The sequence below is a fragment of the Subtercola vilae genome (assembly GCF_004923255.1).
GTDB lineage: Bacteria > Actinomycetota > Actinomycetes > Actinomycetales > Microbacteriaceae > Subtercola > Subtercola vilae.
In genome coordinates, this window is sequence record NZ_QYRT01000032.1 from 1 (window position 1) to 42,241 (window position 42,241).

General features: G+C 68.2%; 33 protein-coding genes. 16 read left to right on the top strand and 17 right to left on the bottom strand.

What is annotated here, in order from left to right; all coding sequences use genetic code 11:
• The 10 genes from D4765_RS14115 to D4765_RS14160 form a co-directional block, all read right to left on the bottom strand.
• Window positions 1-200, bottom strand: a 200-nt coding sequence (locus tag D4765_RS14115; RefSeq protein ID WP_136642943.1) for a hypothetical protein, incomplete at its 3' end; no start/stop codon positions are given.
• Between the two features lie 3 nt (window positions 201-203).
• A complete protein-coding gene (locus D4765_RS14120) occupies window positions 204-983 on the bottom strand; it encodes an FHA domain-containing protein (protein WP_237280454.1) in 780 nt (259 codons plus the stop codon).
• The gene (locus tag D4765_RS14125; protein WP_136642944.1) at window positions 980-2,734 is read right to left on the bottom strand and encodes a serine/threonine-protein kinase; all 1,755 of its coding nucleotides are present in this window, start codon (window positions 2,732-2,734) and stop codon (window positions 980-982) included. Before D4765_RS14125 ends, D4765_RS14120 begins: the two co-directional genes overlap by 4 nt.
• Window positions 2,731-4,311 carry an FHA domain-containing protein gene (locus D4765_RS14130; protein WP_136642945.1) on the bottom strand — a complete coding sequence of 527 codons (1,581 nt, stop codon included), beginning with the start codon at window positions 4,309-4,311 and terminating at the stop codon, window positions 2,731-2,733. The genes D4765_RS14125 and D4765_RS14130 overlap by 4 nt, the downstream gene beginning before the upstream one ends.
• A complete protein-coding gene (locus D4765_RS14135; RefSeq protein ID WP_136642946.1) occupies window positions 4,311-5,177 on the bottom strand; it encodes a PP2C family protein-serine/threonine phosphatase in 867 nt (288 codons plus the stop codon). The genes D4765_RS14130 and D4765_RS14135 overlap by 1 nt, the downstream gene beginning before the upstream one ends.
• The gene (locus tag D4765_RS14140) at window positions 5,174-6,775 is read right to left on the bottom strand and encodes an RDD family protein (protein ID WP_136642947.1); all 1,602 of its coding nucleotides are present in this window, start codon (window positions 6,773-6,775) and stop codon (window positions 5,174-5,176) included. Before D4765_RS14140 ends, D4765_RS14135 begins: the two co-directional genes overlap by 4 nt.
• The gene (locus tag D4765_RS14145; protein WP_136642948.1) at window positions 6,772-9,090 is read right to left on the bottom strand and encodes a transglutaminase-like domain-containing protein; all 2,319 of its coding nucleotides are present in this window, start codon (window positions 9,088-9,090) and stop codon (window positions 6,772-6,774) included. Before D4765_RS14145 ends, D4765_RS14140 begins: the two co-directional genes overlap by 4 nt.
• The gene (locus D4765_RS14150) at window positions 9,090-10,496 is read right to left on the bottom strand and encodes a DUF58 domain-containing protein (protein ID WP_136642949.1); all 1,407 of its coding nucleotides are present in this window, start codon (window positions 10,494-10,496) and stop codon (window positions 9,090-9,092) included. Before D4765_RS14150 ends, D4765_RS14145 begins: the two co-directional genes overlap by 1 nt.
• A 55-nt stretch (window positions 10,497-10,551) precedes the next feature.
• A complete protein-coding gene (locus tag D4765_RS14155) occupies window positions 10,552-11,529 on the bottom strand; it encodes an AAA family ATPase (RefSeq protein ID WP_136642950.1) in 978 nt (325 codons plus the stop codon).
• Window positions 11,530-11,581: 52 nt separating this feature from the next.
• Complete coding sequence (locus D4765_RS14160) at window positions 11,582-17,641, bottom strand: Ig-like domain-containing protein (RefSeq protein ID WP_136642951.1); 6,060 nt, start codon at window positions 17,639-17,641, stop codon at window positions 11,582-11,584.
• Between the two features lie 228 nt (window positions 17,642-17,869).
• On the opposite strand from D4765_RS14160, the gene D4765_RS14165 reads away from it, so the two are divergent.
• On the top strand, window positions 17,870-18,673 hold the full coding sequence (locus tag D4765_RS14165) for an MBL fold metallo-hydrolase (RefSeq protein WP_136642952.1): 804 nt from the start codon (window positions 17,870-17,872) through the stop codon (window positions 18,671-18,673).
• A gap of 38 nt (window positions 18,674-18,711) precedes the next feature.
• On the opposite strand, the gene D4765_RS14170 is transcribed toward D4765_RS14165, so the two are convergent.
• The gene (locus tag D4765_RS14170) at window positions 18,712-20,163 is read right to left on the bottom strand and encodes an MATE family efflux transporter (RefSeq protein ID WP_136642953.1); all 1,452 of its coding nucleotides are present in this window, start codon (window positions 20,161-20,163) and stop codon (window positions 18,712-18,714) included.
• An 88-nt stretch (window positions 20,164-20,251) separates the two neighbouring features.
• Here D4765_RS14170 and D4765_RS14175 point away from each other — a divergent pair, with 88 nt between their 5' ends.
• Together D4765_RS14175 and D4765_RS14180 are read left to right on the top strand one after the other, a co-directional pair.
• Window positions 20,252-22,264 carry a M13 family metallopeptidase gene (locus D4765_RS14175; RefSeq protein ID WP_136642954.1) on the top strand — a complete coding sequence of 671 codons (2,013 nt, stop codon included), beginning with the start codon at window positions 20,252-20,254 and terminating at the stop codon, window positions 22,262-22,264.
• 28 nt (window positions 22,265-22,292) lie between these two features.
• Complete coding sequence (locus D4765_RS14180) at window positions 22,293-23,192, top strand: serine hydrolase (protein WP_136642955.1); 900 nt, start codon at window positions 22,293-22,295, stop codon at window positions 23,190-23,192.
• Between the two features lie 74 nt (window positions 23,193-23,266).
• Here the strand turns inward: D4765_RS14180 and D4765_RS14185 are convergent, their stop codons facing one another.
• Complete coding sequence (locus D4765_RS14185; RefSeq protein WP_136642956.1) at window positions 23,267-24,298, bottom strand: GNAT family N-acetyltransferase; 1,032 nt, start codon at window positions 24,296-24,298, stop codon at window positions 23,267-23,269.
• An 11-nt stretch (window positions 24,299-24,309) separates the two neighbouring features.
• Window positions 24,310-25,719 carry a glutamyl-tRNA reductase gene (locus D4765_RS14190; protein WP_136642957.1) on the bottom strand — a complete coding sequence of 470 codons (1,410 nt, stop codon included), beginning with the start codon at window positions 25,717-25,719 and terminating at the stop codon, window positions 24,310-24,312.
• A 94-nt stretch (window positions 25,720-25,813) separates the two neighbouring features.
• Between D4765_RS14190 and hemE the strand changes: the two genes are divergently transcribed.
• The 12 genes from hemE to D4765_RS14250 all read left to right on the top strand — a co-directional run bounded on the left by hemE (window position 25,814) and on the right by D4765_RS14250 (window position 36,592).
• Entirely contained in the window at window positions 25,814-26,956 is a 1,143-nt protein-coding gene (gene hemE / locus D4765_RS14195) for a uroporphyrinogen decarboxylase (protein ID WP_237280448.1), read from the top strand.
• 22 nt (window positions 26,957-26,978) lie between these two features.
• The gene (locus D4765_RS14200) at window positions 26,979-28,538 is read left to right on the top strand and encodes a protoporphyrinogen/coproporphyrinogen oxidase (protein ID WP_237280449.1); all 1,560 of its coding nucleotides are present in this window, start codon (window positions 26,979-26,981) and stop codon (window positions 28,536-28,538) included.
• Between the two features lie 48 nt (window positions 28,539-28,586).
• Window positions 28,587-28,910 carry a hypothetical protein gene (locus tag D4765_RS19755; RefSeq protein WP_237280450.1) on the top strand — a complete coding sequence of 108 codons (324 nt, stop codon included), beginning with the start codon at window positions 28,587-28,589 and terminating at the stop codon, window positions 28,908-28,910.
• 17 nt (window positions 28,911-28,927) lie between these two features.
• Window positions 28,928-29,419, top strand: a complete 492-nt coding sequence (locus D4765_RS14210) for a phage holin family protein (RefSeq protein WP_237280451.1) — start codon at window positions 28,928-28,930, stop codon at window positions 29,417-29,419.
• Window positions 29,412-29,765, top strand: coding sequence for a DUF3618 domain-containing protein (locus D4765_RS14215; protein WP_136642959.1), 354 nt, complete (start codon window positions 29,412-29,414; stop codon window positions 29,763-29,765). The genes D4765_RS14210 and D4765_RS14215 overlap by 8 nt, the downstream gene beginning before the upstream one ends.
• Before the next feature lie 50 nt (window positions 29,766-29,815).
• Entirely contained in the window at window positions 29,816-30,634 is an 819-nt protein-coding gene (gene hemQ, locus D4765_RS14220) for a hydrogen peroxide-dependent heme synthase (RefSeq protein ID WP_237280452.1), read from the top strand.
• Window positions 30,631-31,842 (top strand): ferrochelatase, encoded by a 1,212-nt coding sequence (locus D4765_RS14225; protein WP_136642960.1) that lies wholly within the window; start codon window positions 30,631-30,633, stop codon window positions 31,840-31,842. Before hemQ ends, D4765_RS14225 begins: the two co-directional genes overlap by 4 nt.
• Before the next feature lie 97 nt (window positions 31,843-31,939).
• Complete coding sequence (gene hemC / locus D4765_RS14230; RefSeq protein WP_136642961.1) at window positions 31,940-32,908, top strand: hydroxymethylbilane synthase; 969 nt, start codon at window positions 31,940-31,942, stop codon at window positions 32,906-32,908.
• Window positions 32,905-33,696, top strand: a complete 792-nt coding sequence (locus tag D4765_RS14235) for a uroporphyrinogen-III synthase (protein WP_136642962.1) — start codon at window positions 32,905-32,907, stop codon at window positions 33,694-33,696. The genes hemC and D4765_RS14235 overlap by 4 nt, the downstream gene beginning before the upstream one ends.
• 90 nt (window positions 33,697-33,786) lie before the next feature.
• Window positions 33,787-34,758 carry a porphobilinogen synthase gene (gene hemB, locus D4765_RS14240; protein WP_136642963.1) on the top strand — a complete coding sequence of 324 codons (972 nt, stop codon included), beginning with the start codon at window positions 33,787-33,789 and terminating at the stop codon, window positions 34,756-34,758.
• Between the two features lie 54 nt (window positions 34,759-34,812).
• Entirely contained in the window at window positions 34,813-36,201 is a 1,389-nt protein-coding gene (gene hemL / locus D4765_RS14245) for a glutamate-1-semialdehyde 2,1-aminomutase (RefSeq protein WP_136642964.1), read from the top strand.
• A gap of 4 nt (window positions 36,202-36,205) precedes the next feature.
• Complete coding sequence (locus tag D4765_RS14250) at window positions 36,206-36,592, top strand: hypothetical protein (protein WP_136642965.1); 387 nt, start codon at window positions 36,206-36,208, stop codon at window positions 36,590-36,592.
• Between the two features lie 46 nt (window positions 36,593-36,638).
• Here D4765_RS14250 and D4765_RS14255 read toward each other — a convergent pair whose 3' ends face one another.
• Genes D4765_RS14255 through D4765_RS14265 form a run of 3 tightly spaced genes read right to left on the bottom strand, consistent with a single transcriptional unit; the run spans window position 36,639 to window position 39,465 of the window.
• Window positions 36,639-37,709 carry an MDR family oxidoreductase gene (locus tag D4765_RS14255; RefSeq protein ID WP_136642966.1) on the bottom strand — a complete coding sequence of 357 codons (1,071 nt, stop codon included), beginning with the start codon at window positions 37,707-37,709 and terminating at the stop codon, window positions 36,639-36,641.
• A gap of 26 nt (window positions 37,710-37,735) precedes the next feature.
• The gene (locus tag D4765_RS14260; RefSeq protein WP_237280453.1) at window positions 37,736-38,554 is read right to left on the bottom strand and encodes an ABC transporter permease; all 819 of its coding nucleotides are present in this window, start codon (window positions 38,552-38,554) and stop codon (window positions 37,736-37,738) included.
• Complete coding sequence (locus tag D4765_RS14265; protein ID WP_136642967.1) at window positions 38,551-39,465, bottom strand: ABC transporter ATP-binding protein; 915 nt, start codon at window positions 39,463-39,465, stop codon at window positions 38,551-38,553. The genes D4765_RS14260 and D4765_RS14265 overlap by 4 nt, the downstream gene beginning before the upstream one ends.
• Window positions 39,466-39,641: 176 nt before the next feature.
• Here D4765_RS14265 and D4765_RS14270 point away from each other — a divergent pair, with 176 nt between their 5' ends.
• The gene (locus D4765_RS14270; RefSeq protein WP_136642968.1) at window positions 39,642-41,102 is read left to right on the top strand and encodes an LssY C-terminal domain-containing protein; all 1,461 of its coding nucleotides are present in this window, start codon (window positions 39,642-39,644) and stop codon (window positions 41,100-41,102) included.
• On the opposite strand, the gene trhO is transcribed toward D4765_RS14270, so the two are convergent.
• Window positions 41,019-42,011 (bottom strand): oxygen-dependent tRNA uridine(34) hydroxylase TrhO, encoded by a 993-nt coding sequence (trhO, locus tag D4765_RS14275; protein ID WP_136642969.1) that lies wholly within the window; start codon window positions 42,009-42,011, stop codon window positions 41,019-41,021. The genes D4765_RS14270 and trhO overlap by 84 nt on opposite strands.
• Between the last annotated feature and the right edge of the window lie 230 nt (window positions 42,012-42,241).

The window sequence follows — 42,241 nt, forward strand, 5'->3', positions numbered from 1 at the left end:
GTGATGCTGAGGGGGTCGGGGGTGGGGTCGGTCGGCGTGCCCGTGCCGGGCTGTGCCTGCGGCCGGATGCGTACGGCGTTCGTCGGGTCGGCCACGAAGAGCGCCTCGGCGATGTTGCTGACGCTGGTGGTGGCGTCGGCGGTGACGGCGAGGTCGACCTGGCTGCCGCCGGGCCGGGTGAGGGTGATCTTGATGCGCATGGGTCAGGGCCTGCCGGTGGGAGGTGCGGATGGGGATGCGGCTGCGGGTGCGGCCTCGTCGAGCAGCGCGAGATCGGCTTTGGTGACGAGGCGGGAGAGAACGGCGTACTCCACGAGGCGGGCGCGCCGGTTGGTGGCGAGGGCGCCGACTCCGCCGCGGAGGCCGTCGACTCCCGCGCGATTCAGCTTGTCGCAGACGTTGTCGAGTTTGCGATTGAAGCGGCTGAGCACCCAACCGAGGCGCTCGGCGGCGGCCGCAGACGAGGGAATCTCGCTCGTGCCCGACCCGTCGCGCCGCAGCATGGGCTCGGCCAGTGCCACGATGAGCAGGCGCTGAGACGCAGTGAACGCGATGGCGCCGACCGTGGTCGCCCCACTGCCGTCGGGTGTGGGCGACGAGTCGATGAACGGGGGCGCAGAGGTGTGCACACTGAACTCGTAGCTCGTCGGCCCGGCTGTGAAGACCACGGTGGTGAGCCGGAACACGAGCGGAAGCCGCGCGCCCGGAGCCAGCCACGCCTGCACGGTGCCCGACGAATCGGTGACGGTGGCCGACAGCCGCGACCCCACATTGCGGAGCCACCAGAGGCCCTCGCTGAAGTCGATCTGCAGAAAGTGGCGGTGCAGGTACTGGTTGTCGTCGATGTGCAGGTCGGCGTCGCGGCCGATGTTGAAGGCGGTGGCGGGGTCGAGGGCGAACCATTCGTCGCAGAACTCGATGCTCGCGTCGTTGCCGGCGCTCCCGGAAGGGCCCACCGTCTCTGGGGTGCCGGCGACGCTCACGGTGCGCACGCCGTCACGGGGTCTGACGCATGGCCATCGGTGCGGCGGATGCTCACCTCGACACACACCTGCCCCGATGTCGGTGCGGGCACGGTGACCGTGGGGTCGGGTGTCGAGGCCAGCTTCGGCTCTGCGCCCGGGGTGACGACGCCCCACAGGTAGACGTCTCCGGCTTTGGGAGCCGGGTTCGCCCATGTGAAGACCACCCCACCCGCGCCCGCGGTGCCGGTGAGACCGGTGGCGGGGGAGACGGTTTCGGCGGGAGCGATGTTCACGGGGGCATCCGGTGCCGTGCTGGCCTGGGCAGCTGGGCTTCCGTTACCCGCGTTCACGGCGAAGACGATGCCGAGCACGGCGAGTACGACCACGACGGCCGAGGCGCCGATGATGACGGGGAGGGCGCGCCGTCTCGGGGGTGCGGCCGTGGTTGCGCCGTGCCCGGCGGCGTGCCCGGGGGTGTGGCCGGGGTTCGGAGCGCGGTGCACGGTCTCTTCGACCGCCGGGGCACCGGATGCGGCGTCGTGGGGTGAACCGAAAGGGAGGCGGGGTGCGGGTGAGAGACCAGGTGAGGTGCCGGTGCCGAAGCCCTGCCCGGATGCGGCAGTGGTTGCGGCGCTCGCCGCGGCGCCGGAACGCAGCTGAGTGGCGTCGACGGGTGGAACGGCATGGCCAGCAGGTGCCGCTGACCACCCCTGAGCGGGCGCGGGCGGCGCATGCGAGGGGCTTGGCTGACGGCGGGAGGAGGTGTTGTGGGCCGTCGGGTCGATGGTGACGATGCCGCGAATGCGGGTGTTTCCGTCGTCTTCCTCTTCTGCTGTCTCGGCGGGCAGGGCGTCGTCGAGTACATCGGCGGGGCTGACCGAGAGGCTCAGCTCGAGCTGCACCTTCTGGAGTGCCCGGGCGAACTCGAGGGCCGAGGCGAAGCGGTCGGCGGGGCGTTTCGCCATGGCGACACGCAGAATCTGTTCGAGCGATTCGGGAACGTCGGCGCGGCCGGTGGGCTGCAGTGCGGCCGACTGGATGCGCGCGATGAGGTCGATTCCCGCATTGGCCCCGCCCGGCACCTCGAAGGGTGTGCGGCCGGCCAGCAGTGTGTAGACGGTCGCGCCGAGCGAGTAGATGTCGGCGGGTGAACCCGAGGCCGACACGGCACCGAACACCTCGGGTGGCGACCAGGGAATCGACATGCCGACGGTCTCCTGCTCGGCACCGGCACCCCCGGGCCCGCCACTGCCACCCTGGCCGTCGCCCCCGCCCACGAGTGCCACCGAAATGCCGAAGTCGGTGAGGGCGGGGCGATTGTATTCCGTTGTGAGAATATTCGCTGGTTTGATATCGCGGTGCAGAATCCCGGCGCGATGCGAGGTCTCGACGGCGCCGGCGACCTGCACTCCGATGCGCAGAACCTCGGCCACCCCGATCTTCTCGCGTCGATAGCGGGCGCCGAGGTTCGGGCGCGAGCAGTACTCCATGGCGAGGTAGGGGCGGCCGTCGGCCGAAATGTCGGCCTGGTAGATGGTGACGATCGACGGATGCGTCGACAGTTGTGCCATGAGGTTCGCTTCGGCGTCGAAGCTCTCACGAGCACCATCGGTGAGGGTTTCGGGCAGCAGCACCTTGATGGCGACGCGGCGGCGGGGCATCCGTTGCTCATAGAGAAACACGTCGGCAAAGCCGCCGGAGCCGAGCAGTTCGATGTAGCTGAAGCCCGCAATCTCGGGCGGCAACGAGGGTGGGCGACGTGAACTCACGAGAGGCCCTCAAAGGTGAGGGTGATGCCGTCGCCGATGTCGATGAGGTCGCCGTTCAGCACGAGTACAGGTTCACGCGGGGTGAGGCGGGCGGGCGGAGTGCCGTCGCGGTGCAGCACGGAACCGTTCGTCGTCGCAAGGTCGACAGCGAGCACGTGCCGACCCTCGGTGCGCACCTCGAGGTGGTTGCGCGAGATGTCTTGTTCGGGGCTCGGAACGGTGACGAGCGTCGGCATGCGGTCGGCGTCGACGCGGTTCGCGCGGGGGCGTCGGCCCACGATGAGGGTTCGGTCGAGGGCGAAGATGTCGCCCGTTGAGAGCACTATGCGTCCGGTGCCGGTATCGGTGCCGGATGCCCGGGGGTCTGGGCCCGTTGTGCTCGGTTGCTCACCGTCGGTAGCTGCAGTGGCGTCGGACGCGGCGTCACCCGCGGCGCCCAGTCGGCGCAGGGCGTCGAGCTCGCTGACGGTCACGGTCATGCCGTCGTGGTCGTCGTCGGTGGAGCCTGTCGGCAGTGCTGCTGCTCTTACTGCTGCTGCTTGTGCTGCGGGTGCTTGTGCTGCGGGCGAGGGTGCCCGTGCCGGCGAAGGCGGGGCGGGCGTGCGGTTCGGGGTGACCGAGACCGGGGCGGGAGCGCCGACGGCGGCGAAACCGGGCACACGGTCGATGAGACCCGTGGCGGGCGGGGCTGTCCACTCCGATGGGGGGCGGTTCGCAGGCGGTTCTCCTACCGCAACGGGTTGCGGTGCGGGTTCGGAGGCTCCGTCTTCGTCTTCTTCGTCGTCGATGTCGCGAACGGCCGCGGATTCGACCGACTTGACGACGGTGGCACCCCACAGGTGGTCGTACGCCTCGTCGGGAATATCTGTGCGGGTGTGGCTCAGGTCATCGTCAGGATCCGATGTCTCCTCGATGGCCAGCGCAATTGCTGGCTGAACTCGGGGGGCCGAAGCTGGAGCTGGAGCTGGAGCTGGAGCAGGTGCAGGTGCAGGTGCAGGTGTGGGTTTAGGTAGGGCGGCGGGCGGATCGCTCACGACGCCAGTGAGGGTGATACCCACCGCGTCGGTGAGAACGATGCCGTCGGAGATGGCGAACCAGTCACCGGTGCGGTGTGAGGCGGCGGGGTCTGAAGCGGGAGCACCGACCGAGAGTGTGAGGGCGGTGGCAGAGGAGACGACGCGTTCGCTCCAGGTGGTGATGTCGGCGCCGGAGACATCGAAGGAGCTTGGGGTGCCGCTGGCAGGCTCGGTGGTGCTGACGCTGATGGTGAGGGCGCCGCGCACGGCGAGCCGAACATCCGGAGACCCGCCTGTATCTGCAGCCCCGCCAGTATCTGCAGCCCCGACGGGAACGGCGGTCGGGCCGAACGTGGCGACGGCGAACGGGGGGATGGCAGCGAGGCCGGATCCGAAGGCACCCGAGAGCGATTCGAGCACGGCACCGAAACCGCGGCCGTCGGCCAGAGCGTGCCACACCTGCTCGAGCACGTCAGGAGAGACGCTGGGGGGCAGAAGGGCGACCCCGTGGCGAGTGACGACGGCGCGCCAAGTGCCGGGGAGGTACCGCAGATCGGGCATCAGGTGTTCCTTCCGGCGCCGGCTGCCGCCCGCGGGATGGTGTCTTCGTCGCGGGGCTCGTGACCGTCAGACGTGGTGGGGGCGAGCGGGGGCGGTGGGGCATCCGGAGTCGAGTCGAACGCATCGACGACCACAGCCGTCAGATTGTCGCGGCCGCCGCGCAGCAGGCTCTCGTGAACGAGGCGGGTGGCCGCGGCCTGTGGGTCGGCTTCGGCAAGCAGAATGCGGGTGACTGCGTCGTCGTCGAGTTCGCCCGAGACGCCGTCGGAGCAGATCATGATGCGGTCGCCGGGTTCGACGGGCACGAGCCAGTAGTCGGGGCGCGAGTCGCCGCCGCCGCCGAGGGCCCGGGTGATGATGTTGCGGCCCGGATGCACGGCGGCCGCTGCGCGATCGAGTTCGCCCTCGTCGACGAGCTCTTGAACCACTGAGTGGTCGACGCTGATCTGCTCGAGAACGCCGTCGTTGAGGCGGTAGGTTCGCGAGTCGCCGAGGTTGAAGACGAGCCAGTAGGCGGCGCCTTCGTTCGACGCCAGCGCGACGCCCGAGACGGTGGTGCCGGCGGTGCGCGGGCCGGTGCTGGCGATGGCGAGAATGGCGCTTCGCGCGCGGTCGAAGGCGAGGCGGAGTTCGGTGGGGGTCACCGAGGCGCTGCCCGCGAGTGAGGCGAAGGCGTCGACGGCGAGGGCGCTGGCCACTTCGCCGGCCTGGTGGCCGCCCATGCCGTCGGCGACCAGAAACACGGGAAACTCGGCGAAGAACGCGTCTTCGTTGGTGGCGCGCTGCAGGCCGACGTCGGTGGCGGCGCCCACTCGGGTTGTGAGCGAGTCGAGGGCGAGCGACTCGGGGGCTCGGGATGCACTCACGAGGCCTCCTCCACCTGAAAAGATCGCGTGCCGATGCGAACCGTGTCGCCCGGGCGAACGGTGAGCGGTTCGCCCGAGACGAGCGGCAGGTTTCGGCCGCCCTGCACGAGAACGGTTCCGTTGGTGGAGCCGCGGTCGACGATCCACAGGGTCGGCGCGGTGGCAGAGAACCCGAAGGTGAGGTGCGTCTTCGAGACCGAGGCTGCGTCGCCGGGTACGCGCACGATGAGGGGATCGGCGTTGCGGGGGTCTGTGCTGAGGGGATCGGCGCTGCGGGGATCGGCGCTGGGGGTGGCTTCTGGTGTCGAGGGTGCGGATGCTAGGGCGGCTGGGGCGATCGGGTCGCGACCGAGCACGCCGGGCCGGTCGACGACGAAGAGCTCGCCGCTGTCGAACCGGAATGCGAGGCGGGGGGTGGCCGGCGTGACAGGGACGGCGGGGAGCCCGGCGGTCGAGGCCGCGGCGACCGCAGCTGGCCGGCGCAGGTCGGCCAGGCGGGTGCTGTCGACGTCGAGGTCGTCGAAGGCGTCGACCACAGCTCCGAAGCGAGCGTCGCCCGTCGTTTCGGGCGGCACCGGGGTGGAGGCGAAGGCACCGGGGGCGGGCGGTTGGGCGATTTCGTCGGAACGCGGTGCTGGGGCGAACGCGGCTGCCGGTGGCGGTGGGGCAAAGCCGGGCACGCTCGCGATGAGGGGAGCAGGCGACGGTACCTCTGGCGGCGAGAAGCTCACGGCCGGTTCGGCTTCGGGGGGCAGGGTACTAGCGGGAGCGGGCACGGGAGCGGGCACGGGCAAGAGGCCGGGTGCGGGGCTGGCGGCCGCAGGCGCGAAGGCCGACGGGTCGGTGGCGGGCGGCGCGAGCAGCGGGTTGCGGCCGCGGCGCACGTCGATGACGAAGGTGTGGGCGACGCGGTCGTGCCAGCCGCGGTTGAGTCTCTGGGGATCCCAGAGGGGAGACAGGTAGACGACGAGCTGGCCGATACCGAAGACGAGACTGGCGGCGAAGACGATGATGTCGCGCAGGAGCATCCGGAGCAGCCCGGGAGTCGTGGGGCGGTCGACGCTGACAACCCGGAGGCCGGCGAGGAGTTTGCCGAAGCTGTAGCCCAGAAAAGCCTGCATGAAGAGGCTGGCGAGGGGGTAGAGGTAGGCGCTCAGAATGACCAGCACGAAGGGCAGGCCGGTGATGCTGACGCCGCCCGAGACGCCGCCGCTCGCTGCCGTGCCGCCCGAGGTGCCGCCGCGAAAGCCGCCGCCGACAGCCACGATGATGATGACGAGAAGGGTGATCACCCCGCCGAAGACGCCGTCGAGGGCGAACGCGAGGATGCGCCAGCCGTAGTTGCCGGCCAGAACGCCCGGCTCGCCGCCCTCGCCGGCAACGTCGGTTGTCGGCCACGACGCACCGGCTGCCCCACCCGCTGCCACCGCATCCGCAGGCGCGAGTGGGGAGGCCCCGAGCGCGGTCGCCCGCGTGCGCGACGAGACGGGAGTGCCACAGGCGAGGCAGAACTGCGCGTTGGCGGGCACCGGAGAGCCGCACTGCACGCACGGCTGCGGCCCGGCGGCGGGCGCGACGGGGGGCTGGGCATTCGTCATGACTGCTTCTTTCCGTTCGACTGTGCGGCCCGGCGCCTGGCCCGGAACGACCGCAGCGACAACCGTGCTTTTAGCCGACGCCAGCGACTCTGCGACCCCGTCATGCCTTCGACGATAGCGTCAACTTCGTTCCAGAAGGTCGAGACGTCGGCGGCCGAGGGCTCGCCCGGCCCGAACACTCCGTTGTCGGCGCGCTGGGCGACATCGATCACCGAGACGATCGGATACGTGTCGGCGAGGGCCACGGCGCCCTCCCGCCGGGTGATGCCAGGCGGCAGGAGCGTGCCGAGGTCGCTTGCGCGGTCGACGATCTCGTCCCACCCGCCGCTCAGCCGATCGGCGGCCCGTGCGGCCGTCTCGCGCCGCCGCCGGCGCCGCAGCTTCAGCGCCCCGATGACGACGAGCGGGGCGATCAGGATGAGCAGCAGCAGCAGTCCACCGCCCGCGGCGAAGTACACGTAGGTCGGGATGCCGGCCGCGTCGGGCTGTTGGTCTTGGTCGGAGTTGTCGGTGCGGACATCCGGCGGCAACTGGGCGGGCTCCTGCGGCGGGGGCGGCGGCTGCAGCACCTGCGCCTTGGGGTCTGATTTGGGCTTGGGTGCTTCAGCGGTGGGCACCTGGTCTTTGGGCGGGGTGGGGTCGAACGCGACCCAGCCGCTCGAGGCGAAGTCGACCTCCACCCAGGCGTGCAGGTTGTCGCCCGTGAGGTTCTGGGTGGCGGATGCCCCGGCATAGGTGTCGGGGTAGAACCCCATCACCACGCGGGCAGGCAGCCCGAGCTCACGCACCATCAGGGCCATGGCCACCGAGTACTGTTCGTCGTCGCCGACCATCTGCGCGGCGGCGAGCAGTGCGGCGATGCGCTCTTCGCCGTGGCCGGCGCGGGAAGTCGCTTCGCCTTCGAGGCCGTGGCTGAAGAAACCGCCCTGGCTGAGGCTGGTGGCGATGTTGCGCACCTCGGTGAGTGGGTCGCCGGCGTCGCCGGCGTACTTCGTGGCGAGGGTGCCGATGTCGTCGGGAACACCGGTGACCTTCGGCATCGTCAGTTTCGTGGTCTGCTCGCTCTTCAGCTGGTCGTCGCTTGGTACAACGGGGATGGCGACGTCGGCCGTGTAGGTGTCGCCTTTCTGCAGGGAGTCGGTGGTGAGGGCGACGCCGGTGGCGGCGTTGTAGTGCAACGTGGTGGTGAGGGCTGCGGCACGGGGGCCGGTGAACTGCAGGGATTCGAGGGAGCCGGCGTCGGGCATCCAGACACCGGAGAGATCGCCGATGGTCACGTTCAGTGTGGCGTGGGTGGCGGTACCGGCGGCGGTTCCCGGAACCTCGCCGCTGATGCGTTGGAACGTGCCAGAGGCGGCCGAACCGTCGCCCGCCACGCTGTAGACGATGCCATCGTACGCGTCGAGGGTGGCGAGGCGGATGCGGGCGTTGTCGGGCAGGCCCTCGACCGAGAAGAGCACGTTCGACTTGTCGTCGCGCACGTATTTGCGAAACGACACGAGAGGGCTGGCGTAGTTCTTGACGTCGAGGGGTGGGTCGATCTGGTCGCGGAGAGCGTCGCGGGAGGCAGGGGCGCCGATGGCTCCGCCGGCGACGGCGCCGAAGGCGAGGGCGACCACCAGGAGGCCGGCGCCGCTGGCGAGGCGCACGATGCGAACGCTGCGGGCCGGCCCCGCGCCCGCCTGGTTCTCGGCCGCACGCAGTTCAGCACGGCGCCACGCCCACCAGACCAGCGCGACACCCGCGAACACCAGGCCCTGGATGACCGGGGCCGCCGCATCCCGCGTGCCGAACACGATCGCGGTGACGAACAGCGCGGCAGCCGGAACGAGGGCCCAGGCTGCCCGGCGAACCAGTCGCAGCGCGAAACTGCCCGCCAGAACCGTGGCCACGAGCGTGGTGAGAAAGGGCACGATGAGCACCGCGGGAAAACCGCCCACCGGTATCTGCAGGGTGAGCACGTCTTTCCACGAGAACACGATGCCGAGCGCGAGCTGGCGAACGGTGTCGACGGTGGGAACGATGCCGCCGAGGGTCGACGCGGGCACGGCGAAGGCTCCGCCGAACAGCAGGTAGGCCAGCAGGGTGGCGGCGAGCAGCACGAAGAGGTTGAGGGCGAACCGGGCGCCGAGCACGGCGATGACCAGGCCGAGAACGAGGCCGCCGGCCGCGGCGACGAGGTAGCCGGTGCCGCCGAACGCGGGGCCGAAGCCCACGATGCCGGCCGCGAGGAGGGCCACCATGGCGGCGAGGTCGAGGGCCCAGCGCCAGGCCGGGCGGGTGGCCGTGGCGGGGGCGGCAGCGCGGTTCGCCATCAGCTGTTCACCCGCCGAAGCGCCGCCGGCAGCTCGTCGAGCGCGCCGATGGTGAGCAGCGTGAGGTCGCCGATCATGCGCCGCGACACCGCAGCGCCCGGCCGGCAGCTCACCGCGATGATGCGCACGCCGAGCGGAATGTACACGGTGGCCGCCTGCAGCTGCGTGGCGGTGACCTGCGCTCCGAACATCAGCACCGCGACCGACGCGTCGGGTACCTGCTGGCCGGCGACCTTCGCGAGGTGCACGATGGTGTCGCGGCGTTCGGTCTGCTCGAGGCTCGACAGGTCATCCAGAAGCCGGCGACCTGTTTCGGAGTGCAGAGTGCTGCCCTGAACCATGACCGTGACGTCGCGCTCTTCTTTCAGCGCCTGCAGCCCGAGTGAGCCGCACGACGAGATGGCGAGCTCGAACTCATCGGCGGTGGCGTAGTCGGCGGCATTGGTCGAGAGGGCGAGTGCGAGGTGCGAGCGACGGGTCTCTTCGAACTGCTTCACCATGAGAACGCCGGTGCGGGCCGAGGTCTTCCAGTGGATGTTTCGGCGGTCATCGCCCGGCACGTACTCCCGCAGGGCGTGAAACGAGACGTCGTCGCTCGAGAGCACCCGGCTGGTCTGGCCTTCGAGGTCGCGAATGAAGCCAGCCGAGGTGCCATCGATGCGCACGGTTTGCGGATGCACGAACAACAGTTCTGGCTCGGTCCAGCGAATCTCCCGCCGCAGCAGCCCCAGGGGGTCGCCGCGAACCGATCGCACCGGGCCCACGGTGATGACGGCCCGCTTCGCCGTAGGAATGCCGAACAGATCGTCGTGTTCAGCGCCCGGCACGAGCCGCGGCACCTGGAACGACGCGAACCCGCCGCCCACCGGCAGCTCGACGCGCGACGGCAGCAGCGCCCGCGTCGAAGCATTGCCCACCACAATGCTGCCCACCGCCCGCGTGCCCACAACCACACGGTTCGCGGCGAGGTTGAGCGTCACTGAGTACGCCGACCGGCCCACGATGAAGATCACCGACAGCACCAGAGCGGCCAGCAGGGCCACGCCCAGCACGGTCAGCTCGAGCCAGCCGAACGCGCGGCCCACCACGAGGGCGACGATCGCAGCACCCAGTACGGCCCAGCCGAACCCCGACACGACACCGAGCACGCCGCCGACGACGGGTGAGGCGTGCTGCCAGGCTCCGGATGCCCCGGCCCGCACCCTCGGCACGGCCACCTTCACCACGGTGAGCCTGCCCACGGCCGCGCCACCGGAGCGTGCCCGTACCGCCAACGCCCCGCGCGCGGCGGCGAACCGTGCGGCGCCCGACGCCGCCGCCCCGGTGCGGGCCGTATTCGTGCGCGCCGAAGCTCGATGTGAGCGGGCCGGCGTGGCTCGGTTCCGAGGGGGTCGCGTGTCGGTCATGAGGGGCGTCTCGGGTCAGGTTCGGGTGGTCACGATGGGCAGCGGAGCGCGGGTCTCAGACGGCGACCGACTGGCGGGCCTGCGGCGCGGCAACATCGGCGAGCACGCGGGCGAGCACCTGCTCGGCGGTGGTTCCCGAGAACTCGGCCTCCGGGTCGAGCACGAAGCGGTGCACCCACACGGGAGCCGCCAGCTCTTTGATGTCGTCGGGCAGCACGAAGTTTCGTCCCTGGGCAGCCGCCCAGACTTTGGCCGCGCGAATGAGGGCCATGGCACCGCGAACGGAGACGCCGACGCGGCTTTCGGGGGCATCCCGTGTCGCTTCGGCGAGCTGAGCGGTGTACCTCAGCACGGCGCTGTCGACGTGCACGGTGGCGGCGAGGTCGGCCATGTCGGCCACGGCGGCGGTGGTGATGACGGGGCTGAGCTTCGCCGACGAGTCGCGAATCGAAGCACCCGCCAGAATCAGTTCGGCCGAGGCGAGGTCGGGGTACCCGATGGAGGTTTTGATCAGAAAGCGGTCGAGCTGGGCCTCGGGCAACCGGTAGGTGCCGGCCTGCTCGATGGGGTTCTGGGTGGCGATGACCAGGAACGGCCGGCCGACGTCGTGCGTGACGCCGTCGACGGTGATCTTCGACTCCTCCATGACCTCGAGCAGCGCCGACTGGGTCTTCGGCGACGCGCGGTTGATCTCGTCGGCGAGCACGATCGAGGCGAACACCGGGCCCTTGTGAAACTCGAACAGGTGCGAGTTCTGGTCGTAGATGGTGACACCGGTCACGTCGGAGGGCAGCAGGTCGGGGGTGAACTGGATGCGCTGGTGCGAACCCTGCACGGTGGCCGCGATGGCGCGGGCAAGCGACGTCTTGCCGGTTCCCGGCGCGTCTTCGAGCAGCACGTGGCCTTCGGCGATCATGGCCATGATCGTGAGACGAATCACGTGCGGCTTGCCCAGCACGGCCTGGCCGACGTTCTGCACGAGACGGTCGAAGGTGCCGGCGAACCAGGTCGCCTGCTCGGGGGTCATTGTCACAGGGCTGCTCTTCTCTCGGTCAGATGTGGGGGTTCTGGATGCACGTGCCGGGTCATCGCGACACCGTCGGTGTCACGCCGCCACAGTTGATGTAATTCGCCTGAACTTCAAGCTCGTAGCCGGTGCCCTGGCGGTCGTCGGTGTACCAGCCGGGTGTCCTGGTTCCGTCGGGCGCCGACACCGAGGTGGTCTTGATGCCATCGGAGCGTGAGTTCCAGGTACAGGTCACTGAGCTGCCGTCGAAGTTGTGCACGGTGATCTTGATGTACGTGCAGTTGACGATTCCCTTGACGTTGCAGGCGCCGCCGGGAGAGATGGTGGCAGTAGGCGTGGGTTTGCTCTCAGACGTCGCCGATGATGAGCTCTCTCCACTCACGGCACCGGTGACGTCGACCGTGCGGGCGGTGATGCTGTGAGTGTCGCTGTAGCCGGCTGGAATGGTACGGCTGCCACCGGCTGTGCCCACGTTCTCCCAGCCGCCCGAGTCGATCTTGATCTCGATGTGGTAGTCGCGGCCGTTGCGGGCGACCGACGACCAGTTGACGGTGACGCTCTGGTTGCCAGGTGAGGCGCTGGTGCTGGGCTTGTTCGGGGCGCCGTAGGGCGAGACCGAGTTCGAGGCAGTGCTCGCGGCACCGTTGTAGGTCTCGCCGTCGAGCTGGGTGACGGCCCGAACGCGCACGGTGTAGTCATTGTTGTTCGAGACGCCGCTCGTGATGACCTTGTTGCCGGGCATGCTGTTCCAGCCACCGTTGTTGAGGCTGTACTGGTAGGCGAGCTCGCTGGCTTTCGCGCCGTTGCCGGCGGCGGGCGAGTACGACACCGTGAGCTGGTTGTCGCCGGCGGTGGCGCTCACGTTGCCGGGTGCACCGGGGGCCACGAAGGCGCGGCGGGGCGCCGAGGGGCCGGAGGGGTTGCCGGTGCCGGCCTTGTTGGCCGCGGTGACGATGAAGGTGTAGTCGCTCTCTGAGGTGGCGACTTCGATGGCCTGCGACGTAGCGGTGCCCTCGGGGAGGGTGTTGACCACGGATCCTCCGAGCAGAACCTGCAGCGTGTACGCCGAGACCGCGTCACCGTTGTTGGCCGGGGCAACCCAGTTCACCTGCAACTGGGCCTTGTCTCCCACGGGCTCGAGACGGGTCGTGGTGGGTGCGGCCGGGGCATCCGGTTTGCCCGCCGGAATGACGGTGGCCGAGTACGGGCTGAAATCGCTCGGGTCGGGGGCACGGTTCACGGCTTGAATGCGCACCTGGTAGGCCACGCCGTTCTCGAGACCGTTCCACACCGTGCTGTTGCCGGTGACGCCGGTCTTCTGCAGGGTTCCCGCAGCGGGGGCTGGCGAGATCTCGAGGTTGTACGAGGTGACGGGTGAGCCCGTGGTGGGCGGGGTGACCCAGTTCACGGTGACGCTCTTGTCGCCGAACACGAGGGTGGGTGCGGCGGGGGCGCTCGGGCGGGCATCCGGTCGGGCGATGCCGGAGGAGGGCGAAGCGTCTGAGGTGCCGACGGCGTTCGTGGCGGTGACGCTGAACGTGTATTCGACGTTGTTCGTGAGGCCGTCGAGCGTGCAGGTTGTCGACTGGCACTGCTTGCTGTAGCCCTGCGGGCTCTTCACGGTGTAGCCGGTGATCGAGGAGCCGTTGTCACTCGGCGAAACCCACGAGAGCACGACGGTCTTGTCTTGAATCGAGGTGACGCTCGGAGTCGTGGGGGTGTCGGGGCGACCCTGAACGGTGAGGCGAATGCGGCCGTCGGCGACCCGCAGCGGGTCGTTCGTGGCGTCGGTGATGCGGTAGCGCACCACCATCGTGCCGACGAAGTCGCTCGCGGGCGTCACGTCGACTTGGCTGCCGTTCACGCTGGCGGTGCCGTTGCCCGTCTCGACGACGGCATCGAGAATCTTCAGCGGAGTCTCGGGGTAGGGGTTGTAGTCGTTGTCGAGCACGCTCACCGAGCGGGTCTTGCCCTGGTCGGCCTGCGGGATGGTGTCGTCGACCGCCGACGGCATCGGCCGGATGGAGGTGAGTACGTTGACCGTGATCGCGCCGGTGCCGGGCGCACTCTGGCCGTCGGTCACCTGAATCTGAAAGGTGCTCTGCCCCTTGGCCGCGGAGCCGGAAGCCGACACGCTGAGTGTCTGGCCGTCGATCGAGGCGGTGATGCCGGGGTTCGGCGAGCCCACGACCGAGTAGCTGAGCTTCTCGAGGTCGCCCTGGTCGGGGTCGCGGGAGAGCGTGCGGAGGTTCAGCTTGTCGGCATCTCCGCCCGGCGCGACGTTGACACTGCCGCCGAGGAACGTGGGCGAGATGTTCGTGGTCGAGACAACGGTGATGGGAATGACCAGCACGGCCTTCTTGCCGAGCGGGTCGTCGGGCCCGGTGCCGTCGGTGACCTCGAAGCTCAGCGCATCGGGCCCGTAGTAGCCGGCCTGCGAGGTGTAGGTGAGAGTGGTCTCGTCGGTGACGAGCGATGAGCCGTTGCCGTGCGCCACACTCACCTTGCCGGCCTCGGTGATACGTGCGGTCTTGCCGCTGTTCACGAGCACGTACTGCGACAGTGGCACGCTGATGGTCTCGCCGCTGTTGACCGTGATCGGCTTGACGCCGGGCTTCAGGGTGGGGTGCAGGTCGGCCAGCCCCGGTACGAAGATGAATGCCGAGGCTTTCAGACCGTCGGGGTCGGTGACCGTGTAGGTCACGATCTGGGCGTCACCGGTGAGGGTGACCGTCACTTGGTTGTCGGCCGTGATGCTGGCGTTGGGGTTGTCTGAACTCACGGTGAGGTCGTCGACCGTGCCGTCAGGGTCGTCGTCGTTCTCCCGCACGGGAACCGTGGTTGTCGCCTTGCCGATGACGTCGGCCGCTACCACCACGTCGTCGCGGGCGATGGGCGCCACGAGCACCGCGTTCGGGTCGACGGTGACCAGCAGCGGCCCCACGGCGGTGGCGCCGTACTGGTCGACGACGGTGTACTGCACGGTGTACTGGCCGGGGGTCTGCGGGGCCGTCACTTCGACGCGCCCGCGCTTGACCACGGCCGTCACTCCGTCGGGCACCTGCAGGCCGTTGTCGCGGAGCAGAATCGGGTCACCGTCGGGGTCGGAGTCGTTTGCGAGAACATCCACCGCCACTGTTCGCCCCGGGCGCACGCTCACGGCGTCGGGCACGGCGTACGGGCTCTGGTTGGCGCTCGCCGAGGGCACGATACCCACCTGTACGGTGGCGGTCGCTTCGGCGCCGAGTCGGTCGCGCACCACATAGGTGAAGGTGTCGGTGCCGGTCGACGTGGGGTACGCCTCATACTCGAGCCATGATTCGCCCACGCTCGTGATGCGACCCTTCGCGGGCGCGGTGCCCTGCCCGATGAGCGACACCGAGTCGCCGTCGGGGTCGATTCCGTCGAGCGGAATCGGGATGCGCACGGTGGTGCCCTGCAGTGCGCGCACGGTGACGTCGCGCGGCCGGGGCGGGGAGTTGGCGCCGGCGTCGTTGCCGATGATCTGAATGGTCACATACCCGGCAGCGCGCTGGCCCTGGCTGTCGACCACCTCGTAGGTCGTGTAGACGGTCTTCGCCACCGGGCCGGCCTTGAACCGCAGGGTGTCTTGCGCCACGAACATGTCGCCGTCGGCTGGTGCGATGAGCGGCTGCACGAGCGTGGGCGAGAGCGAGATGGTGTCGCCGTTCGGGCTGTAGTCGTTGTCGAGCACGTGGATCGTCGCCACGTCTCCCGCGCGCACCGTCACCGTGTCGTTGACCGCGACCGGCGGCAGCAGTTTCGCGGGCGCCGGAATCGGTATCACGAACACCTCGCCCACCGCCGATTTTGTGCCATTCGTCACCGTGTAGTGAATCGTCGTGGGCGACGTGATGCCCGGCGAGTCGGTGATGCGCAGCGTCTCGTGCTCGAGCACCTCGACGGCCACGCCCGAGTCGGCCGGGTTGTCGATCGACTGCACGGCCAGAATGCCGCCGGCCGGGTCGAAGTCGTTCGCGAGCACATTCACGAGCACGCTGTGGCCCTTGGTGAGCAGGGCGGTGTCTCGCACGGCAATGGGTGGGTCGTCTGCGTTGACGCTGGCGAGAACATCCACTCGCACCAGGCCCGAAGCCGTCTTGGGGCCGTCGGTGACGAGGTACTGCACGTAGTAGGTGCCCGGGTTCGGGGTGATGAAGGTGAAGGTGCCCGTGGTGTAGTCCGGCACCACGGTGGCTCCGGTGACCTCGTTGATCTTCGCGAGACGCAGCTGCGCGCCGCTCGGGCTGAGGTCGTTGGCGAGCGGCGAGGCGGTGACCTGCTGGTTCGGGCGGGTGATGTAGTGGTCGGCGTTGGTGACGGGGGCGAGGGTTCCGGATGCCCGAACCTCGAAGTGAATCGTGCCCTCGGTGTCGAGTGTTCCGTCGCTCACAACGACTTTCACGTCTTTGCGGCCCGGGTCAGCGTCGAGCGCTGTGAATGTGATTTGTCCGTCGGCGCGGAACTGAACCTGGTTCGCGCCGTCGGCGGTGGCCGAGCGCACGAACAGGTCGTCGCCGTCGGGGTCGATCCAGTCGGGCAGCACGTTGTACGAGACGGTCGAGTTCTGCTCCACGGGAATGGTGGCGACGCGCTTCTCGACCGGTGCCTCGTTCGTGCCCGGCGCCTTCACCGTGAGCGAGACGGTTGCCGTGGCCTTCCCGCCCCGCCCGTCGTCGACGCTGTACGAGAAAGTTCCCGTGCCCGTCGCGTCGGCCGGCACGGCGATCTGCAGGGCTGCGCCGCCGAGAATACTCTGCACTGTGCCGAGCGGGGGTTCGGCGCCGTTCAGGGTGGCCGTGAGCACGTCGCCGTCGGGGTCGGAGTCATTGTCGAGCACGGGCAGCACCGTGGTGCGGCCCGCCCGAACGCCGAACTTGTCGTCGACGGCAATGGGCGGACTGTTCTGATCGGTGCGGTTCGGCAGAATCTGCTGAAGCTCTTCTTCTGTGGTGTTGTCTTCTTCGTTGGTCTGGGTCTGGTCGGGTGGGGGCACCACGTCGTCCCAGTTCTCGACCTTCTTCATGTTCTGGTTCACGAGCCATACGGCGCCGCTCGTGAGGTCGTTGATCACCACGACGTCACGGTTGACCCGAAACACGAGGTCGGCGTTGTCGGGCAGGCCGTCGATGGTGCTCGACACATCGTTGGCGGTGCCGGCGCAGTCGCGTACATACGTCGAGGCGCCCGCCCAGGCGCCGTAAGCGCAACCGCTGAGAAACACGGGTGGGGCCGGCTTGCCGGGTTTGCCCGACGAGGTGCTGGTCGCCGTGCTGCCGTCGAGGGGCTGGCTGATCAGCTGGGTGGTGGTGGCGATGAGGGCCGACGAGGAATCCGGGCCGTTCTGCTGAAGGATGCCGCCCTTCGAGTCGGCGACGCTCACCTGCTTGCCGCCCGGGAGGTAGAGCACGCCATTGACGCTGTCGAACACCACCGCGCGGGTGCCCACGGTGGCGAGCGAGAGCTGTGCATCATCCGGAACCGTGCCGAGCGCAGCCGTCACAGGGTCGCCCGCGGTGCCCTGGTCGTCGACCGGGATGCTCACCAGCTGCTTGTCGGCCAGCGAGAGGCCGTGAATCGTGCCGGTGTCATCGACCGTGGCCGAGGCTCCGGCGCCGAGCTTGTAGAGAGGAGTGTCGGGGTTGGCCGTGAAGTTCGCGACCGCGGCGGCGGTACTCGAGAACAGCAGCCCGGTCGAGGCATCGAGCACTGAAACGGTGTTGGCGCCCAGCGAGACCTCTGCCTGGGCCGGGATGGCGACCGGGTTGCCCACCGAGACGGTGGCCGGGTCGACCACACTGAGGGTCGACGACGACGGGTCGACGGCGATGACGGTCTCGCCGTTCTGCAGAATGTCGAAGGTGCCGCTGGTCATGCGCAGGCCCCCGTCGAGCACCTGCGAGGGGTAGTTGAGGTGGCCGAGCAGCAGGCCGCTGGGCTTGGTGACCCACACGCCACCATCGTTGAGTTGCACGTTCGCGGTGGTGATGCCCTGGTAGAAGAGGGCCATGGTCGTGACGGCGAGCGAAACCACCGAAACGGTCGCCACAGATGCGACCGTCGCCTTTCGGCGACGCATGGCCTCGAAGAGCCTCACGTTGTTTTATCCCCATCGTCGACTGACAGTCGGGTCTCTCAACTTCGGGTGAAGAAAAACCAACGCAGCCATTCAAACATGAGTTCTGCTAGGGCCCAAATATGTTTGCGCGAGGTATACGCGCGGGTGCGCCTTACGTTTGGGTTCGGTCGCGGCCTTGCGCCTCGTGCCACCGTGCGGCGAGGTGGTGCCCGCACGGTGCGAGGTCTTGCCCGTACGGTGGGCTGTATGCAGCTCACCATTCTCGGCACGGCCCAGCCCTTCCCTGTTCCCGGCAATGCGTGCTCGGGGTACCTGCTGGCCTCGGGTGAGACGCAGGTGTTGGTGGATGCCGGCACCGGCACCCTCGCCGAACTGCAGCGTCACACCACCCTCGATTCGCTCGACGCCATCTGGGTTTCGCACCGGCACGCCGATCACTCGGCCGACCTGCTGGTGGCGTACTACGCGTTGCGGGCCACAAAAGTGGGCGCGGCGCGGCGCATCCGGCTGATAGGCCCGGAGGGGCTCGACGAGCGGCTCGCCACCTACCTCGGCGGCGATGCGGCCGAGGGGCTCCATGAGGTCTTCGAGTTCACCGAGATGCACGGCTGGGGCGAGGCGCTCGTGGGCGAACTGGCGCTGGCGTGGGGGCCGGTGTCGCACGGCGTGCCGGCGTTCGCGCTGACCGTCACCGACGTGGGTGGGCTCGGTGTCGAGCGGGGCAGTGCGGGGGCCGAGGTGGTGCCGGATGACGGAAGTTTCACCTACTCCGGCGACACCGGCCCGTGCACGTCGCTCGTGGAGATGGCCGAGGAGTCGTCGACGCTGCTCGCTGAGGCCGGGTACGACGTGGCTCCGGCCCGGGGCGAGGAGTACGTTCACCTCACCCCCGAAGACGCCGGCCGGGCCGCCACGTCTGCCGGGGTGTCGACTCTGCTGCTCACGCACCTCGCGCTGGGCCTGACCCCCGCCGCCGCGCGCAGTCGCGCCGCCACCACCTTCGCCGGAGCCGTCGCGCTGGCCCTGCCGGGCCAGACCTTCACCGTCTGAGCTCTCCGCGTGTCGCCCGCCTCTGCCGCGCAGGCGGGTCATGCGGGGGTCGGGGTGGGGCCGAGGCGCATCCAGTGCGGGGTGCGGGCGCGAAGGCCGAGGGTGAGGGCGCGAGCGCCGATGTAGCCGTAGCCGAAGGCCGCCCAGAGCCAGACGAGGGCGTGCGAATCGGCCAGACCGCCAGTTGGGGTGGTGACGGCTCCAGCAGCGTGAGCGACGGGGTCCGACGCGGTCAAGCCGCCGTCGGCCGCGGCAGCGGGGTGCAACCACAGCACGAGCAGCAGCAACGGCGCGTAGAGGGCGAGGTTGACCAGGCCCGAGAGCGCGAGGTACCGCGCGTCGCCGGCGCCGATGAGTACGCCGTCGAGCACGAACACGAAGCCGGCCAGCGGGATGCCCGCCGCCATCGCCAGCGCGGTGACGGTCACCCCGTGCTGAACTTCGGGGCTCGCCGAGAACACCGGCCCGAGTACGGGGGCGAGGAGGGCGACGGCCGCTCCGAGCACCGTGCCGACACCGAGCGACCAGACGATGAGTCGCCGCAGCAGAAACCGCACCCGTTGAACGTCGCCGGAGCCCAGCCCGTGACCGACGAGGGCTTGCGCGGCGATGGCCAGGGCATCCAGAACGAAGGCAAGGGTCGCGAACAGCGTCAGCGCGATCTGGAACGCTCCCAGCTCAGCCACCCCGAACGTGGCCGCGACCGCTACCGTGGCGAGCATCGCCGCCCTCAGGCTGGCCGTGCGCACGAACAGCCAGCCTCCGGATGCCGCCGCCGACCCCACACCGGAGAGCCCCGGCCGAAGGCTCGCCCCACTTGCCCGGGCCGCGCGCACGACGATGAGCAGGTAGATGAGTGCCATCGCCCATTGCGCCACAACGGTTCCGGCGGCCGACCCGGCGATGCCCCAGCCGAACCCCAGCTCGGGCCAGCCGGGGCCCCACGACCCGCGGTAGATGAACAGGGCGTTGAGCCCCGCGTTCGCGGCGAACCCGCAGACGGCGACGACCAGCGGGGTGCGGGTGTTCTGCAGGCCACGCAGCACCCCGGTTGCGGCGATGACCACCAGCATGGCGGGCAGGCCGGCGAGCGACACGGTGAGGTAGGTGGTGGCGTCGGTCGCGACCGCGGGGTCTGATGTGAAGAGCCCGACCGCGTTCGCTGAGAAGGCGAGGCCGAGCAGTACGACGACGGCGCCGAGCAGCAGGGCGAGCCAGAGCCCGTCGATGCCGGCCCGCAGTGCACCGGGGCGATCACCCGCGCCGAGCAGGCGTGCGACGGCGGGCGTAGTGGCGTAGGCGAGAAAGACGAGCAGGCCGATGACGGTCTGGATGAGGGCGCTCGCGATTCCGAGTGCGGCCAGGGGCACCTCGCCGAGGTGGCCGACGAGGGCGGTGTCGGTGAGCAGAAACAGAGGCTCTGCCACGAGCGCGCCGAGCGCCGGCACCGCGAGGCGCAGGATGTCTCGGCTGAGGCTCGGGGTGGGCATCCCTTCACGGTAGCGGGCTGATGCGCCCGTTCTGCACCGGCCTGCGGCTCACAGCCGAACCGCTGGAGTGCTCCTTTATGCTGAAGGCATGAACGAATCGGGTATCAAAACCACAGAACTCGACCCTGCCACTCGGGCCCAAGACGACCTGTTTCGGCACGTCAACGGCAAGTGGATCGCGCGCACCGAGATTCCCGAAGACAAGGCCCGTTTCGGGTCGTTCTACGAGCTCGCCGAAGAGGCTGAGAAGGCCGTGCAGCAGATCATCGTCGAGGCGCAGGGCGCAGTCGAGGGCAGCGAGGAGCGCAAGTTCGGCGACCTCTACACGAGCTTCATGGACGAAGCCCGCATCGAAGAGCTCGGCACTTCGCCCATCGACGCCCAGCTGGCCCTCGTGAGCAACGTTTCGTCGGTCGAAGACCTCGTGCGCACGGTGGGCCGGCTCGAGCGCCAGGGCGTCAGCGGCTTCTTTCAGACCTTTGTCGACAACGACCCGGGCAACCCCGAGCGCTACCTCGTCTTCGTGAACCAGGGCGGCCTGTCGCTGCCGAACGAGAGCTACTACCGCGAAGAGAAGTTCGAGAGCGTGCGAGAGGCGTATGTGGCGCACATCCAGCGCATGTTCGAGCTCGCCGACACGGGCAGCGCGGTCGACCGGGCCACTGCGGCCGATGCGGGCAGCCCTCCCGAGCGGGCCCAACGCGTGTTCGATCTCGAGACCGCCCTTGCGAGCCACCACTGGGACAACGTGCGCACCCGCGACGCCCAAGCCACGTACAACCTGCTCAGCTGGGCCGACCTGCTGGCACTGTTCGCGGGCTCCGCGGCCGAGGGTTCGCCGGCCGGCACCCTCACTCTGTGGCGTGATGCTCTGGATGCCCCCGCCGGCGTCTTCGACGAACTCGTCGTGCGTGAACCCAGCTTTCTCGAAGGTCTCTCGTCGCTGATCACGGCCGACCGTCTCGAGCAGTGGAAAGACTGGCTGGCGTGGAAGATCATCCACGGCGCGGCCGCCCTGCTCCCCGCCGACTTCGTCGAGGCCAACTTCGACTTCTACGGGCGCACCCTCACCGGCACCCCCTCGATGCGCGACCGGTGGAAGCGCGGCGTCTCACTCGTCGAGGGCTCGATGGGCGAGGCTGTCGGCCGCATCTACGTCGAACGCCACTTCGGCGGCACGGCGAAGCAGGCGATGGATGTGCTCGTCGAGAACCTCATCGAGGCCTACCGGCAGTCGATCACCGACCTGGCCTGGATGACCCCCGAGACCCGCACGCGTGCCCTCGAGAAGCTCGGCAAGTTCACTCCGAAGATCGGTTTTCCCGACACCTGGCGCGACTACTCCGCCCTACAGCTCGACGCCTCGAGCCTGTTCGACAACGTGCGGGCGACCAACGAGTTCGAGTTTCAGCGTGAGCTCGGCAAGGTGGGCAAGCCGCTCGACCGTGGCGAGTGGTTCATGACCCCGCAGACGATTAACGCGTACTACAACCCCGGGTTCAACGAGATCGTGTTTCCCGCGGCCATTCTGCAGTATCCGTTCTTCGACGAGGCACGGGATGGCGCGGCGAACTACGGCGCAATCGGTGCGGTCATCGGCCACGAGATCGGCCATGGGTTCGACGACCAGGGTTCGCGCTTCGATGGCGACGGCAAGCTCACCGACTGGTGGACATCCGCCGACCGCGAAGCGTTCGAGAAGCTGACCGCCTCGCTCATCGAGCAGTACAACGCGCTCGCCCCCCTGCAGGTGCCCGGCCAGCACGTGAACGGCGCCCTCACCATCGGTGAGAACATTGGCGATCTGGGCGGGTTGGGCATAGCGTGGAAGGCGTACCTGATTTCACTGGGCGGCGAAGAACCGCCCGTGATCGACGGGCTCACCGGCGCCCAGCGGTTCTTCCTGTCGTGGGCGCAGGCGTGGCAGCAGAAGTCGCGTGACGAAGAAGTGATTCGCCTGCTGGCGATCGACCCGCACTCGCCGAACGAGTTTCGCTGCAACCAGATCGTGCGCAACATCGCAGAGTTCTACGAGGCGTTCGATGTCAGCGAGAGCGACGCCCTGTGGCTCGCCCCCGAAGACCGTGTGACCATTTGGTGAGAGAAGCGCTGAGGTAGGTGACGGAGTGATGCGCAGAGATCGACGGAGGGCCGGTTCGGAGTTGCCGAGCGGGCGTCGGTCGAGCGCGGCCGCGCACGACACCGACACTTTTCGGCGCGGGTTCGTCTCGCTGACGAACCTCGCTCTCTCCGGCGTGCAGATCACCGCCTCGGCGCTCGACGTCGAGAGCGAGAAGGTGCTCTTCTCGATCGACGACCACTTGTCGGTGCCCACCGCGAGCCTCGGCAAGGTTCTGCTTCTGATCGAGGTGGCCGCCAGGCTCACGCAGCGCGAGACCTCGGCGCACGGCCTGCTCGACCGCACGGTTGTCGACTCGGCGGCCGACACCGGGCTGTGGCAGCATCTGCAGGTGCCGATGCTGCCGGTGGCCGACCTGGCCGTTCTCATCGCATCCTCCAGCGACAACCTCGCCACCAACGTTCTGCTGCGGCACATCGGTCTCGACAAGGTGCGTGAGCGCGGGGAGTCGCTGGGTCTCAGCCGCACGTTCCTGCTCGACAAAGTGCGCGACCATCGGGGCCCCGACGACGCCCCGCACCTCTCCGTCGGTTCGGCGCGCGAACTCAGCACGCTTTTTCGCAACCTGGCCGAGGGCACCGTGGTCGATGTCGCCACGAGCCAACAGGTGCTTTCGTGGCTCGGCCTCGGCGCCGACCTCTCGATGGTGGCCAGCGCGTTCGGGCTCGATCCGCTGTCGCACACCCACTCCGACCACGGGTTGCTGCTGGTGAACAAGACGGGCACAGGCAAAGGCATCCGAACGGAGGCCGGCGTGCTGCGCGGCCCCCGCGCCGGCGTGGCGTACGCCGTCACGATGCGCTTCAACGACGCCGACCTGAACGGGCGCCTCGCCGTGCTCGACGGCATGCGAACGCTCGGCACTGACATTCTCGAGTACGTGCACTGAGCCGCCCGAGCCCCCCCATCCGCAACTCTCGCTGACGATCACACGGTGATCGTCAGGATGGCACCGCGTGCGCCTCAGTCGATGAGGCCGAGGGCCACCAGCCGTTCGAGCGTCTCGACCCCGGCCGGCGGGCACCGCCCCGCATCGGCCGACGTGACCCAGTGCACCGAGTCGACCTCGGCTGACGCCACTGGCTCGTCAGCGGTCGTGGCGGCGAACAGCGTCATCGCAACCAGTCGCCCGTCGGGCTCGCCATGCGCCTGCACTGTCACCGTGAACAGCTCCCGGATGCTCTGCTGCTCGAGCTCGACCGCAATCTCTTCGCGGCTCTCCCTGGCCACGGCCTCTGCGGCTGTCTCTCCCGCATCGATCTTGCCGCCCGGCAGGTACAGCACGTCGCGCCCGCGTGCGGTGACCATGAGCACCCGCCGCTCGCGCAGCAGCACGACGGCAGCCACGCGGATGGTCGGGAGCCCGGCCCCGGGCCGGGCAAGCAACCCAGCCGAAGCCATCGCGGTTACGCCGGCCTGGTCAGCTCCGGGCTGAGCCCACGCCGACCGCAGAATCGCGTAGACAGCGGTGTCGCCCCAGGCGCCCTTGAAGAATGTGTCTTCGCGAAAATGGGCCTCGAGCACCAAACCGAGCCGTTCGGCGAGGGCCGATGACGAGCTATTGCGAGGGTCGAGGGTGGCGTGCACGCGGTGCGCGTTCAGTTCGGTGAAGGCGTAGTCGAGCATCCGGCCGGCCGCCTCAGTGGCATAGCCCTGCCCCTGAAAGTCGGGGTGGAAGGCCCAGCCGATCTCGGCCTGTCGGGAGGCGGTGCTGCGGAGAAACACCGTGATCTCGCCGATGAGCCGTGCCGGCGAACCACCCGTGCCGGGAAGCTCGACCGCGACGACGAGCACATCGCCGTCGTTCTCGAGGCGGGTCATCGTGAGGCGCCGGGTGAGGTGCTCGCGCGACTCGTCGAGGGTGCGAACGTTCCAGAGCATGAACCGGGTGACCTCGGGCAGGCGCTGGTAGGCGTGGATGTCAGTGAGGTCGCTCTCGGCGAGCAGCCGCAGCACCAGGCGCTCGGTGTGCAGCGGTTCGGTGAAACTGACCACGGGCCGGCGGGTCAGGATGCGGCGGCTGTGCCGGTGCGCGGCGGGTTGTCATCGCGTGCGGCGGTGCCTGTTCTGCCGAGCCCGGCCCCAGGCCCGGCGGGCAGAGCCGACGCGGCTGGCAACACAGGCACGATCGTCGGAAGAGGCGTGACCTGCGCTGCCGCCGCCGGCTGCACGCCGAACAGCGCGTCGAGCGCCGACACGAACGACTCGCTCTCGCCGGCCCGGGCGAGTTCGCGGGCCCGAACAGAGGGCGTGTGCAGCAGCACGCCGACGAGGTGACGAAGCGCAGCCTCGGTCTCGCTGGCCGCCGCGTCGTCACCCGCGCGGGCGCGGGCCCGGGCGATCTCGGCGTCGAGCACGTCGAAGAAGTGCCCGCGCAGCGCCACCACGGCCGGCGTGACCTCTGATTCGACGCGGGCGGCGGTGAACTCCGCCGCAGCCTCGTCGACCATGGCCCGAGCGCTCGTGGTGGCCTTGAACTCGTCGATGGGGGCGTGCAAGCTGATGGTCTCGAGGTCGAGCAGCTCGACGCCGGGCAGATGCTGGGCGGCCGGGTCGATATTGCGCGGCAGGCCGAGGTCGATCACCAGGCGACGCTCGAGCGCATTCGGCCGGGCCGCTGCCGCCGTGAAGTGCGCGGCAGAGAGCACGTAGGTCGGCGACTGGCTCGCAGCCACCACCACGTCACTCTGGGCGAGCACGGCGTCGAGGCCGGGCGTGAACACCTGCGGAACAGACAGACGCTCGGCGAAGGGCGCGATGCGGCTCGACGGCGAGTACACGGTGACGTTGGTGACGCCGCGTTCGTGCAGGGCGGCGAGGCTCACGCGAGCGTACTTGCCCGTGCCGATGAGCAGAACGCGAGTGGCGGCCCAGTCGGTGACGCGGCTCTCGGCCAGTTCGAGGGCGAGGCGAACGAGCGAGCGACCCGCTCCGCCGACACCGGTTTTCGTCTTCACGTCGCGTGAGGTGTGGGATGCCCGCTGAAACAGTCGTTCGAGAGCCGACGACGTGGTGCCTTCGATTCGCGCCGTCTGCAGGGCGCGTTTCACCTGCCCGCCGATCTCCTCTTCGCCGATGACAACGGATTCGAGCCCACTCGACACCGAGAACAGGTGCTCGGCGACAGTGTCGCCCGACAGAACGGTGATGGCGTCGATCACGTCGGCTGAGTCGACGAACGAGGCGGCGCTCACGGCGTCGATGACCTCACGGGCGGCGAGTGCACAGCCGGCGGTGAGGGGTTCGTCGACGTCGAGGTAGGCCTCGAAGCGGTTGCAGGTCGCCAGAACGACAGCACCCTGGATGAAATCGCTGTTCGCGACGAGCTGCGGGGCCACCGACGGTGCGCCAACAGAGAGCTTCTCGAGGAGGTCGAAGCTCGCGTTTCGATGACTGGCAGTCAGGCAGATCAACACCAACCCATCGTAGGCGACTTTGCTGCGAGTACCGACCTTTTTCTACCAGCTGTAGTAGACAGCCTGTGCAGCAAAGTTTGAGACACTGGAGCACGTGACTTTCAACGTGAACACCAGCGATGTCGCCGAGCTTCCCGCCGGGCATCCGTTGCAGACCGGCCGAACCTCAGCGTCACCTCTCGTCACCACGTACCAGGGGGTGCGCGGCGACGTCACGCCCGTGTGGTTGATGCGCCAAGCCGGCCGCTCCCTTCCCGAGTACCGGGCGCTGCGAATTGGCACCGACATGCTCGACGCGTGCCTCGACCCCGCCATGGCCAGTGAGATCACCTTGCAGCCCTGGCGCCGGCACGGCGTCGACGCGGCCATCTTCTTCAGCGACATCGTGGTGCCCATGAAGCTCGCAGGCGTCGACGTGTCGATCGTTGCGGGCAAGGGGCCCGTGCTCGGCTCGGCGGTTCGTACGGCTCAGGATGTCGCGGCTCTCCCGGTGCTCGACGAGTCGGCCCTGGCGCCCATCTCCGACGCGGTCGCCCTCACCGTCGCCGCGCTCGGCGACACCCCGCTCATCGGGTTCGCCGGCGCCCCCTTCACCCTCGCCGCGTACATGGTCGAGGGCGGACCGTCGAAAGACCACATCGCCGCGCGAACCATGATGCACTCCGACCCCGAGACGTGGCAGGCGCTGATGCAGTGGACCTCCACCGTCACCGGGGCGTTCCTGCGCGCGCAGATCGTGGCCGGGGCGAGTGCCGCCCAGCTGTTCGACTCGTGGGCGGGCGCGCTGAGCCTGAAGGACTACGTGGAGAAGGTGGCTCCGGCCTCGAAGCTGGCGCTGGCGCGGGTGCACGGGCTGACGTATTCGATTTCAGGGGCAACAGACGCAGCCGTTCGCACGGTGCCGATCGTGCACTTCGGCGTTGGCACGGGCGAACTGCTGAAGGCCATGCACGATGTGGGCGCCGATGTCGTCGGGGTCGACTACCGGATTCCGCTCGACGAAGCCTCTCGCCGTCTCGGCGGCGGGGTTCCGCTGCAGGGAAACCTCGACCCCGCGCTTCTGGCCGCACCGTGGCCCGTGCTCGAAGCCCACATTCTCGACGTGCTCGAGCGAGGCACGGCGGCTCCGTCGCACGTGCTGAACCTGGGGCACGGGGTGCCACCGGATGCCGACCCGGCCGTCATCACCCGGCTGGTGAAGTTCGTGCACGACAATGCTGCCGCACCTGCGGCGTAGTTCAGAGAATCCGGAGCACGGAGTGGCACTGAAGAGCATCGTCGTCATCGGCGCCGGGGTCGGCGGCCTGGTCGCTGCCCGCGAGCTCGCACGAAAGGGCTTCGGGGTGACGCTGCTCGACGCGGCCGACGAAGCCGGCGGGTGTGTTGCGACGCACACGGTGGCGGGCATCCGGCTCGACAGCGGAGCAGAGAGCTACGCCACCCGTGGCGGAACCGTGGCCCGCTTTCTCGCCGAAATCGGGCTTGCCGACGCCATCGTGTCGCCCAATCCGGCGGGCGCGTGGGTTCAGCTCGACGGGTTCGCGGCGCCCCTGCCCAAGAACACGCTGCTGGGTATTCCCGGAGTGCCGCTGGCCGACGACGTGCGCCGCATCATCGGCTGGTCGGGCGCCATTCGCGCCCAACTCGACCGGTACATGCCGCTCGTTCGGGTGCGCCGCGAGACTGATCTCGGCGACATCGTGCGTCGCCGCATGGGCCAGAAGGTGCTCGACCGTCTTGTGGCGCCCATCGTCTCTGGCGTGCACTCGGCCCATCCTGACCTTGTGGATGTTCACGCCGTCGCCCCGGGGCTCACCGCCGCCATGACGACGCAGGGGTCGCTCTCGGGCGCCGTGATGTCGCTCATCGCGCGGCGCGGTGCGGCGGCGCAGGGCGCGCGACCCGACATCACGGGGGCCAGTGCGGCAAACGGGGTGGCTGGCGCGAGAGCAGGCTCGGCGGTCGGCGGAATCGACGGCGGAATGTACCGTCTCGTCGACGCCCTCGTGGCCGACTGTGCGCGCCTCGGGGTCGACGTGCGCCTCGGCAGTGTTGTCGCGGGCATCCGCCGGGTGCCGAACAACACGCCCGGCCAGGCCGAGTGGATGACCGTGCTCGGCGACGGCGCAGTTCTCGGCTCGCACGGGGTCGTTGTCGCCGCGGGTTTTCGCGCCGCCCTCGCCCTGTTGGCGTCTCTGCCACCCGCTGACGCAGCCCCCAGCGACCTCGCTGGACCTGCGGCCTCAAGCGGCCTCGGCGATCTCAGCGAACCGAGCGACCTCGCCGCGCTCACGCGCTCGAGCGAATGGCCCGGCTCGAGTGCCGTGACGCTGGCCACGCTGGTGCTCGACGCGCCCGCGCTCGACGCGGCTCCGCGCGGCAGTGGCGTGCTGGTGGCAGAAGACGTGACCTCGGTGGGCGCAAAGGCACTCACGCACGCCACCGCGAAGTGGCCGTGGCTCGCCCGCGACGCCGGGCCCGGCCGTCACGTGGTGCGGCTGTCGTACGGTCGTGGCGGGGAGGGCCAGGCACCGAGCGCGGTGACGCAGGCACAGGCGTTGGCCGACGCCAGCACCCTGCTCGACACTCCGCTCGACGAAACGATGGTGCAGGGGTTCGCCCTCACCGAGTGGCGTGACTCGCTGGCCTTCGCGACGGGAGGCCACCGTGCTCGGGTCGATGAATTGGTCGAGGCAATACACGAGCATCCGGGACTCGAGGTCGTCGGCGCGTGGATTTCGGGCACGGGCCTCGCGTACGTCATTGACGGAAGCAGAGTCAAGGCCTCTGAGCTCGCTGCACGTCTGCACAGGTCATAGGTCTACGATTTATTTCAGATAAGCAACTCACGACTGATCGGAGTAATCATGCGCGGAAAGCTGCTTTTCGTGGTCGGCATCGGTGCAGGCTACGTACTCGGCTCCAGAGCCGGCCGTAAACGCTACGAGCAGATCAAGGCGGGTGCAGACAAGGTGTGGTCGTCGCAGCCGGTGCAGGCCGGGGTCTCGTCCCTGAAGGGTTTTGCCAACCAGCGCATCGACGCTGCGTCGGGCGGGCTGGCCAAGCAGATCAGAAAACTGCTCGGTTCGCTGTTGCACCTCGACCGTTCGAGCGGCACCGGGGTCTCTGAGTACCGTCAGACGGCACCAGCGTCTGCAACGAAACCGCCGCTCACGCCGCCCGCGGCCTGAGCGGGGAGGAACGTTTCGTGACCAGTATCCCGACCCCCAACCCGAAGCAGAAACAGTCACTGGCTGAACTTGTTTCGGCCCTGCCGAGCCTCGTCACCACCCTCGTCAAAGACGAGCTCACACTGCTGAAGTCCGAGGTCGTCAAGCGGCTCTCGAAGCTGGGAATCGGTGCCGGACTCATTGCGGCAGCACTCTTTCTGCTGTTCTTCGTGTTCGCCGTGCTGGTGGCCGCCGCTATTCTCGGCATCGCCACCGCGCTGCCGGCGTGGCTGTCGGCCCTCATCGTGGCGGCCGGGCTACTGGTGATCGCGATCATCCTCGCTCTTGTCGGGGTGTCGTCGATCAAGAAGGGCATTCCGCCGGTGCCCGAAGAGTCGATCACGAGCCTGAAGAAAGACGTCAACGCGGTCAAGGGGCTGGGCGAGACGAAAGCTCCCGGCGACACGAAAGCTCCCGGCGACACGAAAGCTCCCGGCGACACGAAAGAACTGGGTGCCAAACATGAGTGACATCTCACACGCGAGCGCACCGCTCGGTGCGGCATCGAAGGCCGCAGCGGCAGGGCTGAAGAAGAACCAGCCGGCGAAACCTGACAAGCCCACCGACACACGCAGTCACGAGCAGATTCAGAAAGACGTCGTGAAGAACCGCCAAGACCTCGCTGAGACTCTTGACGCCATCGAGTACAAGCTGAACGTTCCGAAGCAGGCCACAATGGCTGCCCGGCGCGTGAAGGCGAAGATCAAGACACTCCGCGAGGAGAACCCCGCAGTTCTGGTGGCCGGCGCTGCCGGTGCCGCGGCTGTGGTGGGCACCGGCATCTGGCTGGGTGTTCGCGCTCTTACCCGGCGCTGAGTGGCCAATTGCCGGCGCCGACCCTGGGTCGCCGGCCGAGAAAGAAGACAATGACAAACCCGACATCCGATCGGGCCATGCCCAATTCGACCATCGCTTCGACCAGTGAGCCGGCCGGAGAAATGGTTACGGGGTACGCCCTATGGGCGGTTTTCGCCCGCGACCGGCATGCGCCGCTCGGCCTGGCTGATAGTGACGCTGTGGCTGACAGTGACGCTGTGGCTGACAGTGACGCTACGGCCGGCAGTGCCGCTGCGGCCGGCAGTGCCGCTGCGGCGGCTGTGGCCGAACTCGACGCGGCCGTCGCACGCATCGAACAGCGCGACGTGACCCTGCGCGGCTGGTACGACGTATCGGGCCTGCGTGCTGACGCCGACCTCATGGTGTGGATTCACGGCGACACCCCCGAGACCCTTCAGTGGGCCCTTCGCCAGCTGCGCCGCACGACGTTGCTCCGCACGCTCGCGCCGGTGTGGAACGCGCTCGGTGTGCACCGCGACGCGGAGTTCAACAAGCGCCACATGCCCTCGTTCATGCTGGGCAAACCGCCGCAGACCTGGGTGACCGTCTACCCGTTCGTGCGTTCGTACGAGTGGTACCTGCTGCCCGACGCCGAGCGGAGCGCGATGCTCCGCGACCACGGCATGAAGGGCGCCGCCTTTCGCACGACGCTGGCGAACACCGTTGCGAGCTTCGCCCTCGGCGACTACGAGTGGATCCTTGCGCTCGAAGACGAGAACCTGCTGAACCTCGTCGACATGATGCGTGACCTCCGGCAGACGGATGCCCGTCGCCACGTTCGCGAAGAGGTGCCGTTCTTCACGGGCCGCCGCATTCCCACCACCGACATCGTGGAGGTACTCCTGTGACCGATGCATCAACCCCCGCATCAACAGACGTCGCGCCCGACCTCGTACGCAGCGCGACACCCGCCGCCGCGCAAGGCCCTGAGCACGTCACGGTCGCCGTGGCGTACGACGCGATTCTGCTCGCCTCCTTCGGTGGACCCGAAGGCCAAGACGACGTGATTCCCTTTCTGAAGAACGTCACCCGCGGCCGCGGGATCCCCGAAGAGCGCCTCGAAGAGGTTGCCCACCACTACCGTGCGTTCGGCGGAATCAGCCCGATCAACGAGCAGAACCGTGAGTTGAAGGCGGCCCTCGAACACGAACTCGCCGCCCGCGGCATCGATCTGCCCGTGCTCTGGGGCAACCGCAACTGGGACCCGTACCTGCGCGACGCGCTCGTCGAGGCGAACGAGGCCGGCTACACGAAGCTCATCGCCATCGGTACGAGCGCCTACAGCTCGTACTCGAGCTGCCGCCAGTACCGCGAAGACTACGCGAAGGCGCTCGACGAGACCGGCCTGAACGGCGTCATCCAGATCGACAAGGTGCGTCAGTTCTTCGACCACCCCGGTTTTGTCGCGCCCTTCATCGACGGGCTCGCCGACGGCCTGGCCCAGGTGCAACAGGCGCGGCCCGGTATCGACCTCGCCACCGAGGTCGAGGTTCTGTTCACCACGCACTCGATTCCCTCGAGTGACGCCGACAGGTCTGGTCCGCCCGAGCGCGGTTTCGGGGCGGGCGGCGCGTACGAAGCGCAACACCGGGCGGTGGCCGAGGTCGTGATGGCCGCGGTCGGGGTGGGTCGTACATCCATGCCCCAGTGGCAGCTCGTCTTTCAGTCACGAAGTGGCCCGCCCACGCAGCCGTGGCTCGAGCCCGACATCAACGACGCGATTGGCGAACTGCCCGCACGCGGCATTCGTGCGGTCGTGATCGTTCCGCTCGGATTTGTGAGCGACCACATGGAGGTGAAGTGGGATCTCGACAACGAGGCCACCGTGACGGCTGCAGATAACGATTTGTACAGTGTTCGTGTTCCTACCCCCGGGGTGCACAAAAAGTACGTCGAGGGGCTGATTGACTTGGTGCTCGAACGCGTGAATGGAACACCGACTGCCGAACGCCCTTCGCTGACCGAGCTGGGGCCGTGGTACGACGTGTGTCGTTCGGGCTGCTGCGAGAACGTTCGCCTCGGCTTCAAGCCGGCTTTGGCTGGTCTGGCACCGTAGATCGCGTTCACCTGGCTGATTCAGACATTCAGCTCACTGAACGGGCCCCCAGAACGGGCCCACATCGCACCGACACTAACCGAATCGTTTCTCACTGATGCCTCGCACTCTCACCATCGCCACGCGCGGAAGCGCTCTGGCGCTCGCCCAGACGGGCATGATCGCCGCTGAGTTGACCCGTTTGACCGGTGTGAACGTGGTCATCACGGTCGTGACGACCGAAGGTGACACTTCGCGGGCGTCTCTGTCGAGCATCGGTGGCACCGGCGTGTTCGCGAGTGCGCTGCGGGCGGCACTCGTCGCGGGTGAGTGCGATCTCGTCGTTCACTCGCTCAAAGACCTGCCCACGGCGGCGTACCCGGGCCTCGTGCTCGGTGCGGTTCCGGGCCGCGAAGACCCGCGCGACGCCCTCATCACGCGGGATGGCCTGACGCTCGCCGAGTTGCCGGAAGGCGCCACGATAGGCACGGGGTCGCCCCGACGCGTCGCCCAGCTGCTGAGTCTGAGGCCAGATGCCACTGTTGTCGACATTAGAGGTAATGTCGACACCAGGCTGGCAAAGGTGTCGAGCGGGGAATTAGACGCTGTGGTGCTTGCTGCCGCGGGGCTGACCAGGCTGGGCAGGCTCGATGCTGTCTCCGAATTCTTCGATCTCGCACTGTGGCCGACCGCTCCCGGCCAGGGTGCACTGGCCATCGAAGCGCGCGAGGAGGACAGCATTCCCGAACTGGCACTCATCCAGCATCCCGCCACTCGTATTTCGATCGCCGCCGAACGTGCGGTGCTTGCGGCTCTCGAGGCAGGGTGTACGGCACCCATCGGCGCCTCGGCTGCCATCGACGGCGACACGCTGACCCTCACCGCCGTGGTGTACAGCACAGACGGGTCGAGCGAACTCGGCAGCACGAATTCGGTGAAGCTCCCGGCCGGTTTCTTTGTCTCCGGTGCCGCCGCAGAGTCCGGTGCCGAGGCAGACGCCCTCGCGGTGGGCCTCGGAACAGACATCGCCCTGCAGCTTCTGAGCGACGGCGCTGGCGAGCTCGCCGAGTTGGGAGCGGCCTCGTGAGCGACAGCACAACGGGCCCCACCACCACGAAGCCGCTCGCCGGTTGGCGCGTGCTCGTTCCGCGCGGCGGGCCCTGGGGCCACGGCGTCGCCTCCGACCTTCGCGCCATGGGTGCTGCGCCCACGGTCGCCCCGCTCATCAACTTCGCGCCCACCGAAGACTCTGCTGCGCTCGAGAACGCTCTCGAACGACTCGCCACGGGGGCCTTCGACTGGTTGACCGTGACGAGCGCCACCACGGTCGACGTGCTTTCTGCGCATCAGGCGACGGTTCCGGCATCCACTCGTATTGCCGCAGTCGGCGAGACCACCGCTGCTGCGCTCACGCTGGCGGGGTACAAGGTCGACCTCGTGCCGCTCGAAGACAACTCGGCCACCGGGCTACTGAGCGAGATGAAGCAGTTCGAAGAAGCCGGGGCATCGCTTCGCATTCTCACCCTGCGCAGCGCGCTCGCGAAGCCCGTGCTCAGTAACGGCCTCATCAAGCGAGGCCATTCGGTCGAATCGGTCATCGCCTATCGCACCATCGGAGTGCCGGTCGACCCCACCATCAAGGCCGACATCGCGGCAGGCCTCTATCGCGCCATTCTCGTGACCTCCGGCAGCGTTGCCGAGCAGGTCGAGCTGCAGCTCGGGCCGGTTCCGGTGTCGACCATCGTCGCGTGCATTGGGCCGGTGACGGCGCAGGATGCCCGCTCCTACGGCCTCCGCGTCGACCTGATCGCCGCCGAACGCTCGTCGGTATCGCTCATCAACGCCCTTGTCGAAACGGCTCGCGCCTCTCTGTAGCCTCGCGGGCCGTGACGCGATGGGCATGGATCGACTCTGCCCGTCCCCAATAGGTGCTTACAGCCCTTGCACACGCGTAGGGTTTAAGGCATGAACGTTCGCCCGCGCCGCCTTCGCGCTACTCCCGCCATGCGCCGACTGGTTGCCGAGACCCGGCTGAACCCGGCCGACCTCGTACTGCCGCTGTTCGTGCGCGAGGGCAGCGAGCCGCGCCCGCTGAATTCGATGCCCGGTATCCTGCAGCACACCACTGAGAGCGTGCGCGCGGCCGTGAACGAGGCCGCCGACCTGGGGCTCGGTGGCGTGATGCTGTTCGGTGTTCCCGACGCCAAAGACGCGGTGGGTTCGGGGGCCACCGACTACGACGGCATTCTGAACCAGGCCACGCGTGTGGTGGTCGCCGAGGTGGGCGATGCGCTCGTGGTGCAGACCGATCTGTGCCTCGACGAGTTCACCGACCACGGCCATTGCGGTGTTCTCGACGCTGACGGGCGGGTCGACAATGACGCCACCCTGCTGCGCTACCGCGACATGGCCATTGCCCAGGCCGAATCGGGTTCAGAGCTGCTGGGGCTCTCGGGAATGATGGATGGCCAGGTGGCCGCTGTGCGCGATGCTCTCGATTCCCAGGGGTTCGAGAACACGGCGATTCTCGCGTACTCGGCCAAGTACGCCTCAGCGTTCTACGGCCCGTTCCGCGAGGCGGTCGGGTCGACTCTGCGGGGCGACCGCAAGACCTACCAGCAAGACCCGGCCAACCGCCGCGAGGGCCTGCACGAGACCATGCTCGACCTCGAGCAGGGCGCCGACATCGTCATGGTGAAGCCGGCCATGAGTTACCTCGACGTTCTGGCCGACGTGGCCGCCATGTCGCCGGTTCCGGTGTGGGCCTACCAGGTGTCGGGCGAGTACGCGATGATCGAAGCCGCGGCAGCGAACGGCTGGATCGATCGTGAACGAGCCATCTTCGAGTCGGTGACGAGCATCCGTCGCGCCGGAGCAGACGTCGTGCTCACGTACTACGCGCCCGAGATCGCCCGAACCCTGCGCGAGCAGCCGTAGTTTTCGAGCAGCCCTAGTTTTCGGGCAGCCCCAGTTTTGAGAGAGGCCACCACCGTGTCTGAGTCTGACGTTCTGTTCGCCCGCGCGAGCCTGTCGATCCCGGGGGGCGTGAACTCGCCGGTGCGGGCGTTCCGCTCGGTGGGCGGCACTCCGCGGTTCATGGTGAAGGCGTCGGGGGCGCACGTGACCGACGCCGACGGGGTCGAATACGTCGACCTCGTGAACTCATGGGGGCCGGCCATTCTGGGGCACGCGCACCCCGAGGTGATTCAGGCGGTTCAGGATGCCGCGGCCAGGGGCCTCTCGTTCGGGGCCAGCACCCCTGGCGAGACCGAACTGGCCGAGGCCATTCGTTTGCGCGTCACGGCGGGCGGGCTCTCACCGGTTGAGAAGGTTCGGCTGGTCTCCACCGGAACCGAGGCCACCATGACGGCCATCCGTCTCGCCCGCGGGTTCACCGGGCGTGACCTGCTGGTGAAGTTCGCCGGGCACTACCACGGGCACTCCGACTCGCTGCTGGCCGAGGCCGGTTCGGGTCTGGCGACGCTGGCGCTGCCCGGTTCGGCAGGGGTGACGGCGGCGACCGCCGCGCAGACACTCGTGCTGCCGTACAACGACCTCGACGCCGTGCGCGAGGTGTTCGCCGCCTACCCCGGTCAGATCGCCGCGTTCATCACCGAGGCCGCTGCCGCGAACATGGGGGTCGTGGCGCCCGACCCCGGGTTCAATGCTGCGCTGGCCGGTATCGCGCACGAGAACGGTGCGTTGCTGATCGTCGACGAGGTGCTGACGGGGTTCCGTGTGAGCGCCGCCGGGTGGTGGGGGCTCGAGGTGGGCGGGGGCAGTGTCACAGGCAGCGCGGATGCCCGTGACCTCGGTGCCGACCTGGCCTACCAGCCCGACCTCTTCACCTTCGGCAAGGTCGTCGGCGGCGGAATGCCCCTGGCGGCCCTCGGCGGGCGGGCAGACATCATGGACTACCTGGCCCCTCTCGGCCCGGTCTACCAGGCGGGAACACTGAGCGGCAACCCGGTGGCTGTGGCCGCGGGCCTTGCGACACTGAGGCTCGCCGATGCTTCGGTGTACGCCACGCTCGACAGTGCGGCATCCATCGTCTCGGCCGCCGTTTCAGAGGCGCTGAGTGCCGAAGGCGTTGCGCACACGGTGCAGCGCGCCGGCAACCTGTTCAGCTTCGCGTTCGGCGAGTGGCCGAGCGGGCGCGCCTTCGCTGGCCCCCGAACGTACGCCGAGGTTCAGCAGCAGCAGTCGTTCCGGTACGCGCCGTTCTTCCACCACATGCTCGACGCCGGTGTCTCACTGCCACCGTCGGTGTTCGAGGCCTGGTTCGTGTCGGCGGCGTACGACGACGCGGCTCTCGAGCGCATCGTGTCGGCCCTTCCGGGCGCGGCTCGCGCCGCTGCCGCGGTTTCACCGGCAGACTAGGGGCATGTCAGTTCTGTTCGTGCATCCCGATCGCCTCGAGATCAGGTTGACGCGAGCCGAGAAGATCATGGCGCTGAGGCGCAGCGACATCGAGGTGCCGCTCGAGAACATCCGGGCCGCCGTGCTCACCGACGACCCGTGGGTGTGGGTGCGCGGCATCCGGGCTCCCGGAACGGCCGTGCCGCTGACGCTCGCCATCGGGTCGTGGAAGTACCACGACGGCAAAGACTTTCTGCTCATCAAAGGCACGCGTACGTCGGTGGTGATCGACCTCGAGAACTCGGAGTTCTCGCGCATCATCGTGACGACGAAGCACTCGCTCACGCTGCTGCGCGCCCTCCGCCTGCCGCCGCTCGAGGCCGCCGACCCCACCGCGATCGCCGCAGACTAGCTCTACCCGGTACCCGCCGCCCCTTTTTGCCGGCGGGGTGCGCGGGTCAGGCGCGCACGTCGACGACGGTGCGACCGCGAACCGAGCCGGCGAGGATACGAGAGCCCGCGCCGGCCGGGCCGAGCACGTCGGTGAGGCCGATGGTGTTGGTCATCGAGTCGAGCAGGGCCGGGTCGAGCTCGGCGGCGAGGGCGGCCCAGGCTTCTTCGCGAAGGGCAATGGGTGCTTCGACAGAGTTCGCGCCCGTGAGCGTCACCCCGCGCAGAATGAACGGCATCACGGTGAGCGGCAGGTCGGCGCCCTGGGCGAGCCCGCAGCTCACGACGGCGCCGCCGTAGTTCGTCTGGGCGACGATGTTCGCAAGCGTCGTGCTGCCCACCGAGTCGATGGCGCCGGCCCAGCGCTGCTTCTGCAGCGGCTTGCCCGGGTCGGCCAGTTCTGAGCGGTTGAGCAGGGTGGTGGCTCCGAGGCTCCGCAGGTAGTCGCCTTCGGTGTCTGCCCGCCCGGTCGAGGCGGTGACGCTGTAGCCGCGCCCGGCGAGCAGCGCGATGGCGACCGAGCCCACGCCGCCGGCGGCTCCGGTGACGAGAATCTCGCCCGACGACGGCTGGATGCCCAGCTTCTCGAGTGCGAGCACTCCGATCATCGCGGTGAAGCCGGCGGTGCCGATGGCGGCCGCCCGCTTGGCGGTGAGCCCTGCGGGCAGCTTCACGAGGGCATCCGGGCGCACCCGCGCGCGTTCAGAGAAGCCTCCGAAGAACTTCTCGCCGATGCCATCGCCGTTCAGGATGACGTGGTCTCCGGGTGCGAACCGGGCACTGGCCTGGCTGGTCGCGCCACCCGAGCCGCTTGCATCACCAGCATCATCTGCATCGCCCGCGCCGCCCTCGTCGACCGAAACGACGGTGCCCACGAGGTCGATGCCGGGGATGAGCGGAAAGCTGCGCACGACCCCGCGCGACCCGGCGAGGGCCAGCCCGTCTTTGTAGTTGACGCTCGAATACTCGACGGCGATGGTCACGGCACCGGGTTGCAGAAAGTCGTCGTCGACGGTTCGCAGTTCGGCGGTGCCCGGCTCTGCAGGCGTGTCTTCGGTGACCACAATGCTTCTGAACATGCCAAAAGCCTACGCCGCGAAAGGGCTCAGGTGACGTCGCGCCGCCAGCTTGTGAAGAAGCCCAGAAAGCTCGCAACGACGGCGTAGGCGAGCAAGACGAGCGCACCCTGCCACCAGTCGAGGCCCACAACGGTCGGGGCTGTGAGCGAGTAGAAGCTGGAGCCGACAAGGGCGTCACTGGCCGACCCGGGGAGATACTGCCCGATCTGGGCGGTGACGTCGGTGAGGCCCGAGGCGAAGCGCAGGATTGGTTCGACGAACTGGGTGAACGCCAGCACGATGACGATGGCCGCCACCTGGCTGGGAATGAGTACGCCGAGGCCGACTCCGACCGAGCACCAGAGGGCCATGGCGAGAACGGCTCGGCCGGCCAGCGCCCAGATGGCGGGGTCGGTGAGCCGGGCATCCTGTGAGAACAGGGCCATGACACCCGAACCGGCGCCGATGGAGGAGGCCATTGCGAGAACGCCGAACAGCCCGCCGAACACGGTGAGGGCAACGAGCTTGGCGACGAGGATGCGGCCGCGGCGGGGCATCGCCAGAAAAGTGGGGGTCAGGGTTTTGTGCCGAAACTCTGACGTGGTGACAAGGGCGCCGAGCAGCACGGGAAACACGTAGCCGATCGACGAACCGAAGCTGTAGATGAGCGGTGCGCGCTGGGCATCGGTGATCTGCGGGCCGCGGCTGCCGCCCACTGAAGCCAGAATGGCGGTGAGGCCGCCGGCGACGAGGGCTACATAGACGATCATGATGAGGGCGAGCATCCACCAGAGCCGTGTGGTGGTGATCTTGGTGAACTCGGCGTGGATGGCGTGGCCGAGCTGGCGCACGGGTTGCTCGCTCACAGGGCTCCCTCTTCGCCGACGAGCGCGAGAAACGAGTCTTCGAGGCCGGTGCGTTTCTGCGAGAGCGAGCTGAGGGTGACTCCGGCGTCGAAGGCGGTGCGTCCGACAGCCTCGGCATCAGCGTTCTCTACGATGACGCCTCCTCGCAGGCTGCTGAAGTGGTAGCCGGCGGCGGTGAGGGCCAGCTGTAGGGCGACGCGGTCGGGGGCATCCACAATCACCTGCCGGGTTTCGGTCATGTCGAGGCTGGCGAGTGAGCCGCGGTGGATGAGGGTGCCGTGCGCGATGATGACGACCTCGTCGACGCTCTGCTGCACCTCTGAGAGAAGGTGTGAGCTCACGAGAATGGTGCGGCCTTCGGCGGCGAGCTGGCGAAGAAACAGGCGGATCCACCGGATGCCCTCCGGGTCTAACCCGTTGATGGGCTCGTCGAGCACCAGCACACTCGGGTCGCCCAGCAGTGCGCTCGCGAGGCCGAGTCGTTGCCTCATGCCGAGGGAGTAGCCCCCGACGCGGCGCGAGCCGTACTGTTCGAGCCCGACCTGCTCGAGAACGACGCCCACGCGCTGGCGGGGTAGGCCAGCGGCCTGGGCGTAGACGCGCAGGTGGTCGGCGGCTGTGCGGCCCGGGTGAAAACTTGCGGCCTCGAGCGCGGAACCCACCGTGCTCAGCGGGTGCGCGAGCGAGCGGTACGAGACGCCGCCGAAGGTGGCGGTGCCCGAGGTGGGCGCCACGAGCCCGAGCAGCATGCGCAGGGTTGTGGTCTTGCCGGCGCCGTTGGGGCCCAGAAAACCGGTGATCTGCCCTGGTTCGACGGTGAACGACAGGTCTGACACGGCGTCGACGGAGCCGGAACCCGAGCCGAAGCGCTTCGTCAAGTGGGTGAATTCGATGGTGACGCCGGCGGGCATCAGGTTCCTCTCGGTGCACGACAGGGTGAAACTGCGAACACATCGCGTGCGGGTGGGTGCCTCCACCTTAGGGGGTGGGGGCTCCTCGGCGCACGGTCGTGAGGGCGCGGCTGCCTGGCCTCAGCCGAGGGTGTCCGCCCGGTGTTTTCGCGGCGTGTTTGCCATACGGTTGAAGCATGGCAGGCAGTGTGCTCGAAAAGATCGGCATCGCACCCCGTAGCCCGCTCTCTCCGGGTCGGCGGCGGGTGTCTCTGCCGCGGCTTCTCGACAACCTGTACTTCTTTCTGGGGGCTGTGGCGGCGGCCTGGCTCGCCTACCTCGTCTTCACTGAATCGTTCAGCCGAGGGCTGCAGTATGTGTGGTTTCTACTGGTGTTCTGGGTGTTGCTGGCGTATCTGCTGCTGCCGCGCATCCACAGCATGCTGACTCTCATCTATGTGCCCGACTACTTCATCGGCCGCGCCCGCACGCACGAGGGGCTGCTGGGTGACCCGGTGAACCTGGCGCTGTTCGGCGCTGAGGCGCAGCTGCACACGGCGATGCTCGCGGCAGGCTGGCACCGGGCCGACGAGGTGGGTTTTCGCAGTTCTCTGCGCATCGTGACGTCGACGCTCTTTCGCCGCAGCTACTCTGATGCGCCGGTCAGCCCGCTCTACTTGTTCGGCACCATTCAAGACTTCACGTACCAGCAGGAGGTGGCGGGCAACCCTGCAAAACGTCACCACGTGCGCTTCTGGAAGACGCCAGAGGGCTGGCTGCTTCCCGGCGGGCATTCGGCCGAATGGATGGCCGCGGGAACGTACGACCGCAACGTGGGTCTCTCGCTCTTCACTCTGCAGGTGACCCATCGCATCGAACGCGAGACCGACAAAGAGCGCGACCACATCGTGAACTCCATCGAGCAGGCCAACCCCGCCGCGTCGGTGAGCGTGATTCGCAACTTCTCGACCGGGTACCACGCAGTCAACGGCGGTGGAGATGCCATCACCACAGACGGCGATCTGCCCGTGATCACGCTGACCGCACTCGACGTGTCGCCCGAGGGCGCTGCCGGGGCCGCCGAGGTTGACGATGCTGTGCTGCCGGCTGATGCCTCGCTGCTCGGCCAGGCCGTGGTGCAGAATGCTCGAAACACCGCGGCATCGAACCGGGTGAAGCGGCCCATCTCCATCTACCTCAGCTACCTGCTGATGATCGCCCGCGGTGTGATCGGTCTGGGGTCGGTCATTTCGCTGATCACGACGTGGGCCGACTCAGTGGCGACGATTCGCATCGATCTCCCGTCGGGTAGTGACATCACGAGCGACCAGCTCGCGAACATCGTGCTGTGGATCGTCGTCGGCGCAGCCGCCTCCGCCTTCCTCGGCTACCTGCTTCTGGCGCAGCTGATGTTCTGGGGGTTCAACTGGGCGCGGTTCGTTGCCATGACGCTGAGCCTGGTGGCTGTCGCTCTTGTTGCTGCCGACTTCATCACCACGGGCATCGGCGTCACGCTCGCCACGGGTCTGGTGAACCTCAGCTTCGACATTCTCGTGCTGTTCGCGCTCTCGAGCTCAGATGCGCGCGTCTTCGTGCGGGAGCGCCGCGATCGCCGGCGTGCTCGGCGTGCGCTCGCTCGTCGGGTGCAGGCTGCATGACGGCACAGCCTCGGCCGCGCAGGCTGGGCAGATGACCAGCTGTTCGCGGCAGGCGAGGTCGTGGCAATTCTGCATTTCGCTGGTGGATGCACCACAGCGGTAACACGCACCAATCGTTTTCGCGTCAGACGTGAATTCGAGCGACAGTCGGTTGTCGAACACATACAGCGAGCCCTGCCAGAGCCCGCTGTCGCCGAACGTCTCGCCGTAGCGGGCGATGCCACCGTCGAGTTGAAAGACGTTCTCGAACCCTCGCGACACCATCAGTGACGAGAGCACCTCGCACCTGATGCCGCCGGTGCAGTAGGTGACGACGGGCTTCGACTTCAGGTGGTCGTACTTGCCACTGTCGAGTTCGGCAACGAAATCGCGGGTGGTGGCGACATCGGGAACGACTGCCCCGTCGAAGCGACCGATTTCGGCCTCGAAACCGTTGCGCCCGTCGAAGAACACGACATCGTCGCCTTCGAGCTTCTGCGCCTCGACCAGGGTGTGCAGTTCATGGGGTGAGAGTTTGGTGCCGCCGCCCACGACACCCTGATCGTCCACGACCAGCTCGCCGGGAGCGCCGAAACTGACGATCTCGTCGCGCACCTTTACGCTCAGGCGGGGGAAATCGGGGGAGAAGCCGTGCGGTGCTTGAGTGGTCGCGGTAGCAGGGTCGAGGGGGGTGCCTTCGCTCCACTTCACGTCAAGGTTCTTGAACGCTGGGTAGTCGCGGGTCTTGCGAAGGTACTTCTTCACTGCATCGAGTTCGCCGCCGAGAGTGCCGTTGATGCCGTGCTGCGACAGCAGGATGCGCCCGCGAAGCCCCAAACTCTCGCACAGGTCGCGCTGCCATAACCGCAGGGCATCGGGGTCGGCTAGTGGCGCAAAAACGTAATACAGAATGATCTTCGAAACGGCCACCCCACGATTTTAGTCGCGGTAAAGCGGCTGTCTTACCCATGGTGGTAGCGGTGCCGTGGGCAAGGGTCCGCGTCGTCTGGATCTGATTTGACTGCAGGGTCGTGGGGTTTGTTCCCAGTCGATGCTTTTCGGTGGGATCAGCACGGGGACGCCGTTCTGCATGGCGAGTTTCCACTCAGAAGAATGCACATGTGTGTGGTGGAAGTGGCAGAGCAGTGCCCCGTTATCGA

What these genes read in the sequence shown, in the direction of transcription:
- D4765_RS14265 (WP_136642967.1), bottom strand. Translation starts at nt 39,465, where the DNA reads ATGCCCGCCGGCGTCACCATCGAATTCACCCACTTGACGAAGCGCTTC.
- D4765_RS14130 (WP_136642945.1), bottom strand. Translation starts at nt 4,311, where the DNA reads ATGCCCGATCTGCGGTACCTCCCCGGCACTTGGCGCGCCGTCGTCACT.
- D4765_RS14140 (WP_136642947.1), bottom strand. Translation starts at nt 6,775, where the DNA reads ATGACGAATGCCCAGCCCCCCGTCGCGCCCGCCGCCGGGCCGCAGCCG.
- hemC (WP_136642961.1), top strand. Translation starts at nt 31,940, where the DNA reads ATGCCTCGCACTCTCACCATCGCCACGCGCGGAAGCGCTCTGGCGCTC.
- D4765_RS14175 (WP_136642954.1), top strand. Translation starts at nt 20,252, where the DNA reads ATGAACGAATCGGGTATCAAAACCACAGAACTCGACCCTGCCACTCGG.
- D4765_RS14255 (WP_136642966.1), bottom strand. Translation starts at nt 37,709, where the DNA reads ATGTTCAGAAGCATTGTGGTCACCGAAGACACGCCTGCAGAGCCGGGC.
- D4765_RS14250 (WP_136642965.1), top strand. Translation starts at nt 36,206, where the DNA reads ATGTCAGTTCTGTTCGTGCATCCCGATCGCCTCGAGATCAGGTTGACG.
- D4765_RS14145 (WP_136642948.1), bottom strand. Translation starts at nt 9,090, where the DNA reads ATGGCGAACCGCGCTGCCGCCCCCGCCACGGCCACCCGCCCGGCCTGG.
- D4765_RS14165 (WP_136642952.1), top strand. Translation starts at nt 17,870, where the DNA reads ATGCAGCTCACCATTCTCGGCACGGCCCAGCCCTTCCCTGTTCCCGGC.
- D4765_RS14150 (WP_136642949.1), bottom strand. Translation starts at nt 10,496, where the DNA reads ATGACCGACACGCGACCCCCTCGGAACCGAGCCACGCCGGCCCGCTCA.
- D4765_RS14270 (WP_136642968.1), top strand. Translation starts at nt 39,642, where the DNA reads ATGGCAGGCAGTGTGCTCGAAAAGATCGGCATCGCACCCCGTAGCCCG.
- D4765_RS14180 (WP_136642955.1), top strand. Translation starts at nt 22,293, where the DNA reads ATGCGCAGAGATCGACGGAGGGCCGGTTCGGAGTTGCCGAGCGGGCGT.
- D4765_RS19755 (WP_237280450.1), top strand. Translation starts at nt 28,587, where the DNA reads ATGCGCGGAAAGCTGCTTTTCGTGGTCGGCATCGGTGCAGGCTACGTA.
- D4765_RS14170 (WP_136642953.1), bottom strand. Translation starts at nt 20,163, where the DNA reads ATGCCCACCCCGAGCCTCAGCCGAGACATCCTGCGCCTCGCGGTGCCG.
- D4765_RS14215 (WP_136642959.1), top strand. Translation starts at nt 29,412, where the DNA reads ATGAGTGACATCTCACACGCGAGCGCACCGCTCGGTGCGGCATCGAAG.
- hemQ (WP_237280452.1), top strand. Translation starts at nt 29,816, where the DNA reads ATGACAAACCCGACATCCGATCGGGCCATGCCCAATTCGACCATCGCT.
- hemB (WP_136642963.1), top strand. Translation starts at nt 33,787, where the DNA reads ATGAACGTTCGCCCGCGCCGCCTTCGCGCTACTCCCGCCATGCGCCGA.